A 57,671-nucleotide genomic window follows, 5' to 3' on the forward strand; every position below is an offset into this window, starting at 1 on the left:
ATTAGCTCCGAGTTGTGCTTACTTGAACGGGTTAATTGGAAATCAGGGAAAAACTTCATAAGTATAATTACTCACTGCAAAAGTGACATGCTCCCCGTGCAACAGTTGCTGTCATTTCTGGAATTGACGAGCAGTCGCGGGGGTGAAGAGTCATAATAAATTATTTAATATGCTGCGTGATTACACAATCATTCTGCCTATTCAGGATGGCGATGTCTGAGGGGTTTCACCCCTCCGACCTTCGCCAACAGTCTCTTTCAAGCGCCGAGTCATTCGAATTTGGGTTCCCCCCACATCACCGTTAGGATTACTGTATTAATGAAAATCGCCACCTGGAACGTCAACTCAATCCGCACCCGCCTAGAACACGTTACTAGCTGGTTGCACACAAACTCCCCAGACGTTCTCTGCCTCCAAGAAACCAAAGTTACAGACAAAGACTTCCCCCTAGAACCCTTCACCAACCTCGGCTACAACTGCTACATTTCCGGTCAAAAATCCTACAACGGTGTCGCCATTTTTAGCCGATCGCCTCTAACGCAAATCAGCACCGGATTTGCCCCCATTCTCGGCGAAGAAACCACAGGTATTTTTGACGAACAAAAACGCCTAATAGCCGGGGTTATAGACGATATTTGCATTATTTGCGTATACGTTCCCAACGGTTCCGAAGTCGGCAGCGAGAAATATGAGTATAAGCTAAAGTGGCTCCAACTGCTGCAAGAATACCTCAAAATAGCACTAGATAAATCCCCCAACTTGTGCATTTGCGGCGACTTCAACATCGTCCCGGACGATCGAGATATCCACAATCCCAAAGCCAATGCTAACTCCGTCGGCTTGTCTGTCGCCGAGCGCCTCGCACTCACAGAAATCATAGAATTAGGATTAAACGACCCCTTTCGCAAATTCACATCAGAAGGTGGCCATTATAGCTGGTGGGACTACCGCGCCGCCGCATTTCCCCGCAACAACGGCTGGAGAATCGATCACCATTATCTTAGCCCTCCCCTGTACGAACAAGCAAAAAACTGTACAATAGATATTGCTCCTAGAAAATTAATCAAACCCAGCGACCACGCCCCCGTAATTGTCGAAATTTGATTTATAAGTTATAAGGTTAATAACAATTGACATCTTGCACCATTCTCAATAAGCCTTGGATGGGCGGGCAGGATGCCCACACCACAAGAAAATTAACTCTTTGTGGTACAGGCATCTTGCTTACTATTGAGAAAAGTGCAAGATGTAAGTAACAACCAACAACTAAAAATCATGTTCTTAGTAACCGGAGCAACAGGCGCGCTAGGGCGCCGAATTGTACGAGAAATCCGACAGCAAGAAAAGCCTGTCCGCGCATTCGTTCGCCTCGCATCTCGCTACTCTGAACTAGAAAACCGAGGCGCCGAGATTTTTATCGGCGACTTAAAACAAGACAAAGATATTAAAAAAGCCTGCCAAGGAGTGCAATACATCATCAGCAGCCACGGCACCGGCGGCGACGTTCAAGCAGTACATTACCGCGCTAACATAGAATTAATCGACTGCGCCAAAGAAGCCGGAGTGCAGCACTTTGTCTTTATTTCGGTACTGGGAGTCGATCGAGGATACGAAGATTCCGCAGTATTCAAAGCCAAGCGAGAAGTAGAAAAATACCTGCAAAATAGCGGCTTGAATTATACAATCTTGCGGCCTGCCGGTTTTGCTTCCAGCTTGTTACCCCTAGCAGAAAGATTTCGAGAAACCGGACTTTACCTGCTGATTGGCGACGGCAAAAACCGCACATCTGTTGTCAGTACCGACGACTTAGCAAAGATTGCCGCAGACTCGCCAACAGTCGAAGGCGCCCGCAACCAAATTCTGCGAGTCGGTGGTCCGGATGTGCTCACAAGAGACGACATTCCCCGCATTTTTGGACGCTTATTCAATCGCGAACCGATGGTAATCAACCCGCCACTGGTTGTGTTTGACGGTTTGAGAAATGCCTTGGGTTTATTGAATCCTCAAGCTCAAAAAGACTTAGGAACTTTGCGCGTATTGCTGGGTAACGAGTATTTCTGCACTCCCGAAGAAGTGCAAAACTTGGAATCAATCTACGGCATGAGAATGGAATCCTTAGAAAGCTTGTTGCGGCGCAATTTGAGCGTTTAAAATGCTAGTCATTCTCGTTACCAGGCATAGCCTGGTAATGAATATCCGGAGGCTCTGCCTCCAAACCCTTGTCTCATTTTAATGGAGGCAGAGCCTTCCTATATGCGTCCCCAGGCTCTGCCTGCGAACGAGCAAATGTAGCGCCAAATCGCAACTGAAAACCATTTAAGCAGAAATAGGTACTGGTTCAGCACCAATATAGCTCGTAACTGCGATCGGCGGAGAAGTCGGCTTAGCAATCAAATAACCTTGAACAAAAGTTGCTCCCCGTTGCCGCACCCACTCAAACTCTTCCAAAGTTTCCACACCTTCAGCAATAGTTTTAATTTCTAATTGAGCCGCAATTTCTAACATCTTTTCAGTAATTAGTGCCTTATAATAATCTTGATGGACGTTGCGAATTAATTCCATATCTAACTTAATAAAATCTGGACGCAGTTGGTGCATCAAATTTAAATTAGAAGAACCGCTGCCAAAATCGTCCAGGGCAATTAAAAATCCCGCTTCTCGGTAAAACCTCAGAATCTTAATCAAGTGAGCCAGATCAGGAGGGTGCTGAGATTCCGCTACCTCAAAAACAATATTGCTGTGAGGAATTCCAGCTTCATCAATAGCCTGTACTGTTCTTCGCAGGCACGTAGCGGGATCGTAAACTGAAGTCGGAGAAAAATTAATAAAAAGTAGTTCTTTGATATCGTAAACATGGGCTTCGCGGATAGCGCGAGTCCGGGCTAAAACATCTAGTTGAAAAATTAGGCCTGCTGATTCTGCTTGGGCAAAAATCCGACCCGGATAAATTAAGTTTCCTTGCTCGTCAATTCCTCGGAGCAGCGCTTCGTGGGCAAAAATTTTAGAAGTATCTGAGGTATAAACAATAGGCTGAAAATGCGTAGTAATGCGTTCTTCGGACAATAAATCTAACAGCCAATCAGAGTTACTCAAATTAATAAAAGAGTCTAAGGAAGTGCTGCGATAAAAATCGCTAAGCTTTGGCTGTTCAACTTCCCGCATCCACAAAACTTTTGTCTCTTTCAACTCTTGAGTTGTCAGCACCGATGATGCTAGGGCGTTAAACTTTTCTTTTGCTATTCCCTCAAGCATAATGTACAAACACTTGCTCTCTTCTAACAGCCGGAATTCAAATTCAGCCTTGGTTAGTGCAGAAATAACCTTGGTCAGCGTATGATATACTGGGAACCACAGGTATAGACCTCCGCGGTTCTCTATTTTGGCTGGTACTGTTTCGCAGCGAGAGCAGGAGCCGAAGGCTTTGCCACTTATTTGCATTGGAATATCCTCCGGTTTTTGAGTGGATTTTAGACACGCTAGCAATTAAGTTTTATTATAAGCTCATTCACCTATTAATTCATCTATCTCAAGATGTAAATCGTGATGAACTTGTATTTAAGAATTATTGCAGTATTTATACTGACCTCCGGTTTCAAACCTTGGTCAAAGTTCTCAGTATTAAGCAAGTACCTGTGATAAAACACTGTTCCAAATCATCACAGAGGGAGAAGGCAAAGACTTGTTCGCTACTCTCTACTGCTGCTGTGATTTTTTACGCCTTATTCTCTAATTCCCTCTGCCAAAACAGTCGCTACAGTTAATTTTTTAGCCAAGGCGAATTAACAAGTCCGTGAAGCGCAGCTATCCCCTAGGGAATCGCCCGAGCGACTAATTTATGCGTACCAAAAATATACACACCCGGACGATCGCCCAAAACACACTCACTTGCTGGGGCATATCCAATTTAATTTTATAATCGGGATGACAGGATTTGAACCTGCGACCCCCTCGTCCCGAACGAGGTGCGCTACCAAGCTGCGCTACATCCCGGATTTAGTCAATAGATTTTTAGCTTATCACACTCAAGTCAAAATTGAGCAAGCTCGTATATAATTATTTGTAAAACACTACTCAGGCGGAGACAGACGTGACAGTTAAGCCCCAGTGGTTGCGAGTTAAAGCCCCCCAGTGGGAGCGCGTCGGCAACGTCAAAGAAATTTTGCGGGATTTGTCCCTGAATACGGTTTGCGAGGAGGCGTCGTGTCCGAACATCGGCGAATGCTTCAACGCAGGTACTGCGACATTTTTGATTATGGGCCCGGCTTGTACCCGCGCCTGTCCTTACTGCGACATCGATTTTGAGAAAAAGCCCCAACCATTAGATCCCACGGAACCCCAAAGATTGGCGCAAGCGGTGCAGCGGCTCAAACTCAACCACGTCGTGATTACCTCTGTCAACCGGGACGATTTGCCGGATGGGGGCGCGTCTCAGTTTGTCGAGTGCATTCAAGCAGTGCGATCGGCGATGCCCGATACAACTATAGAAGTTTTGATTCCCGACTTGTGCGGCAACTGGCAGGCTTTAGAAATCATTCTCGCAGCCCGGCCAGAGGTACTCAACCACAATACCGAAACCGTAAAGCGACTTTACCGCAAGGTGCGGCCGCAAGGAAAGTACGATCGCACCTTGGAACTATTACAGCGAAGCCGCGAACTCGCACCTGGGGTTTACACCAAATCCGGCATCATGGTGGGACTCGGAGAAACAGACGCCGAAATTCGGGAGGCGATGCAGGACTTACGGGCTGTCGGCTGCGATATTTTAACAGTTGGACAGTACCTGCAACCGACTCAAAAGCACTTGAACGTAGAAAACTTTGTGCCTCCAGAACAGTTTGATGCTTGGAGAAAGTTTGGCGAATCTTTGGGATTCTTGCAAGTTGTCGCTTCTCCCTTAACTCGCAGTTCCTATCACGCCGAACAGGTGAGGGAACTGATGAAACTTTACCCACGCTAGCAATTTTAATTTGAGTTGACTCACGCCCGTTAGCGAAGCCCTCGAAGAGGATCGCACCATTCTCACTAAAACCAGATCAACCGGGTAACAGCGAGGAAAAACTTGCGTTTGATATGCAGGCCCTGGGCCAAAAACCCGGTTTCAGATGCTGGTGTTCGGGGCGTGATCTTAAGCGAGAAGCAGCAGCCAACAGCAAAACAATTATCGGTCGATCGCCACCTCAAAGTCGCGACTTACCTAAAAAAAATCCAGAAACCGGGTTTCTTCCTCACACTTCTAGGTTTTCATCCAGAAAATTGAGGAAGAAACCCGGTTTTTGCGTCAGCCAATAACTCGGTACTGGGGAGTCGAGCAACTCTGAAACCCCTATTCTATAATGGATTAAACTTCTGCGCCCACTGCCGCGTATTTAATCAAGAGCGCCGAGTTATATAAAGTTTTATTAAAAAAATGGCTAATTTTCCGAAGTGATCGGGAACCAGCTTATTGGTGATGAAGATTAACTTAACTTCTGACTAACGTCACTTGTTTATAGCGAGTCACTATCTATACTAGCTACATAAACAAAGAAGTACAACACACTTTTCGGGCCTTCAACCTGTTACATCAGAAAGTTCTTAGCGTTTTCCAGAATCTTGGTAAAACAAGTGGGGCAGCAAAAGTTCGATCTCTCCAACAGCAGAAAAGTCAGGAAAGTTAGTAAAGAAACACAAAGCGGTGATGCTTCGTCTTAACCAAGTGGGCATCTTAATTATAAAAAACCGCTAAGCGTAGCATCTTTTCACCGGAGCAACTGAGAAAATCACTATGCCAGCCACCTCTTTTTACGCTGAAGCTGAATTCGACGAACAACTGCGAGTCAATCCCTTGCAAGGTGATGTGTTGGATGAAGATGCTGAAGAAGCTGGAGACGAACTGCTCGACCAAGACCCAGCAGAGACAGAAGATGCAGACCCAGCAGCCAAATTGCAAAAAAATGCCAACCGTCGCACTACAGATTTAGTGCGCCTGTACCTCCAAGAAATAGGTCGGGTTCGTCTCTTGGGTAGAGACGAAGAAGTCTCGGAGGCTCAAAAAGTTCAGCGCTATATCAAATTGCTGGAATTACGCAACACCGTCGCATCCCAAGAAGAAGGGCTAATTGGGCGCTTCGTGCATTTAATTGAAGTGCGCGATCGCTTAGCAGCACAGTTGGGACATAAACCTTCCTTGGAACGCTGGGCATTAACTGCCGGGGTCGATGACGTGCCAGAACTCAAGCGAATTATGTCCGAAGGCAAGCGCCAGTGGGCCGAGTTAGCCGAGATGACGGTCGAGACGATCGAAAGAATTCAAGCTGAAGGCGTCGAAGCTAAAGACCACATGATTAAGGCGAACCTGCGCCTGGTGGTTTCGGTGGCGAAAAAATATCAAAATCGCGGTTTAGAATTGCTCGACTTAATACAAGAAGGTACTCTGGGACTGGAGCGAGCTGTAGAAAAGTTTGACCCGACGCGGGGCTATCGGTTTAGCACCTATGCCTACTGGTGGATTCGGCAGGGAATTACGCGGGCGATCGCCACTCAAAGCCGCACCATTCGCCTCCCCGTCCACATTACCGAAAAACTGAACAAAATCAAAAAAGCCCAGCGCAAAATTTCTCAAGAAAAAGGTCGGACAGCTACGATCGAAGACATCGCTGTCGAGTTGGACATGACGGCCCCCCAAGTCCGAGAAGTTTTGCTGCGAGTCCCCCGTTCTGTTTCTTTGGAAACTAAAGTGGGCAACGAAAAAGATACGGAGTTGGGCGACTTACTCGAAACCGACAGCATCTCCCCAGAAGAAATGCTGATGCGAGAAGCTCTGCACCGCGACTTGCAGCAACTGCTGGCAGATTTGACCAGCCGCGAGCGAGATGTAATTCTGATGCGCTTTGGTTTGGGTGACGGACACCCCTATTCGCTGGCAGAAATCGGTCGTGCCCTCGACTTGTCCCGCGAGCGCGTCCGCCAAATTGAAGCCAAAGCTTTGCAAAAACTCCGCCAACCTAAGCGTCGCAACCGCGTCCGCGACTATCTGGAGTCTCTGACTTAAATTTGGCCGGTCAATCAGCGCGATTAATCAGGGAGCAAGGCATTTGGCACTTGTGCAGAAGGCATGAGGCATTCGGAAGAAGTAACAATATTTACTTCTCAACCACTTCTCTGTCCTCTGCAGCAAGTCAATCGATTTTAGATTTTAGATTTTAGATTTTAGAATTGAAGCATTGACCCCACGCATAAATTCGGGGGCAAGTTTCATCCGATACAGGTTTTTTATTTCTGGACGGATGAATCCGGGCGCTTGTATCCTGGATGCTTTCATTCATAAAGCTGGTTAAAAGTCAAACAATATCAAAAACCAAATTTTTTTCTCAATCTTTTTTCAATAAGCTGCGATATTTGCAAAATATCTCGATCGTTGTGTATTATTGTCAATAGGCAGACTTTCTTGAGAGGGTCACAATGGCACTTTACACCGCGTCTTCATTCAAATCCGAACTCAATGACAAAGGCTGGCGGATGACTCCCCAACGGGAAACCATCTTGCACGTGTTTCAGAACCTCCCCAAAGGCAATCACCTGAGTGCGGAGGATTTGTACACTTTGTTAAAAAATCGCGGAGAAAACATTAGCTTGTCCACCATTTACCGAACTTTAAAGTTAATGGCAAGGATGAGCCTGCTCCGCGAACTCGAACTAGCAGAAGGTCACAAACACTATGAAATAAACCAGCCTTACCCGCATCACCACCACCACCTAGTCTGCGTTCAGTGCAACAGAACGATCGAATTTAACAACGATTCGATTTTAAAAATTGGCATGAAGCAAGCTGAAAAGTCTGGGTTGCACCTGCTAGACTGCCAGCTAACCATTCATACGGTTTGCCACGAAGCTTTGCGGATGGGATGGCCGTCTTTGGTTTCCAGCAATTGGTCTTGTCCGAGGTCGATCGCCCACAACGGCAACAGCGCCCCGGATTCAATCGAGTGACTATAGCCTATTTTCGCATTTCCAGTACGGCTTGTTACAAGTTTTAACAAAAATTGGTAGCCCAAGTGCGATCACAGTTACGCAGAAACCGGGTTTCTTCAGAAAAATACATCATTTCAGGAATGAGTCGGAAACGAGAAACCCGATTTCTTTGATGTAGCGTCCCCAAGCCTGGGGCTAAAAAGTTTGGCTCAACAAATCGTCGCTGCTGACCCCGTAACTGCGCTGAGCTCGATCGAGGGCGTCTCTCGTCGAAGCATCGAAAACTCCGCCGATGGGGCCTGCGTAAAAGCCGAGGTCTTGCAGTCGCCTTTGTAATTGCTGAATGCTCGATCGAGAGTTGAAACTGCTGCTAATTGGAACAGCAGGAACAGCTACCCGGCCAGCTAATCCATTTTGGAGCGCAGCCAAAGTCGCCGGAGTGGCAATACCCGTCGCCGGTGACAAATTGCGTTCCTCCTGAAACGACAGCACCGCAAACTCGGTCTCGGCTCCAAAGACTCCGTTCACCGGGCCGGGGTTTTTGCCCAGACTGCTGAGGGCAGACTGAAGTTGTCGAACAGCAGGCCCAGTATCGCCCCGTCGCAGACCAGCAACCATTTGCGGCGCAGGCTCTGCCGCCTGCCTGTTACCTTGCCGCAAAGCTGATCGAGTGCTGCGATCGACCCTTCCAGTCCCAAACAGCCCGCTATCCCTCTGAAAGCGGATCAAAGCTGCCTGAGTTGGTCGATCGAACCAACCGTGAATCTGGCTCCTGTAATAACCCAATTCTTGCAGCCGCCGCTGCACAAATTCTACTTGTCGGCCTCTGTCGCCCAACTCCAGAAAATCTCCGCCATAACTCTGTTGCTCATCTTCCTCAGTCCATGAGGTAATTTCAGCTTCCCTCATCTGGGCATCGATAGCGGTCAAAGTAGCAGTGTCCGCGCAGCCGTCAGAAACCAGATTGTAATCTTGCTGAAAACGAGTCACAGCGTAGAGAGTGCGTTCCCGAAACTTGCCGTCAACGCCGCCTTCAAAATAGCCCAAAGCTTTTAATTGCCGCTGGATCAAGTCTACCGTCGCCCCTCTGTCCCCGAACCGCAGCCCCTTGCAACCGCCATTTCCCGAAATATTCCCTGGAAGCGTAACGGGGGGAACCGGCCGCGTGGAACCAAACAGCAAAGCTAAAGTTTGCCTATCGGCAACTCCAGTCACCCGCAGTCGATTAATTCGCTGGAAGTATCTCACCGCATGGAGAGTAACTTCGCGAAAACTCCCTGTGGGATGCGCGCTGAAGTAGCCTAGCTGCTTCAACCTGCGCTGCAGAGCAGAAACATCTGCACCCGCGTCTCCAAAACGCAGCTCCCGATAATTTGTATAAATAGTATTAAAAGGTCGATCGTCATCCCCGGCAAAACTGTTGAGTGCTATCACAGTAGCTCGATCGGGCCTACCAGTCAGCGACAGTTGATAGTCTCGCTGAAAGTTAGTCAGCGCTTGTTTTGTTACCGGGCCGAGTTGACCTGTCGAAGATCTGGGAAAATAGCCGAGTTCCCGCAACCTGTCTTGAATCGCTCGGACATTGGGATAGCCCGGATCTATTTGAGCAAAAGCCGCACCGGCTGCACTCAAAACCGACAGCATCAAAGCCAGAGACAGCAAACGGACGTAAGTCTGACTCGATAGGTTTTGCCACTTGGGCTCATCAAAAATTTTCGACTCTGCGGGTGCTTCGCAAACAAGAGCAAGTTCGAGGTAAGCAAGAGATTCCATAATTTTTTAGTGTGAAATTGTGGGTGGGTTGTGTGAGCAAACTGCCAAAAATGATTTTTGGCACGCTTGGCTTGGATTCTATCAACGCTAAGTTCTACTTGAAAAGCGCGAAGCACCCGTTTTTCTAAAAAGAATACCGTCAAAAATAATTACAGGTAACAACCAAGATAGCATCGCTGCTTCTAGAGGCGGGAGACTCAGCAAAAAAGTTTGCAAGCACATCTTAGCCTTTAATGCCGAAAGAGAATAAGTTCTGGGGTAGTGCTGGCTAATATTTTATCTGGCTGCCGCAGAAATGACCACAAGACTTGCGCGCCAGTTGTCATCCGCTTAATTTGTTGTCGGGTAAAGAGTCTGAAATCGCAGGTTTTTTGTTAAGAAACGCGGCTTCTTCATGTGGCGAGTGCGTCTGGGAAAGTACCGCTGATTAACCAAAAAACTAGCCACTAAAAATCCCCACTTTTGCTAGTTGCAAATAGGGCGGGGATTTTTTGATAAGTTGACTTTTTATTAAAAAATCGACGATCGCTTAAATTAAGCCGAACCGATCGCAAATTACAGCTACTCCCGCTGCAAAAATAGTAATTGCGATAGCTACCAGCGGATTTTGCCCTCTGCTCACCGCAAAAGAGGTAACGACCCCAGCTCCCAAAGCTGCAGTAACAGCAGCAGTCGCCAAATCTCGATCGGGACGTTTGTCGTACATATTTTTTATTGTTGGTAGCTGTTAAGCTGAAAACTTACATCTTGTAATCCAAGCTACCACTCTTGCCTCTGCGGCGGTGACAACCGCCTGGGTTTTGCAACTAACCTTAAAATTTTGCTAATTTTCTTAACATACTCTCCTGAATAACATAAGTTGGGATTATGTATTTTCGAGTTTTTCTGTTGAGTTTTAGCTTTGGAAACCTTTTGTCTGATGGGCTTTTATGTCAAATTCAGGATTTGGCAGTGGCGATCGCACCCACAATCTGTGCGCCTTACCCAGCAATCTCCAATATCGTAAATAAATTTAACTTGACTTTTTGTAAAAAATATGTACCTTGCCATTTGAAGCAAAAGACAGAAAAAAAACCGACCTTGGTGAAGAATCACACACTGCGATTGCTTCGCTGCCCTCACAATCACAAGAGTATATTTTTTGTCTAATTTTTATTCGTCCTCAACTTTTTCAGTATTGCCACCTTTGACCCAACCTTCGCGATTGCCATCCTCAATCCGAATTCGCTGCCACTCTTTGTCGGGCGACTCTTCCAAAACTACGACTCTTTCCTTGTAACCAACACCGCCAATGCGGTTCGAGTCTCGGCTACCAGTATCCCGGAGAATTAAGCCGATCGGCTGAGTCACCATCGCGCGGTAAGCTCCCGGTTCCAGCGGTTTGGGAGACGGGGCATCGCTAGATGTAGAAACAGGGCTAGCCTGGGCTGTTGACTTCGGCGCAGCGCCCGCAACCTGAGCTGGTGTTTTGTCGTTGGAAAAAACTGGTTTTTCGGGCAAAGTAGTTAGCTTAGCGGCAAAGTAAAGTGCAGCAGCCACGCTAGCACCTGCCATCAGGACGATCGCTAGCAGAAAACCTACTAAAAATTTGAAAACGCTATATACACTGTTCATAAAACCGCAAATGAAGGAAGAAGGAAGAAGGAAGAGGGAAGAAGGAAGAGGGAAGAAGGAAGAGGGAAGAGGGAAGAAGGAAGAGGGAAGAAGGAAGAGGAAAGAGGGAAGAAGGTTGACTCTTGAGTGTTGACTGCTGAATGTTGAGTAAAATCTGGTAACTGCCAACTGACAACTGGCTACTAACTACTGACTACTGACTTCAAAAGCTTAACCTTGAATCCGGCGGCTCAAACTGCCGTATCTAGAAGCAAGGCGAGCTTTCCCAGCAGCGGCCCAATCTTGGAGAAACTGGATTTGTTCTTGAGCCGTTCTGGCTAAGGGCACCATCTGACTAGCTGATTCTAAAATATCATCTGTCGTAAAGTCTCGATTTTGGCTAAACCCAATGTGCATTGCTTCAATCAAAGTTTGCTCGATTTCGGCCCCTGAAAAATCGGGAGTTTCGTAAGCCAAGCGCTCTAAATCGTAATTTTTGATGCTGTGCGATCGCAACCGCAACAAATGTACCTCAAAAATCGCCCGCCGTTCCTCCTGGCTGGGCAAACCCACAAAAAATATTTCGTCAAACCTGCCTTTTCTCAGCATTTCTGGCGGCAAAGACTGGATGTTGTTGGCTGTTGCTACCACAAACACCGGCGAAGTTTTTTCTGCTAACCAAGTAATAAATGTCCCGAACACCCGGCTAGTTGTGCCGGAATCCCCTTTACCGTCTAATCCCGCAAAAGCTTTGTCTATCTCGTCAATCCACAGCACGCAGGGGGCCAAAGCTTCGGCTAGCTGAATCATTTGCCTGGTGCGGGATTCCGATTCTCCTACTAATCCGGCAAACAAACGCCCGACATCCAAGCGTAGTAAAGGCAAATGCCAGTGGTGGGCGATCGCCTTTGCTGTTAAGGATTTTCCGGTTCCTTGAATTCCGACTAACAACAAACCTCTGGGATGCGGCAAACCGTATTGGCGGGCTCGATCGGAAAAAGCACCGCCACGCCGCAGCAGCCATTCTTTGAGATTGTCCAAACCACCGATATCGGATATATTTTCGCGGGCCGGGTAAAAATCCAGAATTTGAGTTTGGCGAATTGTTTGGCGCTTTTCTTCTAAAATCAGTTCCGCGTCGTCGGGGTGGAGTTCGCCTCTGGTGGCGATCGCCTTGGCCAAAACTCGACGGATTCGTTCGAGCGACAGCCCTTGACAGGAGCGCACTGTTTCGTCCAGCAAACGCCCTTCAATGGCTTGTCCGGTAGCCCCTAATAGCCTTTCTACCTCAATTTTGATTTCCGCGGCCGCAGGCAGGGGAAACTCCAAAACAGTCATCACTTCGCTGAGGTCTTCCGGGATCGAAACTATAGGAGATACGATGACAATATTTTTGGGCACAGATTTGAGGAGTCTCGCCAAATTCCGCAGCTTGCGGGAAATCGAGACATCTTCCAAAAACCGCTGAAAGTCGCGCAGAATAAAAATTGCCGGGGCGGAGGCGGGCAATTTTTCGAGAAATTCCAAAGCTTGCAGCGGGTTGCGCTTGCCAAAACCTGTATCGTTGGGATTGCCTTGGTAGCCATCAACAAAATCCCAGATGTATACGGCGCGAGAACCCTGTTTTTTGGCGCATTGGGCGATCGCCGCTTCTACGCGCTCTTCCTCCCGTGTGGGAATGTAAATTAGGGGGTAGCGCGATCGCAGCAGTAGTTCAAACTCGTCGCTAAAAATAGTCATTAGTCAGTTGTCAGTGGTTAGTTGTTAGTTGTCAGTGGTTATTTGTTATTTGTTCTTTGTTATTTCTTATTAGCTAATGCCAACTGCCCACTGCCAACTGCCCACTGCCAACTGACTAAGGCAATTGCCGTTTAAGTGCTTCCAGAGAAGCCCAGCGACTGTCTGAGACTGTTTCGGTGCTTTCTGTATTTGCATCATCAGTTAAAGAAATTCCCGGACATTCAGTATCGCATATCTGTTTGTGCGGCAGTTCCAAACACATTTGCTCGTACACCCAATCCCCCGGAGAGAAATAGCCACCAGGGGACAAATTTTCCACCAAATCTTCTAAAGCAACTTCTATTTCTGCTGAACTTGAATCTGTTGGATTTGCTGTTTCTTCCAGCCAGATTAGTTCAGATGAGTTGAGTGCCAAACGATGATTGTATTGTTTCAAGCATCTGTGGCAGGTGAGAGTAACTATTGTTTCTGCTTTCGCCTTCACCTCAAGATAATTCCCTTGGTGAGTCACTTGCAGTCGCCCTCGCACTGGAGTAAGAGTTTCTAAATCGGGGATAAATTCTTCAAAATCAATGACCTCTTTCCGCTCAGTTTTTGTGAGGAGATGAGGGATATAAATTGTCTCCATAATCTTTTGCCTTCCTACTTCTTGAATTCAAAGGTCAAAAGGAATAGTTAAGTTGTAACTTCTTCCTTCTTCCTTCTTCCTTCTTTAGCGTCAGCGCAGTCGCACTACCAAACGCCGATCGGGTTCTTGTCCTTGACTGTAAGTTTCTATGTCCTCACATTCGCTCAAAAAGCTGTGGACTTGACGGCGTTCTGCCGAAGACAGCGATTTTATTTCAACTTCAACTCCCGTCGATCGGGCTTGATCTGCTGCGTACTCTGCCATCGATCGCAATTCCTCTTGGCGGCGGATGCGATAGCCATTTAGTTCAACTGTATAAGGAATTGACTCCTCTACTTCCTGACCTATATTCTGAACCGTGTTACAGAGGTACTGAATGGCATCTATTACATTACCGTTTGGCCCGACTAAGATTGCAACTTGTTCTGGAGTCAAATTGCTTTCATCTATTGTCATCCAATAGCAATCTTTTTGTTGTTCGCATACCACTTTTGAAGGAATTGCGGACAGTTGTAGCAATTCTTCTAACCATGCCTGTCCGCGCTGCATTTGAGAGTCTTTCATTGTTGTTAAAATCAAGCCTTTTTCTTAGAACGCTTGGGCTCAAAGGGAAGTGCATCTAATCCTTGTTCTTTTTGGGTTTTCGCCTCTGCTTCGTCCACTATTTTTTGGAGGTTTTCGGGCAGCGGTTCTCGCGACAAAATAAACGATTGAACTGTTTGGAAGATGTTAGCAATAAGCATATACATCAACACGCCGGCGGGCAGCGGGAAGAACAAAAACATCCCTGAAAATATGACTGGCGTTAGTTTGTTAACTGTAGCCTGTTGGGGGTTGTCGTTTGGCCCTTGTGCTTGTCCTGAAAGGGTTTGGTTAATGTACAAACTGATGCCGAAGCCCAGGATCATTACCAAAATATCCCAGTGGATTGTACCGTCTGAGTCGATCGCGCCAACGCGACCTAGAGCTTCAATAAACAGGAATCCTTTGTTAGTAGCCAATCCGGGGATTGTGCCTTGAACTGTGGCTTCACCGGGCGCTAATGCCGTGATGTTACCCTGTTCATCTACCTTGACCACTTCTTCGCCTTTGATGACTTTCCAGCCGGGTTCAAAGTCGATTTCGCTCTTATTTTCTGCTGCTAAAACTTTGAGAGGTTTGCCCTCTGGGGTTTGAAAATTAATCTTGGTTGTGTCGCCGATTGCGAGTTTGTCGCCGCCTGGAATTACGCCCACAACAGGAGCATGAAAAGTACCTGTGACGTAAATATTTTGTGGCGGTGTAGCAAAAGCTTGCGGTTGAACAGTTTCGATTTGTTCTTTCGGCAAAACTTGAACGTTAACGCTGTAATTTATGTCAGAAAACGGCGAACCCCTGAGCGTTGCAAACAGTGCAAACAGCACTGGCATTTGCAGCACCAATGGGAAGCATCCTGCTAAAGGATTACCAAATTCTTTGTATACTTTGCTCATTTCCTCCTGCTGTTTTGCAGGATTTTCTTTATAGAGTTTTTGAATTTGATCTACTCGCTCTTTCATCAATGGCTGCGCTACTTTCATGCGCCGCATATTGCGAAGAGAGCCTGCATTGAGAGGATAAAGAGCAAAGCGAATCACGAGCGTCAGAGCTACGATCGCTAAACCGTAGCTTGGCACGATCCCGTAGAAAAAATCTAGGATCGGGAGCATGAGGTTGTTGGAGAGAAACGAGATACCAAAATCCATTCGCTTTGAGTTAATTTAGGTGCTCTATGTTTACTGTTGAGAACTATTTTCACCCGCTGAACGCGAGCCGCCTCAATTTTTCGGGTTTTGTCTCTATCTTAGGACATTGCCTGTCGATCGACCGCCCAGTCTGCGGGTTTGTTGTAATGAGTTTGCCAATACTCGCACTCACTTTACCCTGATTTGAGGGCGAAGCGGTTCGGTTATTTAGCTTTGGCCGCGTTTGCTTTTTGAGCGGCTATGGGCAGTTTTTCGTTAATGTAGTCATACATTGCTCGAAATTTCGGCATAGCTCTGAGTTCCAAGCGACTGCCATTTTTCATGGTGAGCACCATGTCTCCGTAAGTCCCGAAACCGCGAGGTACAGTGACGATTTTGACTATATCTGAGTAGATAACGTCTGTCTGCTCGCCCCCCATCCAACCGCTAGTTACGGACACTCGGCGGCTCGTAATCCGATAGCGTAGCCACAGAGCCCGGACAATTGCTCCTACTGCTAGGGGGATTCCCACCACAGTCAGCCCCAGGAGTAAATTCAGGATCAAGTCTCCGGGCGCGGGGCCGCCTTCATAATATACTTCCTCTCGAATTCCCATCTAGTACCTCGGCTTCTACCAACAACTGCTCTAATTCTTGCAGAATTTCTGCATAATTGCACTCTTGTGCGATCGGACGCACGACAATTACTAAATCCCACCCGAATTTTAATCGGGGCAATAGCTGTCGCAAAGCTGCCCGAATCTGACGCTTAATCCGGTTGCGGACTACAGCGCGTTTGCTGACTTTCAGGCTGATGGAAATGCCTGTGCGAGTGGGCTGCAAGGATTTTTCGTCTGTCGGTTTCGCAAATTCGGCGCTTTTTGGTTTACGCAGAGCTCTTAAACTGAAATGGGCCGAGTTGCAGCGCATTCCCTTGCGGTAGACGGCGCTGAAGTCTTTTCGGTGCTTAAGTCGGTTTGTCTCGGGCAACATGGCGTAGGGCGATCGTGGAGGCCTCTCAACCTTGATGCAGTGCTAGACTGCGAGGCGGTGGCGACCTTTGCTGCGGCGAGCTTTGATTACCAATCGACCGGTTGCGGTACGCATTCTGGCGCGAAAACCGGATGTTCTTTTTCTTTTGCGGCTGGTTCCGTGCAGGGTTTGCTGTGTCATTTTGATTTCTCCCGGCTTGTTACTTTACTTTTGATTAATATTCACAATCTTCTAGTGTACCATAGAGTTGTTTTCTTGGCAATAATGTTTTGATGATTTGAATTGAGACTAAGAGTGAAGTTGCGATCGCAGCCTTGAATGATTGGTAAAGGCTAGAATCCCGCAGGCTTTAAGTGCGGTGGCGTTCTGAACCGCTGACATCTATTGAAAGCCTTGCGAAAAGAATTAATTGGATGTTGGAAAAACAATGCGTTAAAATGCCAAATATAACCAACCAGAAAAAACAGAAGAATGCCACAGTATTAACCCCTACTCCGAATCCTGTAACCCAATTAACTTATCAACTTCTAATTGAAAAGCACGATGAAGACCTCTACAGCGCAATAGTTTGGGAGTTGCCAGAGTGCAGAAGATCAGGATCTACTAAAGAAGAAGCTTTAAAAATTTTGCACCGATTGTTGACCGAGCGTCTAAAAAAAGTCGAAATAGTCTCTCTGACAGTAGACATTCCCCAAACTGAAAATCCTTTAATGAAGTGGGGAGGAGCTTTTAAAAACGATCCGCACTTTGATGAGATGCTAGAAGATATTGCAGAACTGCGCCGCGACAGGAATGCACAAATCGCAGAATATTACGATCGACTCGATGAAGCAGAAGCCACCAATAAAATTGAGGTGGAGGAAACAGCTAAGTGACTTTGTGGATATTTGATACAGACCCTGCCACACTTTTTGGGCAGGGTAATCTACAAATAGTGCAGCGTGTCAGTGAAGTTAATCCAAAAGATATTGCTATTACGATCGTTAAATTTGAAGAGCAAATGTATGGACGACTTAACCGTATCAGACGAGCGACATCAGGGAATGAAATAATATCAGCTTATGCAAGTCTGCGAAAAACCATTAACTATCTGACCGATTTTGAGTTGCTTGACTTCGATCTAGATGCTGAAAATTATAGGGAATTTTGGCGGCCAAAAATCTGCGTTGGCACGCAAGATTTACGGATAGCCGCGATCGCACTTGCAAAAAGCGGTATTCTACTTACCCGGAATCGCGGAGATTTTGAAAGAATCCCTGGATTGAGGTTTGAAGACTGGTCAGTGCAATGATTGGGATGTGCGATCGAGCATGATGTAGTTGTGGAAAAAAGTTCGATGGAGTTCACCATGATTGGACCAACTACACCCAATGACACCGCCGCGCCGATCGCCCTGGCCGACGCCACCGGCCTGTTCGAGCCGAACCAACTCGATGAAGTTGGCGAAATGCTGGCTGAGTAATTCGGTGGCAACAGCGGCAGCCATCGCTTTTGGATCGCAGACGACGCCAGAGTGTCTCAGCCAAATGCGCCAAATGCGCGTGGCTCTCTCCCGACGGAATAGGCCTCTTTCTGCCATGCGATCGCGCCTGTCAGCGTCCCGCCTACCTCTTGCAGTTTTGTCGCCAATGCCGGAAGTCGGCAAACCGTCTTCTTGCCACAAGCCCCAAAGGGTGTAAGTCGGTTTTTTGGCGATCGAATGCTACGCTAAAACGGGGAATCCGCCCTCTGTCGGATCGGTTAACAATTCTTAATTGTTCTTAAACTAGAAAGAGTAAATCTAGTTGCGATCTGAATTTATGTTGCTTCCAGCCGACCAACGCACCAAGTTAGACGACACCGACGACAATTTGTTCTACTCCTATCCCCGGTTTGTAACGCACGTAGACGATGGATTTATTCAGCAACTAACCGATTTATATCGGGAACGGCTGAAACCGAATACTCGGATTTTTGATATGATGAGCAGTTGGGTTTCTCACTTGCCCGACGAGATGCAATTTGCCCATGTAGAAGGGCACGGCATGAATGAAGAAGAGTTGGCAAAAAATCGCAGACTGAATCATTATTTCGTGCAGAATTTGAACGCAAATCCCAAATTGCCACTGCCGGATGCAGAATTTGACGCGGTTGTCAACTGCGTTTCGGTACAGTATTTGCAACACCCGGATGCGATTTTTGCCGAGATTCACCGAATTTTGAAGCCGGGGGGCGTAGCAATTATCAGTTTTTCCAACCGGATGTTTTATCAAAAGGCGATCGCGGCTTGGCGGGAAGGTTCCGAGGGCGATCGGGTCGAATTAGTTAAGGGTTACTTTGATTCTGTCAAAGGAGCGAATATACCTGGATTTAGTAAGCCGGAAGTAATTGTTCGCAAGCCTAACTTGCCGAGTTTTATGCAAATGCTGCGAATAGGAAGTGGCGATCCGTTTTATGCGGTAGTTGCTTACCGCCAAAGTTAGGATTTTGGGGCAGTAAGGACTTTAGGACTTTAGGTGGAGATTAAAAACACTAAAGTCCTTACTACAAACCCATCGAAAGCTACGCTCTTTAGGTTAGGATATATTTAATATTTGTTCCTAAAATATGGACAACCAACTTTTGCAGCGCATCACACTCGATCCAAATATCTGTCACGGAAAACCCTGTATGCGCGGTCTCCGATATCCAGTATAGTTAATTATTGAATTACTTAGTTCTGGTATGAATGCTAAAGAAATTATAGATGACTATGACGATTTAGAACATGAGGATATTCTAGCTGGTTTGCTATTTGCAGCGCGACGGAATCAAGTGAAAAGCATATACTGAGTATTGTAGTTCATCAGTAATCATAAAGTAGGGTAAAACCTTGATATGAAACCATACCAGCAAATAGCGATCGACGAATGTGGCGAACCTTTAGTCCCTATTCCAGCAGAACATTTTGCCTTTGAAATGCCGCACCCTTATCAAAAGTTGGGTGCACCGTATCACAACAGCAAAGCAGATTCCCCTTACTACTTGCGGCAAGGAGTTGTAGATAGTTTAATCGCCGCTCAAACCCAGCTACAGCAAAATCATCAAAATTGGAAAATTCTGATATTTGACGCTTATCGGCCGGTGGAAGTGCAGCAATTTATGGTAGATTATACTTTTAATCAAATTGCCATAGCTCAAGGCTGCGAATTTCCGGTTTCCGAAGACAAACGCCAAGTGATTATAGAACACGTATATCAATTTTGGGCAGTACCCACTCTCGATCGCGCAACCCCTCCCCCTCACAGTACAGGTGCAGCTTTAGATATAACTTTAGTGGATGAAAACAATCGGCAAATTGATATGGGTTCTCCGATTGATGAAATATCAGAACGTTCTTATCCCGATTATTTTTGTAATAGCAAGGAGCCGCAAAAACAGGAATATCACCGTCGCAGGCAAATATTAAAAAATGCGATGATAGCTGCGGGTTTTCAGCAACATCCTAACGAATGGTGGCATTTTTGTCTGGGCGATCAGATGTGGGCTTGGTTGACAAATCAAAACAATAGTGGTAGTCAATTGATTGCCCGATATGGCCGCTATTAAAAGGGTACGCAATTAAATCGGAACGGGCGCACCCGCGACCTTAAGAAAGGGTTTTTTTGACCAAAAACCTCAGCTTTTAACTGCTTCTTGTGGCAATAAACCTGGTTTCTGACACTCTGTGCCTCCCGCACTATAAAAGTATGAGCAAAATAAATCATTTGTGTCAGGATACACTGCAACTATTGCCAGCGGGGTAGCGGTGGTTTAAAATCAACGAGAGCTAACAAGTGCAGGCAATATTTGCCAGCACCGCAAACCCTAAAGGATAACTCAGAGTTCACCCAATGAAAGCACTCATCCTCTCTGGCGGTAAAGGAACACGCTTGCGTCCCCTCACCTATACGGGTGCTAAGCAGTTGGTTCCTGTAGCAAATAAGCCGATACTGTGGTACGGAATTGAAGGAATTGTGGCGGCTGGGATTACTGATATTGGGATTATTATTAGTCCCGAAACCGGGGAAGAGGTGAAGACGAAAACAGGAGATGGATCTCGCTTCGGGGCGAAAATTACTTATATCTTGCAAGCAGAGCCGGCAGGGCTCGCTCACGCGGTAAAAGTTGCCAGACCGTTTTTGGGCGATTCTCCGTTTATTATGTATTTGGGAGATAACTTAATTCAGAATCAGTTAGATCCGTTTTTAGAGATTTTTAACAAGCAGAAACTAGACGCTCTGATTATGCTGCGTCCCGTTTCCAATCCCTCTGCTTTCGGTGTGGCAAAAGTTGATGAGAAAGGCCGAGTTTTGCAGTTAGTAGAAAAACCCAAAGTTCCGCCGTCCAATTTAGCACTGGTGGGAATTTACTTTTTTGCTCCTACTATCCACGAGGCGATCGATCAAATTCAACCTTCGCCCCGGGGCGAACTCGAAATTACCGATGCCATTCAACAGCTCATCAATCAGGAAAAACACGTAGAAGCCTGCAACTTAGAGGGTTGGTGGCTGGATACGGGGAAAAAAGATGATTTGCTGAGTGCAAACCAAATCATTTTAGATAGCTGCATCGTAGCTTCAACTGAATTAAAAGTAGATGCGAAAAGTCAAATTATCGGGCGAGTCCAAATAGGAGAAGGAACGGAAATCATTAATTCTACAGTTCGCGGGCCAGTGGTAATTGGGGAAAATTGCCGCATTGAAAATTGCTTTATCGGGCCTTACAGCAGTATTGCCGATCGCGTGACGATGATTGATGCTGATATCGAACACAGTGTAATATTGCAAGGGGCGAAAATAGTTGGCATTCACCAGCGAATTGTTGACAGCGTGATCGGGCAGCGAGCTCAACTCACCAATGCACCGGCTCGTCCAAAAGCTCTGCGGTTTATGATTGGTGATGACAGTCAAATTGAGTTATAGCAATCCTTGCAGGAGTCGTAAACTTTTTACCCCACCCCAACCCTCCCCGCGGGTTAGGGGAGGGAGTAAGAAATTCACAAATGATTTAGGATTGCTATAGCTTAAATTGAGATATTGCCCATATCGGAAGCAATAATCCTGATTTAACAAGAGATAAATTTTCTTGTGGGGAGTAGGGGTTGGGCATCCGGCCCGCCCTTGAATAGGCAAGATGCCTGTTCCACAATTAATTACAATTATTCACACAGCAAAGCGGCTTGTTCACAATTAGTTACAATGATTGAAACAGCAAAGATGCCTGTTCCATAATTAAGTCATACTAAGTTATCTCAAGGAGAGGAAAGTTTGGAGTACGAAGAAATACCAACTCAACAGATAATACATAAATTGCGGCAAACTTTGGAGCCTCGAATTGGTATTGCTGAGCTGTCGCTGTTGGGAACAGAAAATAGTACGATCGCCCAAAATGAAGATGATGAAGATATCGCCCTTTTAAAGGCAGGTTTCGACATTTATAATATCCCCATTACCTCTTACCAAAGGCGACTCGGTTCCGCAGTCATCGTCGTTAGGAAAATAGTCCGAAAATTGCTCAGACCGGTACTCGAACGACAAGTAATTTACAATTTTGCTAATACGCGGGTCGTGCATACATTAAGCACACAATTGCAAAAATTGCAAGAAAATCAACAAACTATCTTTGAAAAAATTGAATCGGAATTCAGCAGCGAATATCCTGAAGTTACAGCACAGCTTGAGACTCAACAAAGAGCGATCGCAACTTTTCAGTCTGAAATAGAGCAAATTAAAGCAGTGCAGCAGCAACATACTGCTATTTTAGAGAAGATTACCGCTCAATTACTCGATCGACAAAAATAAAGCATCAAAGATGACCCAAAATAATTTGGTCACAAGGCCCCATATTTATTCGCGAGAGCAATGCTTCAATGCTTCAATCAAAAATCTAAAATTATTCAATTCCTCAATCTAAAATCCCAAAGCCCAAATCTAAAATCCCTCAATCATTCAAATTTTCAATCTAAAATCTTCAATTATTCAATTCCAAATCGAAAATCTAAAATTCTTCAATCCTTCAATTACTCAATCTCAAATCTCACATCTAAAATCGAATGACTGCACTGCCCATATGTTCGTTAATTATAGTCAACTATAACGGTCTGCGCCACACGAAAGATTGCTTAAAATCTCTACAAAAACTTGCGTATCCCGAATCGCAACTCGATTTAATTGTAATTGATAATTGTTCTCAAGACGATTCCCTTGCTTCCCTGCGCGAACTATTTCCCAAAGTTCGGATTTTTGTCAACTCCGCCAACAACTTTGCGAAAGCCCTCAACCTCGGCATCAGCGAAGCAAAAGGGCAATATATCGGCTTTCTAAATAACGATGCTACCCTTGACAGTCGCTGGTTAGAGATTCTTGTAAAACGGCTAGAAACTAATAAAGAATTAGGTGCGGCTAGCGGCAAATTGTTGTTTAAAGACGGGCGAATTAACAGCGCTGGTATTCAGCAATTACCTAATTTTTATTGGCAAGATGTCGGCTTTGGCGAAAAAGATGCGGGACAGTACGATACAGAACGGGAAGTCGAAGGGCTTTGTTGGGCGGCGGTACTTTTCCGCAGGAAATGTCTCGAAGATGTGGGGCCGATAGATGAAGATTTTGTGATGTATTTTGAGGATGTAGAGTTTGCCAAACGCTGCGACAAACGCGGTTGGAAAATGCTTTATACTCCCGCAGCTATCGCCCATCACGAGTATCGCGGTTCGAGTAAAGGTAGCAAACTTACCGAGTATTTCTGCAACCGCAATCGGTTTTTGTATTTGGCAAAACATGAACCGTTGCAATTAGTCAAAGGAATTCATACTTCTGATTTTTTTACTAACCAGCAGTACGATTTGCTGTTCGAGAGTTTATTTGTCGCGATTAAAAAACTTCTAGATTATCAGAAACCAGAAATCATTGAAACTGTATTACCACAGTTGTCGGAAAAGTTGGCGGTGATTTACAGTCGGATGAAGATCGATCGCATTTTGTCTCGATTGCAGGTGGTTCGGGGCGATCGCAAAATGTCGATCGCCATTTACGATCACGGACTGCATTTTATTGGTGGGGGTCAAAAATACGTCGCTACCCTCGCCTCGCTGCTACAAAATGAATTTGACATTACTTTTATCGCCAACAAACCAGTTGCTGTTTCCGACTTAGAATCCTGGTACGGACTCAACCTTTCAGGATGCAAAATTAAAATTATGCCCTTGGCGTTTTACGAGAAACGCGGAATGCAGTGTATCGATTCCAGCATCATCGTGGAAGATATGGAAAATCCCTTTGATGAAATTGCCAGAGAAAGCAAAAACTACGATATTTTCATCAACGCGAACCAACTGGAAAAAGTTAAACCACTGTCGCCGATCTCAGTATTTTTCTGCCACTTTCCCAATACCTTCCGCAACCGTCACTTTGCTGTCGATGATTACACTTTCATTATTGCCAACAGTCAATTTACCGTCAAGTGGTTGGAGAAACGCTGGAACCTACAGCCAACTTTTCTGCTTTATCCGCCCGTGGAAATGGCAACAGTTAAAGTGCCGAAAGAAAACATAATTTTGGCTGTGGGACAGTTTGAAGCTGGGGGAACAAAAAAGCAAATTGAACTAATTAAAGCTTTCCGCTGTTTGCTAGCCGATTATCCCAAAGAAATTGAAGGATGGCGACTAATCTTAGTTGGCAGCAGCATTCAGAAAAATCCTTATTTAAAGACGGTTCAGAATTTCTTGAAGCAAGATTCAAGGGCGATAGATCTCAAAGTCAATGTTGACTTTGATGAGGTAAAATCACTTTATGCTAGAGCAAGTATATTTTGGCACGGCTGCGGTTTGGGTGAAGTCAATCCTCAAAGATTTGAGCATTTCGGGATGGCGACTGTGGAAGCAATGCACAACTATTGTGCTCCGATTGTTTTCAACGGTGGCGGCCAACCGGAAATTGTCGAACATGGGCGATCGGGCTTTGTGTTCAATACCCTTGAGGAACTGTGCCAGCATTCACATCAACTAATTGTTAATCCTGATTTGCTAGCAGAACTTCAAGCTGGTGCACAGCAACGCAGTCAGAACTTTAGACTTGCACATTTTGAGAAAAAAGTCAATAGTTTTTTTGATATTCTTCACCAAGAGTATGCTACAATTCGGCTGCCAAATCCTGCCGATATAGCTCAAATGCTCGATCGAACTTAAAGGCTAATTCAAGCGTGTCTAACCCACTTTTAATCAATTTATCCTTCTTAAGTCCTGAACCAACGGGAATCGGAACTTATGCAGCTAATCTTTTCCCGCAACTGCAAAAGCTAAAACCAACATTACTGACTTCCCAGCAAATTAACCATTATACTTGCCACCAAATTCCCGAAACTCTGACACCGAATCGCGGCCCCAAAGGACAAATTAACAGGCTACTGTGGACTCAGTTTGAGTTACCTAAAATTTACAAAAAATTGCATTCAATCCTGATATTTTCCCCTATTCCCGAAGCACCTTTGTATTCCGGCTGTCGCTACATTGTCACAGTTCACGATTTAATTCCTTTGCGATTTCCCCGACGGTTTTCTCGATTAACAGCTTATTTTCGCTACTACATACCGCAGGTTTTGCGGCAAGCAGAACACATTATTTGCGATTCTCAAGCAACGGCGGCAGATGTTGCTAACTTTTTCCAAATTCCTCATAAAAAGATGACCGCAATTCCCCTAGCTTGCGATAATATCAATTTTAGATATCTCGACTTGCCAGCCAAAAATTATTTTCTTTATACCGGCAGACACGATCCTTACAAAAACTTGGAAAGATTAATCGGTGCATTTGCGAGTTTGCCCGATCGCACAAATTACGAATTGTGGCTAGCAGGGCCTCCCAATGCCTACACACCGCAGTTGACAGCACAAGTTGAAAAATTAGGTTTACAATCTTTGGTAAAGTTTCTCGGTTACGTTCCCTATTCTGAATTGCCCGTACTGATGAATCAGGCGATCGCCCTAGTTTTCCCTACACTTTGGGAAGGATTCGGCTTACCAATTTTAGAAGCAATGGCTTGTGGCACACCCGTCATCACATCCAACCTGTCATCAATGCCAGAAGTCGCCGGAGATGCCGCATTATTAGTCAATCCTTACAGCGTCGGAGAAATAGCCGAAGCCATGCAAACACTAGCCACAGATTCAAAAGTACGATCGAACTTAAAAACTGCTAGTTTAGCCAGATCATCTCAATTTAGTTGGCACAAAACCGGAACAGCAACCGCCAACATCTTACAGCAATATCTTTAAATCTTCCCTCTCTTCCTTTCTCCTCTCTGCGTCCTCTGCGCCCTCTGCGGTTAAATAAAAAAAATCCCACCCAAAAACCGCAATCTACATATTATCCCATGCCCAATCCCCAATCTAACTTACTAATTAACCTCTCCTTCCTAATTTCCAAACCCACCGGCTTAGCCATCTACGCCAAAAACCTATTTCCCCACCTAAAGTCCCTCAATCCAACATTACTAACAGCCGAAAATTTCCCCAATAACAACTGCTACCAAATCCCCCCAAACCTCACACCAGAACAAGGAACCAAAGGACACATCAACCGATTGCTGTGGACACAAACCCAACTCCCCAAAATTTACAAACAGCTAAAATCCAACCTGTTATTTTCCCCAATTCCAGAAGCTCCTCTATTTGCAGGTTGCCGCTATATAATTACAGTACATGACTTGATAGCGCTGCGATTTCCCCGCCGCTTCGATCCTCTGACACCTTACCACCGCTATTACATTCCCCAAGTGCTGCGGCAGGCTGAACACGTCATTTGCGACTCGGAAGCAACTGCTAAAGATATCAATAATTTTTGCAATATTCCTACTAATTTAATTACGCCAATTTTCCCCGGATACGATACCAGTTTTTTCCGTTTTTTAGACTTGCCAACAAGCAATTATTTTCTTTATATCGGCCGCCACAATCCTTATAAAAACGTGCAGCGAGTTGTAGCAGCATTTGCTGCTTTGCATGATAATTCCGAGTACGAATTGTGGATAGCAGGTTCAGAAGATAAGCGCTATACGCTGCTGCTGAAAGCGCAGGTTCAAGAATTGGGATTGGTCGATCGAGTAAAATTCCTAGATTACCTCCCACCAGCCGACTTGCCCAAAGTTATCAACCAAGCGATCGCCCTGGTTTTCCCGAGTCTTTGGGAAGGATTCGGTCTCCCCGTGCTTGAAGCAATGGCCTGTGGCACTCCTGTCATCACCTCTAACCTGTCTTCAATGCCGGAAGTGGCGGGGGACGGCGCATGGTTAGTCAACCCCTACAACGTCGAGGAAATTGCCTCTGCTATGCAAGAGCTTGCAGTCGATGCCAAAGTTCGATCGCACTTGCGGGAGCTCGGTTTAGCCAGAGCAAAACTATTTAGCTGGGAAAAAACAGGCTTGGAAACTGCTGCTATTCTCGATCGATATCTTTAACGAAGGAAGTTCGGCAACGGATGTAACGGATGTAACGGATGTAACGGATGTCGAGAAGAAGGAAGAGGGAAGTTCGGCAACGGATGTAACGGATGGAAGAAGGAAGAGGGAAGAAGGAAGAGGGAAGAAGGAAGAGGGAAAAAGGAAGAGGGAAGAAGTCAGTAGGCCGATTTAATAACCAATGCCCCATGCCCCATGCCCCATGCCCAATTCCCAATTCCCAATTCCCCTGACAGCCTGAGTGAGGGACTGTAGACCCTTTTACTTATTGATACCCAACTGATCGCCGCGCTTGTACTGCTGATAAGCAGCAAAAAACAGCCCCGCCAGAGTAACAAAGATTAGACCCAGAACAATACCTGAAAGCAGCGGTTCTACCATGAGATCTCCTTAACGTTAAGATTTAACAACCTATTTTTAATATTACCAGCACTTACACAGATGAATTTGCCAAAAAACGCCCTTCCGGGAGTATCAGACCTTGCTCTCCCCGCTGCGAACGATTAAGCTATGTTATGAGAAATAAATTTTCTTGTAGATACTATTTTTAATTGAACTCCTTTGAATAACCAACTTGCCCGGAATGAAATTAAAAACCCGATCGAGCGACTTGCCATATTTGCGCTAGCGGTGTTGCTTGCCATCATGTTGGCGACGCTCGCAATTCGTCAGTTTCAAGTCGCCGATCCTTACGTCAAAAGCGTACTATCCCTCACGGGCAACCCGTTTCAGGGTTCCGCCATCTTTCAAATGAACTGTGCGGGGTGTCACATCTCCGTTTCAGACAGTCAAGTCGGGCCCAACTTGCACGGAGTGTCCGAGCGCAAATCCGAATTCGATCTGATCCGGCAAGTCACCAGCGGGCAAACCCCACCAATGCCGCAGTTTCAACCGAGTCCGCAAGAAATGGCCGACTTGCTCAAGTATCTCGAACAAATTTGACCAAAGAAGGGGAACGGAATTCGTTCCCCTTCTTTGGCAGAGCCTCGAAACCCATGCTTAGAGGTTCTGTTTCCCGCTAGTCCCTCTCTGCTGGGACGGCAGGCAAGTGTATGCTCGGTTTTAACTGCCGAGTTTGATATGCAGACTAAACCAGCAAGCTAAAACTCTGAGCCGATAACTGGCTCGGCTGTACGCCCGTAAGTATAGCTAAAATCCGGTCGCTGTTGGCGATTCCGATCGCCGTCGAGCCATTAGTTTCGGTCAATGACAGTTGATTGAAGTCCAAGCCTCCCACCAACCCGATCGAATCAACTCCTGCGGTGAAGTTGAAAATCGTGTCAATTCCTCCGCCCGCTGACAAGACAAAGCCATTGCTGCCACTGCCGCCGACGAGGGTATCGCTGCCAATGCCGCCAAAGAGCAAGTCATCGCCGGTGTCAGCAAAGAGCAAATCATCGCCGCTGCCGCCAATTAAGGTATTGTTACCCTCGCCGCCGCAGAGAGTGTCATTGCCTTGATCGCCAAATAGCACGTCGTCGCCCGCGCCTCCCAAAATTACGTCATCGGCTTTGCCCCCGTACAATATGTCATTGCCTTCGTCGCCAGAAAGAGAGTCGTTGCCACGATTGCCATAAATCGTATCGTTACCGCGATCGCCAAAAATCAGGTCAAACCCTTTGCCACCAAAGAGAGTATCGTTATCGATGCCTCCGTAGATAGTATCGTTGGCTATATTGCCATTGATATAGTCACCGCCCCCTCGACCAAAGATCAAATCGTTGCCACCCAACCCGAAGATAGAGTCACTGCCGACACTACCCACGATCGTATCGTCGCCGTTAGGGCCGTTGCTCACACCCGCTGAAGGAGTGCCGGGCTGATTGGGAGTAGCGATCCTGGGGAAGTTCTCAGGGCAAACCAAATCTGTCGGTACAGGTGCAGGCGTCGGCGTCGGTGCAGCAGGCGTCGGCGTCGGTGCAGCAGGCGTCGGCGTCGGTGCAGCAGGCGTCGGCGTCGGTGCAGCAGGCGTCGGTGTCGGCGTCGGTGCAGCAGGCGTCGGTGTCGGCGTCGGTGCAGCAGGTGTCGGCGTCGGTACAGGTGGCAGTGGTGGCGGCGTCGGAGTCGGCGTCGGTTCAGGTGTCGGCGTCGGCGCTGGGAAGTTCCCGAAGTTGATGCCGCTGACAATAGCGCCCGAAGTTAGGGTGATGTCGGCGGGTTCGGGTGTGCTTTGGGTAAACCCAGTTTGGTTGACTTCCCGGACACGGTAGGTTCCCGGCGTTAGGTTTGCGAACAGGTAGTTACCACTGTTATCTGTGGTAGTAGTAACAGGAGCAGTTCCAGCTACGACATTGGTTAACTGAATTTGGAAATTGGGTAAACCCGGTTCTCCAGCATCCTGAGTGGCATTGTTGTTGGTGTCTTGGAACTTCAGACCTCGGATCGCCCCGGGTTGCGGCAAGAAGTTGCCGAAGTCAATGCCCGTGATGTTATCGGAGGGATTAACCGTAACGGGGGCGGGGTTGGGGGTCGTCTGCGTCCAGCCGTTTTGCTGGACTTCCCTTACCTGGTAAGTACCTGCGGGTATATCTCGGAGAGTGTAGTTGCCCGCTGCATCGGTGATGGTAGTCGGTTCGCCCTGCTGAAAGATGCCATCGGGAGTGATACTGTCGAGGAATATTTGCCAGTTACCTAGCCCCAATTCTCCGGCATCCTTAAGGCCGTTGTTGTTGAGGTCATTGAATTTTTGACCGCTGATAGTGCTCGACTGGAAGTTGCCGAAGTTGATATTAGCGATGTCTTGACCGCTGGTGACAGTGATGTCATCCGGGTCGGGGGTAGTTTGCGTCCAAGTAGGCTGCAAGACTTCCCGCACCTTGTAGGTTCCTGCTGACAAATCGAGGAATTGGTAGTTGCCGGTGGCATCGGTGAGAGTGTTCGGTTCCCCGGTGTCGAGAGTGCCGTTATCGTTGGTATCGAGGAAGAATTGCCAGTTGGCAAGTCCTAGTTCCCCGGTATCTTGTACCCGGTTGTTGTTGAGGTCATTGAACTTCAGACCGCTGATGCTATTGGGCCTGAAGTTGCCAAAGTTGTTGTTTTGGGAGTCGGTACCGCTAGTGACGGCGATCGTAAACGCGCCGGAAAGGGTAGGCGTGGCTGCATTGACAGGGGGCACAGTTTGCGTCCAGCCTGTTTGTGGCACTTCCCGCACTGTATAAGTGCCGGCTGCCAAGTTGGTGAACTGGTAGTTACCGGTGACATCGGTGACGGTGGCGTTGGCGCCTGTTTCGGCCGCTACTGGGTCTTGGACACCGTTGTTGTTGGCATCCAGGTAGATTGTCCAGCCTCCTAGCGGTGGTTCTTCTGGCCCATCTTGGATGCCATTTTTGTTGAGATCGTTAAATTTAATCCCGCTGATTTTGCCTAGCTGGAAGTTGCCGAAGTCTTGAGCCGTAATGTTTGTGCCGCTGACCGGGTTAATTGGATAAAAAGTCGGGCCTGCGGTTTGTGAGAAACCAGTCGGTACGTCTTCTCTCACAAAGTGCCGACCGGAGCCGACGTTGGCAAAGCTATACGTTCCAGCCGCGGCTGGCGCTGTACCGGTAACTTGAGAGGCGATTTCCGCATCACCGCTATCTAAAGTGCTGTTATCGTTAGTATCTTTGAACAAGCGAATGGTAGTGCCGTTGAGCGGGGTGTCGTCAGCAGAGAAGCCGTTGCCTGTGAGGTCGGTGAATTTGGTGCCGCTAACGGTGATGTTTTGGAAAACGCCGAAGTTTTGACCGGTGACGGGAGTACCGCTTTGGGCACTAACGAGAATTGCTGCAGCGGGGAAAGAGATGCTGGAGTTGGCTGGGGCAGTGGCTTGTATCAGGTAATTGCCGGGGCCTATCTCCGAGAATGTGTAATCTCCTGCTCCTGCAGTGGTTTGTGCAGTGCCGACAACAGTATCTGTGCCGACTTCTAGCGTGTTGTTGTTGTTGGTGTCTTTGTATAAGTTAACGGTGATGCCGTTTAATACCGTGTCATCGGGCGTGAAGCCGTTGCCCGCGAGGTCGGTGTAGGTTTTGCCTGCGATCGATGTTTTCTGGAAATTACCGAAGTTGGCACCGGTGACATTAACAATACCCGTATTTGCCGGAGTCGGGCCGAGGGTCTGCACCCAAGCATTCGCAGGGGTTCCAGCGGGTGGCGCTTCTGTAATCGGAGTATCTGTTTTTACGTCGCGGATGATATAAGTGCCGTCGGCTGCGGTAGTAGCGCTCTTCGTGCCTACAGAAATCACCCAACCCGGAAGACCTGGTTCAGTCGCCGCAGCGCCTTGCAGGCTATCCCCGTTAAAATCGTTGAATTTAACCCCTGTGACGATCGGGCCGTACTCGTAGGCGCCGATATCAACAGCAGTGCCGATCGTCCGGGGAAAGCCAGCACCCCGCTGGTCAGTTGCCCCGGCCGCCGCAGCCGCGGCGGCGTTGCCGCCATCGATCGCCGGATTAGGAGTCGCAGTGCTGTCAGCCAAAGCATAAGTCAGGGGAACGCCTGTAGCCTGGTTCAATGCTGGGGTAGGGGCGATGACATTTGCTAGAGGAACTGTCAGTTGCTGGGCTACAGGTAAATTGCTCCCAGTAACATTCCCGATCAAATTGTTGATACTGGTGGCGGCGAAAGAGGTCCCGAACACGTCAGGATTCGCGCCGCCGAAATTCCCGGCGACGATCGAATTTAGGACATTCACAGTACCGCCATTCGTCGCAATCCCCCCGCCCACAGCAACAGCAGGGGCAGTAGCAGTCGCAGTGTTAGCAGTGATGGTGTTGTTAGTCAGAGTTGCAGTAGCGCCGCTGTTGACAAAAATCGCGGCCCCCGCGCCCTGGCCCGGTGTCGCCCCCGCGCCTCCGGTTGCTGTGTTGTTGAACAAAGTGCTGTTGTTCAGGGTCAAACTGCCAGCATTAACAAAAATTGCGCCTCCCAAACCAGCACCACCGCCGCCACCGGTTGGGCTGCCGGCGCCGCCCGGGGTAAAAGCTCCGATAGTCGTGCTGAGTCCGCCCGGTGTACCGCTACCGCCTCCTCCTCCGAAGCCGCCAGCGCCGCCGTTGCCGCCCACACCGCCGCCGCCGCCTCCGCCTCCGAAGCCGCCAGCGCCGCCAATGCCGCCAATGCCGGCTGCACCTGCTGTGCCAGTGCCGGCGACGCCACCAGCCCCGCCGTTGCCACCACCGCCTCCTCCTCCTCCGAGGCCACCAGCGCCGCCTGCGCCGCCTGCGCCGCCCGTACCGCCGTTAGTCCCGCCCGTACCGGCGCCGCCCGTACCGCCTGCGCCACCGGGGCCGCCGTTAAGACCGGTACCTGGCAATCCGCCACTGCCCGCGCCGCCGTTGCCGCCCGTACCGCCAGGGCCGCCCTCAGCGCCGATGCTTGGCAACCCGGTGAGGCCAGTTTGACCCGGTCCACCTGCGGAAACGAAGGGAAACAGACCTGCAAAATCGGTGTTGCCGCCCGGACCTGCGACTGCGGGAGCGACGGGGGGCGGGCTGCCCGCGCCGCCCGTAGCGCTGTTGCCAGTAAAGGTCACGCTGTTAACTGTGACAGTGCCGCTGTTGATAAATAGTGCGCCGCCCATGCCGGCTGCACCGCCACCGCCACCCGTGCCGGCAGCGCCTGTAGATATGCCCCCGGTAATTGTCAGGTTGGAAAATGTGACTGGGGTAGTGGCGCTGTCGATGAAGAAGCCCCGGTTATTGCCCAGATCTAGGGTGAAACCGCCGCCGGTAAAGGTGATGGGGGTGGAAATTCTGGGCAGAACCTGTCCCACCCCGAAGGTGATGTTGCCGGTGATGGCGATCGTGTCTGCATTGGGCAAAGCGTTAGCCAGAGTTATCGCATCTCGCAGTTCGCCAAATGTGGCGACTAAAACTGCACTGTAAGCTTCCCTCGCCTCTGCAGAAAATGCTAAAGGTGTTTCTATTTTGCCCGTAGTTACTTCGAGTTCCCAGTCTCCACCCAGTGCCGCACTGCCGGTCAAGTTATCGGAAGCGGCAATATTTGCTCCCGTGAGCTGGCTCAGCCTTTCCACGAAAGCCACACCTGCTTCTGTGGCGGCGACGTTGCAACCGTAAAGCAGAATTTCGGGTTTAGCTGTAATTGAAGAGTTAGAGTTTGCTTCGACTGCAGGCAAAGCAAACCATGTTTCTAAATAATTGCGATAGCTTTCAATGTTGCACAGATTTAGTTCTGTTGCTCCCAGTTGCAAGCTGGCTGCTGCGCCGTGAGACAAAATGTGGACGGCTGCAATGTTTTGCCGCTGTTTAAGTGTTTCGGCGATTTGCTCGATGCCGTCGCGATCGGCATTCAGAATAACAATTTCTGTATCGGGATTGACCGTTTCTGTTAAACTTTCGCAATCTTTAACTTGTGAATCTGCAAAAACTATCTGGTGTTTCCGTTCTTTATAGAGTTCCACGTTCAAATTCTCCTGGTACACACACACATCAAATTCATATCACAAACCAACCGCAGCAGCGATCGATCTTTTTCCAGCGCGGATGAGAGTCGATCGCCCCTAATTTCATCTAACCTAACTTTCACCTAAATTGAATATTGACAAAAACATTTTTTTGTGCTCTCCAGCCCTAACGGAGTTAGTTTGATTGTTTAGAAGTTTTAAAGGGGGATATTGTTCCGGCTGTTACAACAATGTTGGAGAAGACTTGCGCGCTGTTTATTGATATGCCAGAGATGGAGAAAACACCAGATTTTATAAAAAATGTCAATCGAATAGTTAACTGATGATGATCGATATTGGTTAATCAAGAGTCATCAATCACGGTTATTAGCTGTAAGCTGGTGTTATTTGGTACTTGTTGGCTGCTGAATTATCTGTATGTGCGATCCTCTTCGAGGGCTTCGCTAACGAACAACCGCAATCAAATTACTTGGCAGTAAGGAATACAAGTCCTCTGAGTTTTATGACCACTTGTATTCCTCACTAGAAGCGTGATAACTGTAATTTTACAGGAAGAGATAGGCTGACTCATGACTAACATTCCTGGAGCCTATTAGACTCAATAAACCGGCTCGAAGAAAGAAAATTAGGCGTGGCAGTCCAGAATATTAACTCCTCTTCCAGGTTGGTGCGTCAAAGACTCACTAATTACCAAGTTTCTTCATCGGGATGATTGGAATTGCTCCAGATTTCCACATCTAAATCATTGAGATAAATTAGAGCCGTTTCAATTTGTTTACTTGTACCGTTAAGTTCCAAGTCAAACCAACCGTCATCTAAAGTTTTAACACCCAACAAAGCAGCATTAAAATTCACCGTCAAACCGTATTCAGAAATCAGGTGAGAAATGACAGGTTCCTGATGGTATTCTTTAGGAATACGAATGCGAATGCGCGTTTGAGTTGGTCTGTTGTCACGACTATCAGATTGGAGAATATCTGATTCTTGGGTTTTGTCAAAATTGCCGATCGCCTCAAATAGAGATTCGCTAGTGTTGTGATCTAACATTTGGGACTCCTAATGTTTGTTTCAGTTTACATTTTGCACCAATATCTTGTAGGGTGCGGATCTGCGAGATTTTCGAGCTTCCAACCAGATTGTCGATAGCGCCGCACCCTACTACTGACTGGTTTGAGGGATGAGGTTCACAGCGCGCACCCTAAAGCCCTAATGACTAATGACTAATGACTAATGACTAATGACTAATGACTAATGACTATTCTTCAACTTCTTTGATCCTAGTTTTTCGTTCTAAAATCTCCTTAAGCACGAGGGTAACAACTGCTAAAAGACCGAGAACTACCGCAGCCGAAAATGCGGCTTGGGTCGCGTACTGCTTGTAAGCATCCTCTACAAACAAGGGCAAAGTTTGCGTTTTTTTAGCAATATTTCCCGACACCACAGAGACGGCTCCAAATTCTCCCATTGCTCTAGCATTGGTCAAAATTACTCCGTAAAGCAATCCCCAGCGAATACTCGGAAGCGTAACATTCCAGAAAATTTGCCAGTCATTTGCTCCCAAAGTTTTCGCCGCCTCTTCTTGATCAGTTCCCACTTCTTCCAAAACAGGAATCACTTCGCGCGCCACAAAAGGCAAGGTAACAAAGGCAGTAGCTAGCACCATTCCAGGGAAGGCAAAAATAACCCTGATATTGGCCGCCTCCAGCCACGGCCCGAACCATCCCACCCGACCGTAAAGCAGTACAATCATTAAACCTGCAACTACGGGAGAGATGGCAAAAGGCACGTCTAAAAGGCTGATTAATAGCGTGCGGCCCCGAAATTTATTGCGACCAATTACCCAGGCTGCACACAAACCGAATACTGTATTTATAGGCACAACTATCAGAGAAATTACCAGGGTAAGTTGCGCTGCGTGCAGAAAATCCGGCGAAGTTAAGTTAGACAAAAATGGATCAAATCCCTTTCTGAAAGCTTGATAAAAAACGTTGAGAGTGGGGATAAATAAGACCAGAGCGAGATAGCCGATCGCAATTCCGATCAAAGTTGGTTTTACCCAAGCTTTTTCCTGACTCCGGCTAGAACCACTGGGCGGAAATTTGTAACCAACGGGTGAATTGATATTAGCCGTCATAGCGTCTTCTCCATGCTTGTAATAGATTTATGGCGAACAGCATTGCCAGGGAAATAGCTAACATGAAAGTGCCAATAACTGTTGCTCCTGCATAGTCGTACTGTTCCAACCTTTGGAAAATTAAAACTGGCGCGATTAAATCTTTGAACGGTATGTTAGAAGCTACAATTACAGTAGATCCGTACTCGCCAACCGCTCGCGAAAATCCGAGTGCTACTCCGGTTAAAATAGACGGAAATAGTGGCGGCAAAACTACTCGCCAGAAGGTTTCAAATTGAGAAGCCCCTAAGCACCAAGCTGCTTCTTCGATATCTTTTTCCATTTCGTTTAAAACTGGCTGTACCGTTCTAACGATAAATGGCAAGGAAATAAATATCATCGCTATACCTACACCCAATCGAGTAAACGATATCTTGATTCCCAAAGGTGCAAAAAGCGAACCAATCCAGCCGTTATCGCTGTAAACTGTGGCGAGGGTTAAACCTGCGACGGAGGTGGGCAGGGCAAAAGGCAAATCGACGATTGCATCGACAATCCGTTTTAAGGGAAAGTCGTAGCGGACTAATACCCAGGCAATTAATGTGCCGAATACTCCGTTAATTAATGCTGCAATTAATGCCGTAAAGAAGGTGACATCGTAGGCGGAAAGGGCGATCGGACTGGTGGCAATTGCCCAAAATTCGGCGGGGTTTGCTGTGCTGGCTTTCAGCAGCATTGCTGCAACTGGGAGCAATAGCATTAAGCTGAGGTAGCCTAGGGTGATTCCCCAAGGTAATGTGATTTTGCCGATCGCCCTTTTGATATTTTCGATCGGAGATTGAGGGTTACTGATTGCAGATGATTCAGCCATAAGTCAATAGTTTTGAGTTGGAAAGAATAATTGCGCTCCGGGGAGGGTTTTACCAAAAATAATTGCCTAAAACCACTCATCTCGTAAACCCGCCCCGGCCACTACTGTCTAATCGAACCTTGGATTTTGTCAAAAACAGCTCCGTCATCGAAGAATTTCTTCTGAATATCTCCCCAACCTCCTAAGTCTTGAGCTGTAAATAGGGTTTTGATGGGGGCATATTTTTGGACAAATTCTGGTTCCGCCGCTACTGTCGCATCTACTGGGCGGAAGCCTGCTTTGGCAAATTCTCGCTGAGCTTCTGGGGTATACAGAAATTTGACAAATGCTTCGGCGACTTCGCGAGTGCCGTGTTTATCAACGTTTTTATCGACAATGGCAATCGGATTGTCGATCGAAACATTGACTTCGGGAATAGTATAAGTCGGTTTTTCGCCTTTCTGACCAGCCAGAAGAATCTCGTTTTCGTAGTTAATTAAGGCGTCGCCTTGGCCTTGTTTGAAAAATACGTCGGTGGCTTCGCGGGCGTCTTTAGTCAGGATGGGGACGTTTTTGTAAACTTTAGTAGTCAAGTCTAATGCTTTGGTTTCGTCTCCTCCGGTTTTAACAACCGAACCCCAAAGTGCGAGGAAATTCCAGCGTGCAACGCCTGATGTTTTAGGATCGGCAGTAATCACTTTTACTCCGTCTTTGCTTAAATCTTCCCAGGTTTTGATGCCTTTGGGATTACCTTCGCGGGTGACTATTGCTCCTACGGATTTACTGACTATACCTTCGTTGGGGACTTCTTTTTCCCACCCGGGCTCAATGAGTCCGGCTTTTTCGATTTTTGCGGTGTCGAGGGCGAGGGCTAGGTGTACGATGTCTGCTTCTAACCCGTCAATTACGGCCCGAGTTTGGGAACCGGAACCGCCGTAGCTTTGGTTGAAGGTGACGGTTTGGCCTTTTTCTTTTTGCCATTGTTCTACAAACTTGGGAATTATCGCTTCGTGGGCGGCTTTGGTGACGGCGAAGGATACTAGGGTTAATTCTACGTTGCCTTTGTTAGCTGCTGGGGTAGCACCGCCTGGAGTGGCTGCGGGGTTGTTGGTGGTTCCCTGGCCGCAGGATGCAACCGCCAGACTTAAAGTTATTCCCACTAAAAATAGGGACACAAATCTTTTCAGGGTAGTAAATGATTGATTTGTGCTGGCTGATGGCTGCTGTGGCCAGTGAAGGTGTTGAGTTAGGCGTTGCCACGGGCTCATTATATTTGTTCCTAAACGAGAAAGTACGGTTATTAGGTCGGAATACCGTAATTATGGTTGTGAAGTACGATTATAGACAAGAGCGAGTCAAAAGGCAACAAAAAAAACAAATTGGGGGAACTCAGGGTCGATCGCATATCCTGAAGTCTTTTCCGTCGGTGCTTTGGATTCAGATTCGGGGTAAAATGTAAAGTGTATAAATACTATTATTGAGTTAAGGTGCTAAACTTGCGCCGCTGCACGATACGCCTGCACGATACGCCTTACATATATCATCGGCCGATCGCCCAAATCTAATAGCCCTGCCAAGAGTCCCCGCCCCAGTGAGATATGCCTGACTCGCGCGATCGCCCTTAAGTAAGAAAAAGTTTTAACTGGTATGTCCTTACCCCGCCCAGTCTCAGACACCCTAATTGAACTGTTGAAGCCTGTAGCCTCTGAATTGGGAGAAAGATTGGGGGCAAACGCTGTCAGCGAACGCTATGCAGAAATTGAGCCCTCTGGTTCTTCAGCTTTAAACCAGCAAATCAAAAAAGACCCCCGCTGGATTAAAGCACAAATGAGATATTTGCAGCGGCAGCAGGCCAGAGAACAAGAATTAATCGCCCTCGTGGGCGCAGAAGAAAGGGTAAAGGAAGAACGGGCTAATCGAATTAAGGCACAAGAAATAAGAGATAAGCGGGCAATTAGCCGACTTTGCCGCGACTTAATGCGGGAGTTTCAATCAGAAGCAATTCGAGTTAAGCTGAGCGAAATTCAAACTATTTGGGACAGGGACAACTGGTTTTCTAATTTGAGCAGGCAGGAAACTGAACAGATTTTGCAGCAGCAGCAGCAGCACCGATTGCTGCTGTTAGTTGCTCCCGCAAAAATTAGCCAAGATTGCCCGGATTCGTTTCGCCACAATCTGAATATCGAGCTGCCGGCTAAGTTAAGAGCTTTTTTGAACCAGCACTACCCCCCGCATGGAGATTTGTGCCCGGTTCAGTTTTACGGAGACTATTTCAAAAAATCCATTTCTGATATTGATGTGGAGCGGTTGCAGACTGTTTTGTCTCCCGTACCTACAGCTATACTGTACAGCGATATCAGCGATTATGAAGTTAATTTTCATGTGGGTTTTTGGGGAGTTATCAATCAGAGCGTTTCTCTAGTGGCGATGCAGCCTTGGAATTGGGAAGAGGTTTATCACCAGTTGGAGGCGCAGGGGAAAGATAAAAAGCTGAGCCTGCGGATTATTCGGCAAATAATTGTGACTATTCACAAGTTATTGGCGGCTTTTTTAGCTGATTTGTATTATTTAAATATCGATTTTACTCACGAACCTCAGTTATTTAAATTAGAGGCGGAATTTGCTCAGGAATGGTTTTCTAAAGATTGGGCCCAACCGTATATTGAAACTCTTAAAGAAATTCAGGAGCAGCAGCGAATAGTCTATAAGGGAGAGATGCGGCGGCTGGCGCTGCGAGAGGCGAAAGCTAGGGCGGAACGCCAGCGTTTGGAGGAGGCTGAACTCAAACGCAGAGAGGAAGTTGAGGCGGCAGCTAAGCGGGTGAAGGAATTAGCTCACAAATTAAAACATCAGAAATGGCGGTGTGTATATACGCTGCCAGGACATTCATCGTTTGTGAATTCTCTGGCCATTAGTCCTGACGGCAAAATTTTGGCTAGCGGTAGTTGGGATAAAACTATTAAGATTTGGAATTTAGAAACAGCGGAATTAATGGGCACTCTGACGGGACATTCCGATCGCGTAAATTCGGTTGCGATTAGCTATGACGGAAAAATGTTGGTCAGCGGCAGTTCGGACGAAACAATTAAGTTTTGGAATTTACACAGTGGCGATTTGCTGTGTACTTTTCCCGGACATTCTATGGAGGTGAATTCGGTGGCGATTAACCCGAAGCGCCAGGTAATTGCTAGCTGCGGCGGGGCTGATAATACGATTAAGCTGTGGAATTTGCGGAGTGGTGAGTTGCTGCGGACTTTGAAGGGTCATTCGGACAATGTGAATGCAGTGGTTTTTAGCCCGGACGGTAAAATATTGGCGAGTGGCAGTTCGGATGCGACGAGCAAGGTTTGGGATGTGGAAAGCGGTAAGTTGCTGCGGACTCTTTCGGGGTTGAATGTTGGGGTGAATTCTGTGGCGATCGCCCCGGACGGTCAGGTTCTTGCTAGCGTGAGCAATGATTATACGATTAAGCTGCGGAATTTGCAGACGGGCAGTTTGTTGCGGATTTTAAATACTCATTATGCGAAGGGAAAGGGTGTAACGAATTTAGGAACGAATGAGGCGCTGCATATTTTGCAGAATTATGTGAGTCGGGGCGATTCGGTTGCTATCAGTGGGGACGGTTTGACTTTGGTTAGTGGCTGCGATGATAATACGATTAATATTTGGAATTTGCAGACGGGGGAGTTGTTGAGCGCTCTTAAGGGACATTCGGGTACGGTGTACTCGGTGGCGATCGCACCTTCGGGCAATTTGCTCGCCAGCGGCAGTGCGGATCAGACGATTAAGATTTGGCGGTGCGATTAGTTAATTGGCAGTGGGCAGACAATTTCGGTTTTGCCCTTACGGGGAGGGGTTTTGAGCGAATTTGAAAAAAAAATGGCTGGGGGGGTTGCGCTAATGACTATAAGTTTGCTATATTAAGTTTCACTGCTGGTGTAACTCAGTTGGTAGAGTAGCTGATTTGTAATCAGCCTGTCGCAGGTTCAAATCCTGTCACCAGCTTTATTAGTATAATTTTGAGAGATATAACTATCTACAAATCACAAGCTCTATGTTGACGATCGAGCAAATTGAAGCCGCTATCCTGGATCTACCACCAGATAAGTTTCATCAACTTTTGGAATGGTTTTTTGAGTTGGATTATCGGCGTTGGGACGAGCAGTTAGAACAAGATATTGCTGGCGGTAAGTTGGAAGATTTAGCCCAGGAGGCGATCGCAGATTTTGAGGCGGGGCGCTATCGGGAAATTTGATGCACTACACGACTCGTCGATTTTGGGAATGCTACAACGCTTTACCTGAAACCGTAAAGCTTTCAGCCGATCGATGTTACGAATTACTCAAAGCCGATCCAACTCATCCATCGCTGCATTTCAAAAAAGTCGGCAAGTATTGGTCAGTCAGAGCCGGACAAGACTACCGAGCTTTGGGTATAGGGATTGAGCAGGGTATTTTGTGGTTTTGGATCGGCGCGCACGCAGAGTACGATCGGCTTATTGGCTAATAGTAACATCAATTTTACCTAACGCAGCGCAGGCTGTTTTCAACCATTCAATTGTTGCTGCATCAAGTACGGGTTCCAGCTTCTCGACTACCGAAGCGTGATAATTATTCAACCATGCGAGTTGAGTCTTTGACAGTCGATCGACATTTATCAATTTGCGCTCAAACGGAATATACGTCAGCGATTCAAATCCGTACCAAACCGAACCGTTTTTTGAGGGCATTTCCCTGACAACATAGAGATTTTCGATGCGAATTCCGCCCCATCCCGGTTCGTAATATCCCGGTTCGATGCTCGTTACCATTCCGGCTTCCAGGGGATATTGTACCGATTTGCTGATGCCGTTTGGCCCTTCGTGACCGGCTAAAAACGCGCCGACTCCGTGCCCGGTGCCATGTCCGTAGTCTAGCTGTTGTTGCCATAATACCGCACGGGCGATCGCATCTAATTGCGCTCCCGTTGTTCCTTTGGGAAATTGCTGCATTGCACAGTTGATGTGCGCGATTAACACTGTGGTGTAGTGTTCTATTTGTAGCGCCGTCGGTTCTCCGATACTTAGTGTTCTCGTATCGTCGGTTGTACCTGCTAAATATTGCGCGCCTGAGTCAAGCAGCAGCAATTCTCCGGGTTTTAAGGTGACTTCTGGGCTGGGGGTTCCGTAGTGTACGATCGAGCTATTGGCTCCCGCACCTGCAATCGTTCTAAAAGTTAAAGTCTGAAAATCAGTTTCTTCCTGGTAAAATCTTTCGATGCTTTCTTTGACATCAAACTCCGTCAAAACCTTACCATTTTCTAGTTGTTCTGTCAACCACTTCAAAGTCAAAGTTTTCGCTCGACTTGCTTTGAAATTGGCTGATTTCATCTGCTCAATTTCTACGGGATTTTTGCGAGCTTTCATCCCTTCCACCGGATGTGTCTCAAAAACTATTTCGATGTTGTATAACTGCGCTTCTTGATGGTTTAATATTAACTGGTACGTGCCTGCTGTGCTGTGTTTCGGGTCTAAAAGTACCCGAACTTTATGTGGCAAATTTACGCAAGTTTCTAATGTATGCGGATAGTCTGCGTAGGGAAGCAAAGTTACATCCGCCCGCAATTCTTGCTTGATTTCTAGTGAAATTCGTTCGGTATTTGTAAACAAAAATGCTGAATCTGTGGTGACAATGGCATAGGATATGAAAATGGGAATGTGGGGAATATCCGAGCCTCGGAGGTTGAACAGCCACGCTATTTGATTGAGGTTGGTAATCGGAAGCACATCGATGTTGGCTTTTTGCATCGCTTCCCTGACTCTGGCTAATTTTTCGGCGGCGGTTTCTCCGGTCAGGGATACAGGTAAGCTAAATATGGGCTCTGCATCAATCGCGGGTAAAGTCTCTGCTGTTTGCCAAGGAGTTTGCGATCGTACTTTGTCTGTCAAATTCTCCCGGATTGGTATGAGCTCAATCTCCGCATTCGCGAATTTTTTCACCCAATTTTGATATTGCTCTGTCGCTACAGTAAACGGGTCAAAACCCAGGCGAATTTTAGTTGATTTTTCTGCCGATTCTACCGCCAGTTTTTCTAAAGTTTCAATTAAGGTTAAATTTCCTTCTAAGCCGAGTTTCGATATTTGAATAATTCCAGTATCGACTTGCAATTCGGCTTGTTCGTAGTAGCGGGAATCCACAAACAACCAAGCGGAATTTTTGCCAACCAACAAATCACCAGCGGAACCCGTAAAACCGCACATCCAAGCTCGCCGCTGCTTGGCTGCTGGAACTGATAAATTTAAGTGTTCGTCAACCGCTGGGATGTAATAGCAATCTAATTCATAATCTGCCATCAAATCGCGCAAGTCTGCCAGTCTTGCAGCGGAGGTATCTTGGATATTTGTATTTGCTTTTAAATTAGTGGCAACCATGTTGAATCTTCCTATTTTACTTGTTTAAAATTGTCTTCAAACCTTTAACCAATCTCCTAATACCTGCGGTGGCGGTTGCTTTTTCCAAAGCACCGTAAGCAACGCGCAAATAGCAGCCGCTATCCATGCCGAAGGTTGTACCGGGAAGCACTGCTACGTGATATTCGCGAATTAATTTTTCTACTAATTCCATTGTATCGATTTCAGTATCAACTTTCAAGAAAAAGTAGAATGCTCCGCAGGCTGGGGAAATTGTACACAAGTTTTGGATGGTATTGAGTTCGTCTAATACGAGTTGTCGCACAGATGCGATCGCCCTTACATAATTATCGCAGTAACCTCTACCAACTTGCAAGGCTCCCAGCGCTGCATACTGAGAAATTACGGGGGGACAAATCAAGATTGTATCTTGAATTTTTCTCACTGAAACGAGCAAATGTTCTGGGATTACCATATACCCGATCCGCCAACTCGCAAAACCATAGGCTTTGGAGAGGCTAAACAGAGAAATTGTATGTTCGCTGCTATTGGGAAAAGCGGCGGGCGAACAGTGTTTGACGCCGTTATAAGTAAAATATTCATAAGCTTCATCGCTGATGTGATAGATGTTGTGCTGGCGACAAATTTCGTTGACTTCCCGGAGTGCTTCGGAAGGATAAACAACACCAGTGGGATTATTTGGGGAAATGGTAACTAGGGCTCGCGTTTTGTCGGTAATTGCTTTTTTTATAGCATCGATATTAAGTTGATAATTGGCGTCAGTTTCTACTATGACTGGTCGGCAACTTGCCATAATTGCCGCCATTTCGTGGTTGAAGTAATAAGGTGATTGGATAATAATTTCGTCTCCCGCCGAGGTGATGGCGAGAATGGCGTTGGTAAATCCCATATTGCTGCCGGCGGTAACGACAATGCAGTTTTTGCTGTTAATTTCTATGTCGTTATCGGTTTTAAGTTTGGCTGCAATAGCATCTTGTAATTGTGGAATTCCTTCCACGGCTTTGTATTTGTGATTGTCGGTATTTGCAAAGAATTCGGGAATTCGGTCAAATGATTCTTGTGGCGGATTGTAGTAAACTACGCCTTGTCCTAAAGATATTGTTCCCGGATTTTGGCGGATCAGTTCGCCAACTACTGGAATTATTGGCGACTGTACCGATTGCATTCGAGTCGGGGGATTTTTCATCATATATTATAGGTAATTGTAGGGTAGGTTTAGTGATAATGTACGTCCTTAAGCAAGTTTACTATTTCACGCACGCGCCTCTCACTTCAGGATCTATGTACTTCTATTTTAGAACCTTGGGGTGATTTAGAAACTTTAACTTGTGCGGGCAATCTTTCGCCCAATTCTCGAACGTGGGTAATCACTCCAATCAGCCTTTCTCGCTGTCGCAAAGATTCTAAAATTTGAGTAACGCTTTCGAGAGTTTCGGTATCTAAAGTACCAAATCCTTCATCTAGAAATAAGCTGCCCAAGTGAGCTCCTTGAGACAGCTTTTCTGACAAAGCTAAAGCCATTGATAAGGAAGTGGCAAAGGTTTCGCCACCGGAAAGAGTACGCACTCGTCTAGCTTCGCCGCCGTTCCAATTATCTGCTACCCAGTATTCGCCGTCTTGGTTTATTAGTTTGTAGCGATTTTCGGTTAATTCTTGCAAAATTAAGGTGGCGCTGCCGACTAATTCTGCTTCTAAATGTTCTAAAATGTAGGATTGAAATTCGTTGGATTTGAGATTCTGCGCTAAGGTGTGATAAGTTTGCTCTTGTTCTGTGAAATTTGTGATTTGCTGTGACAGTCTTTCGGCTTGTTCGAGATTTTGGGCTGCTACTTGAATCCAAGCTAACAGTTCGGCGCGGTTGTTGTTGGCTTGTTTGAGGTTTTCTTGGGCGGTCTGTTTTGCCGATCGCACTTGTGCTAAAGTATTCTCATCGGTAGTTCTGCCTGCGATTGCCTCGCTCAAATCTTTCGCCCGCGTCTCTAACTGAATTTTTGATTCCCGGTGAGAGCGAATAGCATTTTCCCATTCTGATTGTTCCTTAACTGTCGCCACCGCTGCTAAAAATGTCTCTTCTGTGAAATCAGCCGCTGTTAATTTTGCTGACCAATCCAGGTTTAACTGCTGTTTCTGGGCTTGGGCTTGTCCAAAAGCTTCTCCAGCTTGTTGCTCTCTCTCTGCGGCTTGAATAACCTTATTGTGAGCAGTTTGATATGATTTTTCGGCAACTTTCAGCAGATTTGCCAAGTCTTGTTTGTCTTGTTCTAAGACTTTTGCTAAATTAGCATAAGGTTGATATTCGGTAATTTGATAAAGCGCATTTACACAACTTTGCAACTGCTGCTGCCGGCGGTCTGATTCGGCGATCGCATCTTGATATTCCTGCTGTTTAGCTGCTTGAGTCGCCACAGCAAAATTAAATTTTTGTTGAAAATTATCATATTCCAATGATGCGAGTTGGAACTGCTGTTCGGTTTGGCGGTATTGGCGATCGCTCTCTTTAAGGAGTGCCAACTCCTGCTGCAACCCCAAGCTTTCCCACTGAGGATTTTCCAGCACATGAGTGATTTCCTGCTGCAATTGAGCAACTTTATTCGCAGTTAATTCCAACATTTGAGCAATTTCCGACTCTTTTTGCAGGCAGGCTGCTACTGCACTTTTTCCCTCAGCAGCCAACCTTTGAGCATCTTGAAAAACCTGATTTGCAGCAGCCAATTTCTGCCGCAAACCAGCCACATCGACAATATTAGAATCGGGCAAAGGAGGGAGCCGATCGCTCTCAGGATGCACCCCCCCGCACACCGGGCAAGTATCGCCAGAATTCAGCGACATTCTGACAGCAGCCACACTCTCTAAACGTGCGGCTTCCGCATTAGCGGTTTGGGCCGCTTCTAACTCGCGATCGCACTCTTTTAGTTGGATTTCTGCTGCTTCTAAATTAGCGGCAACCTGCACATAATTCTGTTGAGCTTTTTCCTTATCTGCCAGAGATTTATCCAACTGTTCTTGCTGAGTCTTTTGCTGCTTGGTAATTAGCTGCAATTCCATCAATAAGGGTGAAATTTGCTGCAATTGCTCTAAACGCTTTCCTCCCGGCGCATACTGTTCGAGCTGTGCCGCTGCTTGAGTAACTCGAAAACCCGCGCCTTGAATTTTAGTGTTAGCAGCTTGCAGTTCTTTATCTGCTGCCATAAAAAAGCGGAGTTTTTCCTGTTGAACTTTTTGGGCAAGCGCCACTTCTTTTTCTAATTGAGCGCGCTGTTCTTCATATACTTTAGCAGCAGCTAGAGCATCTTCGCGAGCCTTAATTTGTGGCGCTAGCACGTCTTCTTTGGCTTTTGCCGCATCAAATTGGTGCTGCTCTACTGCCAGCTCAGAGCGAGCTTTAATTAACTGCTTTCGCGCTGCCACCGAGGCACTTTCGGCAGTTTCATACTGACTGCGAGCCGATCGCACTAAAGCCCAATCTCCCTGTAAATGATTGGCAGCTTGCGCTCTTTCTAAACGCTGTGCTAAAATTGCCACCTCAGCAGAATTAGCATTTAATTGGGCCAGTTGTTGTTGTAACTCTTGCCAGCGAGCGATTTGCGAAAATAGCTGTTCCTCTTCATCTAGATCCTTTTGAGCTTTCATCACAGCGCGATCGAACTGGGGTAACTGCTGCTCTAAAATCAAAAGTTGCGATCGTCTTTGATCCACCTCATCCGCCGTCGGCGCACTCAAATCCGCTAGCTGCCTTTCCACCATTTCCCGTTCCTGTTTCAGCAACTTTGCGAGTTCATTTGTTTCCTTCCGCATCTGCTCAAAAATCTCAAATCCCGCTAGCTGCCGCAAAATTTCCCGACGTTTTGAAGTATCCCCTTTAATAAATTCATCAAACTTGCCTTGAGGCAGAACAATTGCGCGTGTAAAAGTATCAAAATCCATTCCTAAAATCTGTTCAATGGTATTTTGAACAGCAACGATACTCGTCCCCAAAGTTTCCCATTGACCATTTTGCCAGTTGTCCAAAATCACCTTATTTTCGGGAGATTTGGGACGAAAACGCCACCTTCGCGTCACCCGATACTGTGCCGAACCCACAGCAAAACGCAACTGCACTTTTAAATTTTCGCTGCCTTGACTTGCCAAATCACTTACCTGTTTGCCGCTGCGAGTTGTCGTGCCAAAAAGAGCGTAAGTCATGGCATCTAACAGCGAAGATTTGCCCGCACCTGTAGCACCAGTAATTGCAAACAAGTCGAGTTGAGAAAAATCTAAACGCTGTTCGCGGTGGAAGCTGGTAAATCCTTCGAGAATAAGTTCGAGTGGACGCATACTGATTTTAGTTTTAGGATTTGGGGTTTTAGATTGTTATATTCAGGTCTACTGTCTTCCTTCTACAGTCTTCCCGATCCCCCCTAACCCCCCTTAACAAGGGGGGGACAAGAGTATTATCAAAGTCCCCCTTCTTAAGGGGGATTTAGGGGGATCTAGACTCGACTACAAGCGACATTGAGCGTGGGTTTCAGTCTTAAAACTATTTGAAATTTGAGATTTTGGATTTTGGATTGTATTTTTTTACCCATTTAATTGTTAACTGTTTCCTTAAACTTCTTGTACAAATTTTTAAATTCCTCCAATACTACCGGTTTCGGTGTCGTTCCCAAGCGGTTTTGATAATAGTTGCAAAACTCTGCTGCCGGATCGAAATTATTGGGATCGATATTAGTTATTTCTGTTGCTTCTAGCGCTGCATCTGGATAGCGCGGTTCAATTAACAGCGCTTGAGAACAAATTTGGCGCACTCGATCGGCAAGTCCGATTTGCGGACTGTCCAGTTCGACAATTACTTTCAAGAAACCCGGATGGTACTGATGAGCTTGTAAAGTTTCATCGAGATTGTCGTTATGACATTTAAGCACTTTTAACGGCTTGTGGCAAGCCACCGGCTTAAATTCCACCTTTGCCTGACTTCCCGGCTCAACTTCTATCAAGCAAAATCCTTTTTCCTGTTCCGCTTCTCCAAAATCTAACTGAATCAAAGAACCGGAATAATAAGCGGGAGAAGTCTCAGAAATCCGCTGGTGAATGTGGATGTGTCCGAGGGCAACATACTGAGCTTCCGGCGGCAGAGTTTGCGATGATAGCAGGTATTTTTCTCGCGTGTAATAAGCGACTTCGGATTTTGCTAATCGAGCGCCGTCAATGCTCATGTGTCCCATGAGAAAATTGACAGTATTGTCTCTAAAATCCCTGGTTAAATCTTCGAGTAAATATTTTACTATTTCGCGGTAATCTTTTCGGCGATCGGCATCGCCAGACTGCCAGAGAGAATTAGCATCTAACAGTCTTTGTTCGGAAGCAAAAGGCATCGCTCCCACGCAAAGTTTACCGCTTTTTGTATTAAGAGTAATTGTGCCGCCGTCTGCGGAAAGCCTGGGTTTGCCTAAAGCGCGAACACCGGCGAGGGAAAGCAATTGCGCGATGCTGTCGATGCGGGATGCCGAATCGTGATTACCGGCGATCGCAATTGCGGGAATTCCTGCCGCTTGGAGTTCGCAGAAAAAGTTATAAGCAATGCGTTCAGCGTAAGCGGGAGGGTTGGGCACGTCGAAAATGTCGCCGGCAACGAGCACAGCATCGACATCCAAGGCTTTTGCTTGCTTCAAAATCTGTTCGAGGGCGATCGCAATTTCAAAAGTGCGATCGATCCCTCGAAAACGTCGCCCTAAATGCCAGTCAGCAGTATGAATTATTCGCATAGTACGAGGAGTTTTTTGTTTATGTTAACTGAGATGTTGTACCATTTTCAAGAACGGGCAAGATGCCCGTTCCACAAAGAATAAATTTCTTGTGGAACGGGCATCTTGCCCGTTCATAAAAGCCTGATTTAAAATGGTAAAATATTTCAGTTTTAATGCTTTGTGCGATCGCGGTATAAAGATCTGCCACAGTTTATGCCTCTTCCTGTTCTCGAATTGCTCTTTCAATCTCATCAGGATATGCCTCAGCATAACTAAAAGCATTCACCAAATCTACGGCACTCAGATCGGGATGACCTTCTAAAATATGAGCATCTGTGGCACTTTGACGGCGATAACTTACCAACAGCCAAACAGGAATCCGAGTTTTTCGGATACAGGCTTCTGTGCCCATGACACCGGGAGTCTTTTGAATTCCCGGCCAAAAGTTGCTTAAACTTTGGGCTAGGAATTGTATAGCTTGAGCCTTTTCTTCGGGAGTTAAAGCCAAGAGTTGCGGTTGCAATTCTTTGAGTGTCATCTTCGTAGTAACTGAAGTCATAAATATCAACTTTTATCGTCCTAGAGGTATTCTAGCACTATTATACTCACAACTTTTCTTCCACCGGCTTCACATCGTGAAACCGAGTATAATCAACCACCCGCCCTCCCGTCGCCGATTTCAAAAGAATATCTACAAATCGCATATTCCACATAATTTCAGAGGCTACAAAAGAATGTCGCGCGTGAATAGTTTGCGAAACTGTTTCGTCAATTCCTGTTAAAGTAATTACAATTTCCGCTTGCTGTTCCATCAAGTCTTGGGCAGTAAGTTGGTACAAAGGACTGCTCTCCTCAATTGCGTGCATAACCGTCCAAGTTAAGGCAAAAACCGGAGAGTGACTTCGCACTAATTGCAAATCGTAAAAACGCCGCATAAATTCTCCTTCCGCTGTTACCTCGTTGCGGATCAAAGTAGCTCGCTGCTGCGCTTCTAAAATTTGGTTGAAACGCTGATTTGCAGTGCGGTACATCAGAGTCGGAACGCCGTTGAAAGGAGCGATCACAGCTACCCGGCTGAAGATAACTCTAGCTGTTGGTCTGGAAAATCTCGAAAAAGCCAGTCCCGTCACCATCGCCACTCCCCACAAACCAAAAAGCGCTTCGATCGCAACTATAGTATTAGCGTAATCCGTGCGCGGATACATAGCACCGTAGCCGATCGTCGCCATTGTTTGCACGCTGAAAAAAAAGGCATCTTGGAAAGAACCGGGCCGCGCGTTAGCAATGCAATCTCCTCCCGCCAAGTATGCTAAGGCAAATAAAGAATTCGCGACTGTATACGACAGACAAATCAGCAGGAAAAATCGCGGCCAAGAAAGAGTTAGCAGCCTGTGGTAGAGGTCGGCAAAATGCAGGCGCGGTACTCCCAACTTGACAATATTTAAGGGGAATTGTCCTTGGCGGCTGACTAAACGCGCCTGTTGCTGGCGGTTGCGGTTGCTTTTCATTGCGATTTGTAACTGCGGCTGTTTCAATTTGTAACTATTGCTTTGACCGGGAAAACTTATCCTTTAGACTGATGTCTGATTCCAAAAATTCGGATACAAGCGGAGTTTAGAAATGGTTGAGCTTAACTGGCATGACTATCTCGTTATGGTTTCTTTTGTGGCATCTATTGCGGGTCTAGTCCTGCTGGGTGATAATCGTGACTCGCAGCCAACGGACGATCGCACTTTGAGCGAAGAAATCCTAATCAAGATGAGCTTTACTTACTGGATAGTGTACTGCATCTCTTTTTTCGGGCTGAAACTTCACCTACCAGAGGATAGCTGGTTATTGCTCAGTTTGAAGCTGACTACGGTTCTTTCTTACTTGTTGACTGCTTCTAGCATACTCAGCCTGCCGCTGCAACGCATGGCTGTCCGACAAGTTGAAGATTAAAAAAAAGTTTTTGTAGTGAGGACTTCAGTTCTTTCGATCGCGCTGAAGAAAAACTAAAGTCCTGACTGCAAAGCTATTTGAGTTATATTACCGGGCAATAAACTCACAGTTAGCTGTGAGTATGCCACGAACTCGGTTGCTTAGGATTTAAAGCCTTTAGAGCTTTTCTTTTTATCCTGCGGTTTAGACTTTGACTTATTAACTTCGCCTAAAGCTTCCTGAAATAAGTTGTGCAGGTGCACGGGAACGCTGGCAATTTCGGGGAGTTCTGGTTCTAAGGGTTTTTTAAACTCTTGCAGCAAAGCATCTAAATCGCGATCGATCTGAAAGTCTGCACGTTCCAATACAGTTTGCAAAATTTGTTCTAATTTCGCTGAATTAACTTTAGCTAACCGTTGCCAAATCCAGACATTAATTGCAGGATCTTCTAGATAGTTACGCACCAGCTTTTCGTAACCGGGAACGGTTGAAAAGTCTGCGGCTGCTAGCAGTGCAGTAAATTGAGCGTAAGTAGACAAAAAGGTTTGTCCCCAGCGAGGATGAGAAAGTGCTGTCACCTGTTCGGCTTTCTTGAAGCGATCGGGCAATTCAACTTTCGGCATTACCATTTTTGAGTGAGGATCGCTATCGATCCCTACCTCCACTGAAGACGGATCTGCACCGGCTGCTGCTATAGCTGCTGCTTTAATTTCTTCTGCATCGACTCCAGCATCTTCAACGATCTCCGCCAGAGATTTATGTTCATCAATGCCGATATCCGCTAGGCGTTTTTTAGTGATGAATTCCTGAAATTCAGCCAACTGTTTATTCAGGTGATATCCCGATAGCGTAACTTCCTCACTGCCAAAAAATTCGGTAAAATCTTCGTGGTACTGTTCTACCGAATGCCAAGCTTGCTCTAACAATTCCGGCGCATCGCTGTATAGGTTATTTTTGTGATTTTGCTTGAAATTGCCGATCGCCACCGCCAACTTCGGCTTGCCCAATTTCCCCATCGGTATCGGAGGGCCCGATAGTATCCACCAGTCATCGGTGAGAGGAGCAATCCGAGCCCGCAAGATTTCTCCTAACTTAAAGCGAGACATTTCTGCAAGAAAATTAGGACTGTTGGGCTTGACCACGTAGTGCTTAGCCGTCAGCCAGTTCATCAGTTCAAACCTGTCGGGGGAAAGTTGAGTGATTTCAAATAAGCCGGTGAAGCTTCTGTGTTCCCAACTTTCCAGCAAGCTACGATCGCTCTCGGTTAAATCCGGCTGACTTTCGACAAAGAGGTCGATCGGGGTTTTCTCTCCGACTTTACCTTCGATGGTAAAACTGTCAATCACTTGATTTTGCTGAGCAATATCGTAGCGCTCGCCGGTCGATCGAGCGGCAGCATAAGCTTCCAAAGCTACCGCCAACTCTCCCTCAGCATCCAGCACAAAGTCAATTAAATTTTGCTTGAGTGTCCAAGCTCTTTCCAACATTTCATCCACAATTTATACCGATTTTGAATGAGGGGATTTAGATTTTTAACAATTATCGGGCTTGAAGCAACCAACGCTTTACGCTGGGGCTGCGATTGAATAAAGCGCATCGCGAACAATGACAGAAATATGCGATCGATGCCTCAGTCCTGAATAAGTTTAATTTTAAGGCTAATAGTCAAAAAAAAATGTTAATCTCAAACGGAAGCATCCCGATTTTGTAAAAAGCATTTTTTAGGAGTGCGATCGTCCCGCACAGCAAAGCCTCTACGTATCTAGCGAGTTCTCACAGCGAACAGTCCTGTGAAATAAAAATAGTGCTGAAAAATGGGATTTCAAGGGATCATAAAAATACCCTCTCCGATGTAGAGAGGGGCTGAAAATCCCCAAAAACTTCGCTAAACTCGCGTTAAAAACTGTGCTATCTATCAACAACAGTCCAAGACGCAGCAGCCGGGTTTTTTTTTGATCAAACACTTCTCTCCATTCCGGTACCCGGCTAAAAATAACCGGAACATTTGAGTTTGTGTGTCTCCAAGACTGAGAAATACTTGGCGTAAGCCCTTAGCGGCCGTCTTTGTCAATGTCGCCAGGAACAGCCCGTTCCACCCGATCCCAAGCGTCGCGCGTGGCGTGCTTAGCTTTTTCCCAACTCACTTTAGACTTACCGCGATTTGTTTCGTAGTCGCGCTGCAAATCCGGTTCGATCTCGTTGAATTTCTTACCGGTAGCGCCATAGCGACTGTATCCCTCATAACCGGTGCGGTATGCAGGCTGATAGTCTTCATAAGTTGCGCTAGTGTCCACGTAAGGACGGGAACTATAGTTGCTTTGCCAGTAAGCCTCTTCTACCGTCGGGTCGATCGCCTCGCCCACACCTTTGCCCACCAAACCGCCGCTAAACGAACCCACAACAGCGCCGACAACTGCTCCTACAGGCCCGCCGATGGCACCGCCGATCGCAGCACCCGCAGCACCGGCACTCGCCGCACCAATACCCGTTGCCACTGGATGAGCCCCTGTTTCCCCCGAAAGCGGGTCGAGGTTAGCATCAGGTTCATGTACCGTTTTTTTGTCATCGCTCATGATATTTTTTCCTTTTATCTAAATGTAACTATTATTAAATTTACCTTTTAAATTCATATCTATTCATCTGCCTTAAGGATGAATCTGCTAGCTTCCAAAGGAGGGAAATGAGAAAATACTTCTCCAATCAAAAAGTAGTTTTACACACTACTCTCAAGCGATAAGGTGCGCCGAGGCGCACCCTAAATCATTATGTTCAATTGAGTTCTGAGATCGGCTTTATTGTGTACTCACTGAAGCTGTGTATTTACCAGCAACTTGAGTTATATATAAATCTCTTGATTTATTAGTTGCCTGTGACCTTTTCGATCAAATCTTCAGCTTTTTGAACTATTCCTTCTTGCGGGTGTTCTCCCTTGTACTCTTTTAAGCTTTCGTCGTAAGCTTTCTCGACCTTGGCAGGATTTTGAGAGGTTTTGACTATTTCTTCGTAAGCTGCTTGGGGATTGAGATCCTCGAAACTTTCTGCGGGGTCAGTAATTTTAGCTTCTGGCGGCGCCTGAGTTCTATCTTGACCTGCGTAAGCAGTCTGACTGGGTACTACCGCTAGACTTAGCAGACCCATGAACGCCAGGGTACAGACCAGCAAAATGCTTTGGCTCAATGTTTTTCCGAGAGCTTTTAAAACCCGCTTCATATCAACTTCTCCTCGTATTTTTCCGCAAAAATTATGGTGTTTGTCGCCCCTTCACTGCGATCGCACATTGACAACCTTGGTTCAAGCGCAATCTTTGTCGCAGCTACCGCATCTAGAGCGAGGCAAAAGGGATGTTTCTCGTGACATCCCATATCTTAAGCGCCTGCTTGTTACTATTCCTTCTACCAAAAGATAGATTAGTTATACAAGCGGAACTCATCTCCTATGAGCGGCGATCGCAATTCCTGCGAGGAACCCTATCTAGGGGTTTTCTCATCTATTACGAAGCCCCTGACTCTTCTTTTTCGGCGCGTCTTTCGCGTCTTCGCCCTTCTGGAAAAAATTCCATTTCTCAACATTTTAAATTGCTATAAATAACCTAACTCACTACAAAACCACCTGCTCTATCTCTAGGTTTCTGTTCTGCATAGCTCGTTCAAATAGCTCAGTAGAAAGAGCTTGCTCTACCGACCAAACGCCAGGTTTTTCCAGTTTACCTTCTAACATTAATTGAGCTATGCTGCCAGTACCGATGCCCGTAGCGACGGCAGCACTGGGGTGTACCGCTGTCGAGCAAACTTTAGTCGGTTTGCCGTTTTTGAGACCAGTCACTTGCGATCGCACTGCCACACCAACCCCACTAAAACTATTAGTAACACTGGTCATCCCATAACTGACATAGGAGAGAAATTCAATCACGGAGTTATTTTTGAGCCAGCTAGCCGGCCAATACTTGGCAACAAACCAGGTAAGGTGATTGTAAAGGTCGGGAGACGTACCGAATTTAGTCACAACTGATTTGACGGGGAAAGTTTCGGGCAAAGTGATTGCTTCCGGCATATCGAACCAGTAAACCCCTGTGTTGCCGTAGGGTGCGGGAAATTCAATTGTTTCGCGATCGCTGTAGGGTTTTACTTGCTGCCACTTGCGATCGGCCCAAACGTCAAAAGGGGTTTGCAAACCTAAAAAAGTGGTTCTCATGACGGTAACGCCAGCGCCGCCCGAACCTCCGACAACATAACTCAAATGGATGTGTTCTGCTTCATCTAATTGTTCCACATCTCGCCGCACCATGCTATTAGACACACCGGGAAAAATTCCCGTATTAATAATAGCCGTTATCCCAGCATTTTTAGCAGTTTCGCGCAATTCTAAAGCCCTGCGAGTAAAACTGCGGCTGTCGCTGACATCAGTATAATTAACACCTGCTTCTATGCAAGTTTTCAATACACTGGCGTCTCGGTAGTGAAAAGGCCCGGCACAGTGAACGACGAGATTAGAGGATGAAACCGCTTGGTGCAGGGCTGCACTGTCTGCTAAATCTAAAGTTTGGAAATGCACCCGATCCGGCGGCAATCCCCGCCCAATAGAGGCTTCAGAATTGCGTCCGGTAACAGTAATTTCCGCGTCGGTATGGGTAACAAGGTCTTGGGCAACGCTGCTGCCAATTCGTCCCCGACCGCCGACAATCAAAACTCGGTTTGCCATCGCTAAAAAAAGGGTAACGCCACTTCTCAGTTTCTCAAATTGGGGTCAGCGTTTTCATCCGCATAAAGTATGAATTGAGGAGAATGCGAGATGCTGGGGGATCGGCGGCGATCGCCCTGATCCAGAGATGGGCAGGGGCGAGAGACAAAGAGAATGAGTTGTTAATTTAGTCCCGTACTAGCTTTACCAATCGGGAGCAACAATAAACCCCCAAGAAGTAACTCTGACTCGCTCTCGCCCTAGAATTGTAGCAATCTGAACAACTCGATCGTATTTTTTAGCTTCCAGGATTTTTTTGAGCTAGATGTTTCAATGCCTCATATTTGATTGATTCATCAGTTATCAATAGAGCAAATTTTTGAATTTTATCCAAATATTTTTGGGTATTTTTTGAATATACCTCTTGCCAACTAATTTTAGTTAGGCTATAAAAAAATTGCTTAATGGGAGCAGAGTGGGGAGCATCTCACCTGGGCAGCCCAGCTAAAAATTGCAGGTGGGAACCCGATCGAAATCGTCGCCGCTGTTATGGTCTCCGTTGTAATTTGTTGTCAGCACTTTACAATTATGAGATCGCGAAGGGTACTAACAGAAACAGAAAAACTTTACATCCGAGGATTGCTTTCCGGTTGCAGTCCCGCCGAAATCGCTCGCCAACTGTTTCAGAGTTCCAAAAGTGCAGAATTTTATTTATGTAAAACTTTATACCAATATGTTAAAAAACTCGCAGATGTACCTAACGAACCTGTAGGAAATTGGCGCAATATTTGCGATCGGCTACAGGAAGCCGGATCGAAAACTCTGCCTTCTCCTGAAGTTAAAATAAATAATTCTGTACCCACAGAAGCATTAGTAAAAAGAGTTGGTATAGGTGTGATTGAGAAAAATACAATATCAATTGATATTAACATTCGACTAGAATTCCCCTCTACTGAGGAAACTCCGAAAAAAGAAGATTTGGATAAAGAGGATTAGATGGGCGATCGCACTTGGGGACAGAAACGGCGCTCGCCCCTGCACAGAGAGGCAAAAATGTTAATAATCTTATAGCTGATAGTTTGAGAAGGAACTTTTTGATAAAATATCAAAATTAAAACTGGTCGCACCCGTTGCGATTTTACCTAAAATAATCAAATTAGTCAAATTTATGTCTCGATTAAGTATCAGATCGAACAACAAAGCTCTGGGCTTTGTGGTGGGTTTATTAATTTTTGTCATTTTTATTCCCGGATGTTGGGCTTTAACAACTAATATTGCTCCCACACCAGTACGGCAAGTAGATAACAAAGTAGCGGTGCGTGCAGATGTACAAAATACATCAAATTCTCGCTCTTCTTTAGGAGTTGGGCTTAATGGTATTGCTGACTACTCCACACAATTACCCTTTTTAGATGCTTTCAAATCTTCTAGACAATGGATAACTCAATGCGTTAGCGGAGAACCAAGCTGTAAAGGTGAATGGGATACAGAGGAGTATAATCTTTTAAATCTTGATGAAAATGGGTGGGTGAAGTCTCTCCCATCCCCCGAAGATGCTCCTAAATATACCAGGGTAAGTACGCTATTACTGAGGGAAATCCCCAATCGCTATCCTTCAGGGCAATATATTGTTACTTATGAGGGTGAAGGTGCGATCGAATATGGCTTTGATGCCAAAAAAGATGAGGCTGCGTCGAAACCTGGGAGAGATATCCTTAATGTCGATGCCACACAAGGCGGAGGCATCATGATTATAATTACTGCTACCGACCCCAATAAAACAGGGAAGTATATCCGCAATATTAAAGTTGTTCACTCCCAAGATGAACAGCTTTTTCAACGTGGTGAAATATTTAATCCGCTGTTTATAGACAAGATTAAAAAATTTAGAGTCTTGCGTTTTATGGACTGGATGGGGACAAATGGTTCCGAACAAAAAGACTGGTCAAACCGGCCTAAACCAGAGAGTATATCCTATGCTGACAGAGGAAATGTTCCCATAGAAGTTATGGTGAATTTAGCTAACAAAGTCCAAGAAGAACCCTGGTTTAATATGCCACATCAGGCTACGGATGAATATATGACTAACTTTGCTAAAATGGTCAAAGATAGTTTAGATCCCAAGCTGAAAGTTTATGTAGAGTATTCTAATGAGGTTTGGAATTGGTCATTTCCACAATCGAATTATGCTTTGGAACAAGGTAAAGCGAAGTGGGGAGATAAAGGCGATGCTTTTATGCAATGGTACGGAATGCGTACGGCTCAAATGTGCGATATCTGGAAAGGTGTTTTTGGGGTTCAAAAGAATCGAGTTGTCTGCGTGTTAGGAACTCAAAGAGCCTGGAGAGAGTTAGAAACTTATTCTTTAGAGTGTTCCTATTGGGTAGCTGAGGGCAATAAACCTTGTTATCAACACGGGATTGATGCCGTAGCTATAGCGGGATATTTTAGCGGAAACTTGGGCGGGAAAGAAAGTGTTAGTACAGTAGAGTCTTGGTTGAATGACGCAGATGGCGGATTTGGCAAAGCTTTTAAGCAATTAAGAGAGGGCGGGTTACTGCCGGGGTTCAAAGATAGTTTGCCCGATGTTGAGAATGACTTTAAGTATTTCTTAGATGTGGCTCAAAAAAAAGGTCTCAAGTTATTTGTTTACGAGGGCGGTCAACATATTGTAGGTATTGAAGGAGTTGAGAATAACGAAAAACTGACTCAGTTTTTTATGGAATTAAATAGGCGTCCAGAAAT

At 46.4% G+C, this 57,671-nt stretch carries 50 protein-coding genes, 2 tRNA genes and 2 pseudogenes (1 of these 54 running past the window's edge); 25 read left to right on the forward strand and 29 right to left on the reverse strand.

Annotation, left to right across the window (positions count from 1 at the left end; genetic code table 11):
* Nucleotides 1-318 precede the first annotated feature (318 nt).
* Nucleotides 319-1,104 carry an exodeoxyribonuclease III gene (gene xth, locus QUA07_RS20215; protein ID WP_333328397.1) on the forward strand — a complete coding sequence of 262 codons (786 nt, stop codon included), beginning with the start codon at nucleotides 319-321 and terminating at the stop codon, nucleotides 1,102-1,104.
* Between the two features lie 171 nt (nucleotides 1,105-1,275).
* Nucleotides 1,276-2,151, forward strand: coding sequence for an SDR family oxidoreductase (locus tag QUA07_RS20220; protein ID WP_333328400.1), 876 nt, complete (start codon nucleotides 1,276-1,278; stop codon nucleotides 2,149-2,151).
* A gap of 165 nt (nucleotides 2,152-2,316) precedes the next feature.
* On the opposite strand, the gene QUA07_RS20225 is transcribed toward QUA07_RS20220, so the two are convergent.
* Nucleotides 2,317-3,438 carry an EAL domain-containing protein gene (locus tag QUA07_RS20225; RefSeq protein WP_333328403.1) on the reverse strand — a complete coding sequence of 374 codons (1,122 nt, stop codon included), beginning with the start codon at nucleotides 3,436-3,438 and terminating at the stop codon, nucleotides 2,317-2,319.
* A 478-nt stretch (nucleotides 3,439-3,916) separates the two neighbouring features.
* Nucleotides 3,917-3,990, reverse strand: a tRNA-Pro gene (locus QUA07_RS20230).
* 91 nt (nucleotides 3,991-4,081) lie between these two features.
* Here QUA07_RS20230 and lipA point away from each other — a divergent pair.
* From lipA to QUA07_RS20250, 4 genes and pseudogenes are all read left to right on the forward strand, one after another.
* Nucleotides 4,082-4,957: pseudogene (gene lipA, locus QUA07_RS20235) on the forward strand (lipoyl synthase); the annotation flags it as partial.
* A 162-nt stretch (nucleotides 4,958-5,119) separates the two neighbouring features.
* Nucleotides 5,120-5,257 (forward strand): hypothetical protein, encoded by a 138-nt coding sequence (locus QUA07_RS20240; RefSeq protein WP_333328405.1) that lies wholly within the window; start codon nucleotides 5,120-5,122, stop codon nucleotides 5,255-5,257.
* A gap of 507 nt (nucleotides 5,258-5,764) precedes the next feature.
* Nucleotides 5,765-7,030 carry an RNA polymerase sigma factor SigC gene (gene sigC / locus QUA07_RS20245; RefSeq protein WP_333328408.1) on the forward strand — a complete coding sequence of 422 codons (1,266 nt, stop codon included), beginning with the start codon at nucleotides 5,765-5,767 and terminating at the stop codon, nucleotides 7,028-7,030.
* Nucleotides 7,031-7,440: 410 nt separating this feature from the next.
* The gene (locus QUA07_RS20250; RefSeq protein ID WP_242724395.1) at nucleotides 7,441-7,968 is read left to right on the forward strand and encodes a transcriptional repressor; all 528 of its coding nucleotides are present in this window, start codon (nucleotides 7,441-7,443) and stop codon (nucleotides 7,966-7,968) included.
* 177 nt (nucleotides 7,969-8,145) lie between these two features.
* Here QUA07_RS20250 and QUA07_RS20255 read toward each other — a convergent pair whose 3' ends face one another.
* From QUA07_RS20255 to QUA07_RS20265, 3 genes are all read right to left on the reverse strand, one after another.
* Nucleotides 8,146-9,723, reverse strand: a complete 1,578-nt coding sequence (locus QUA07_RS20255) for a peptidoglycan-binding protein (protein ID WP_333328413.1) — start codon at nucleotides 9,721-9,723, stop codon at nucleotides 8,146-8,148.
* Between the two features lie 529 nt (nucleotides 9,724-10,252).
* A complete protein-coding gene (locus QUA07_RS20260) occupies nucleotides 10,253-10,429 on the reverse strand; it encodes a hypothetical protein (RefSeq protein ID WP_242724391.1) in 177 nt (58 codons plus the stop codon).
* A 446-nt stretch (nucleotides 10,430-10,875) separates the two neighbouring features.
* Complete coding sequence (locus QUA07_RS20265; RefSeq protein ID WP_333312207.1) at nucleotides 10,876-11,337, reverse strand: SH3 domain-containing protein; 462 nt, start codon at nucleotides 11,335-11,337, stop codon at nucleotides 10,876-10,878.
* Between the two features lie 10 nt (nucleotides 11,338-11,347).
* Between QUA07_RS20265 and QUA07_RS20270 the strand changes: the two genes are divergently transcribed.
* Nucleotides 11,348-11,470, forward strand: a complete 123-nt coding sequence (locus tag QUA07_RS20270; protein WP_333328416.1) for a hypothetical protein — start codon at nucleotides 11,348-11,350, stop codon at nucleotides 11,468-11,470.
* A 77-nt stretch (nucleotides 11,471-11,547) separates the two neighbouring features.
* Here the strand turns inward: QUA07_RS20270 and QUA07_RS20275 are convergent, their stop codons facing one another.
* From QUA07_RS20275 to rpmH, 7 genes are all read right to left on the reverse strand, one after another.
* Nucleotides 11,548-13,056, reverse strand: a complete 1,509-nt coding sequence (locus tag QUA07_RS20275; RefSeq protein ID WP_333328419.1) for an AAA family ATPase — start codon at nucleotides 13,054-13,056, stop codon at nucleotides 11,548-11,550.
* Nucleotides 13,057-13,171: 115 nt separating this feature from the next.
* The gene (locus QUA07_RS20280; protein WP_333328421.1) at nucleotides 13,172-13,684 is read right to left on the reverse strand and encodes a YceD family protein; all 513 of its coding nucleotides are present in this window, start codon (nucleotides 13,682-13,684) and stop codon (nucleotides 13,172-13,174) included.
* Nucleotides 13,685-13,774: 90 nt separating this feature from the next.
* Nucleotides 13,775-14,248: a R3H domain-containing nucleic acid-binding protein gene (locus QUA07_RS20285; protein ID WP_333039170.1), complete on the reverse strand. Its 474-nt coding sequence runs from the start codon at nucleotides 14,246-14,248 to the stop codon at nucleotides 13,775-13,777.
* A gap of 11 nt (nucleotides 14,249-14,259) precedes the next feature.
* Nucleotides 14,260-15,408: a membrane protein insertase YidC gene (gene yidC, locus QUA07_RS20290; RefSeq protein ID WP_333083009.1), complete on the reverse strand. Its 1,149-nt coding sequence runs from the start codon at nucleotides 15,406-15,408 to the stop codon at nucleotides 14,260-14,262.
* A 203-nt stretch (nucleotides 15,409-15,611) separates the two neighbouring features.
* Entirely contained in the window at nucleotides 15,612-16,004 is a 393-nt protein-coding gene (locus QUA07_RS20295; RefSeq protein WP_333161710.1) for a PH domain-containing protein, read from the reverse strand.
* A complete protein-coding gene (rnpA, locus tag QUA07_RS20300; RefSeq protein ID WP_333328425.1) occupies nucleotides 15,976-16,380 on the reverse strand; it encodes a ribonuclease P protein component in 405 nt (134 codons plus the stop codon). The genes QUA07_RS20295 and rnpA overlap by 29 nt, the downstream gene beginning before the upstream one ends.
* Before the next feature lie 42 nt (nucleotides 16,381-16,422).
* Nucleotides 16,423-16,560, reverse strand: a complete 138-nt coding sequence (gene rpmH / locus QUA07_RS20305; protein ID WP_006632320.1) for a 50S ribosomal protein L34 — start codon at nucleotides 16,558-16,560, stop codon at nucleotides 16,423-16,425.
* A 257-nt stretch (nucleotides 16,561-16,817) separates the two neighbouring features.
* Here rpmH and QUA07_RS20310 point away from each other — a divergent pair, with 257 nt between their 5' ends.
* Nucleotides 16,818-17,255, forward strand: a complete 438-nt coding sequence (locus tag QUA07_RS20310; protein ID WP_333328428.1) for a type II toxin-antitoxin system HicB family antitoxin — start codon at nucleotides 16,818-16,820, stop codon at nucleotides 17,253-17,255.
* Nucleotides 17,252-17,671: a type II toxin-antitoxin system VapC family toxin gene (locus QUA07_RS20315; RefSeq protein WP_333328431.1), complete on the forward strand. Its 420-nt coding sequence runs from the start codon at nucleotides 17,252-17,254 to the stop codon at nucleotides 17,669-17,671. Before QUA07_RS20310 ends, QUA07_RS20315 begins: the two co-directional genes overlap by 4 nt.
* Here the strand turns inward: QUA07_RS20315 and QUA07_RS20320 are convergent.
* The gene (locus QUA07_RS20320; RefSeq protein WP_333328435.1) at nucleotides 17,660-18,043 is read right to left on the reverse strand and encodes a hypothetical protein; all 384 of its coding nucleotides are present in this window, start codon (nucleotides 18,041-18,043) and stop codon (nucleotides 17,660-17,662) included. The genes QUA07_RS20315 and QUA07_RS20320 overlap by 12 nt on opposite strands.
* Before the next feature lie 136 nt (nucleotides 18,044-18,179).
* Between QUA07_RS20320 and QUA07_RS20325 the strand changes: the two genes are divergently transcribed.
* From QUA07_RS20325 to QUA07_RS20360, 8 genes and pseudogenes are all read left to right on the forward strand, one after another.
* A complete protein-coding gene (locus QUA07_RS20325; protein WP_333328438.1) occupies nucleotides 18,180-18,842 on the forward strand; it encodes a class I SAM-dependent methyltransferase in 663 nt (220 codons plus the stop codon).
* 124 nt (nucleotides 18,843-18,966) lie between these two features.
* Nucleotides 18,967-19,191, forward strand: a pseudogene (locus QUA07_RS20330) (DUF433 domain-containing protein).
* A 45-nt stretch (nucleotides 19,192-19,236) separates the two neighbouring features.
* Nucleotides 19,237-19,947 carry a M15 family metallopeptidase gene (locus QUA07_RS20335; protein WP_333328441.1) on the forward strand — a complete coding sequence of 237 codons (711 nt, stop codon included), beginning with the start codon at nucleotides 19,237-19,239 and terminating at the stop codon, nucleotides 19,945-19,947.
* A gap of 284 nt (nucleotides 19,948-20,231) precedes the next feature.
* Nucleotides 20,232-21,302 (forward strand): glucose-1-phosphate thymidylyltransferase, encoded by a 1,071-nt coding sequence (locus QUA07_RS20340; protein ID WP_333083001.1) that lies wholly within the window; start codon nucleotides 20,232-20,234, stop codon nucleotides 21,300-21,302.
* A 345-nt stretch (nucleotides 21,303-21,647) separates the two neighbouring features.
* Nucleotides 21,648-22,181, forward strand: a complete 534-nt coding sequence (locus tag QUA07_RS20345; RefSeq protein ID WP_333328444.1) for a hypothetical protein — start codon at nucleotides 21,648-21,650, stop codon at nucleotides 22,179-22,181.
* 251 nt (nucleotides 22,182-22,432) lie between these two features.
* Complete coding sequence (locus tag QUA07_RS20350) at nucleotides 22,433-24,562, forward strand: glycosyltransferase (protein WP_333328447.1); 2,130 nt, start codon at nucleotides 22,433-22,435, stop codon at nucleotides 24,560-24,562.
* Nucleotides 24,563-24,576: 14 nt separating this feature from the next.
* Nucleotides 24,577-25,647, forward strand: a complete 1,071-nt coding sequence (locus QUA07_RS20355) for a glycosyltransferase family 1 protein (protein WP_333328450.1) — start codon at nucleotides 24,577-24,579, stop codon at nucleotides 25,645-25,647.
* Between the two features lie 98 nt (nucleotides 25,648-25,745).
* Entirely contained in the window at nucleotides 25,746-26,828 is a 1,083-nt protein-coding gene (locus QUA07_RS20360; protein ID WP_333328452.1) for a glycosyltransferase family 1 protein, read from the forward strand.
* Between the two features lie 261 nt (nucleotides 26,829-27,089).
* Here the strand turns inward: QUA07_RS20360 and petG are convergent, their stop codons facing one another.
* Nucleotides 27,090-27,209, reverse strand: a complete 120-nt coding sequence (gene petG, locus QUA07_RS20365; RefSeq protein ID WP_006632329.1) for a cytochrome b6-f complex subunit V — start codon at nucleotides 27,207-27,209, stop codon at nucleotides 27,090-27,092.
* 180 nt (nucleotides 27,210-27,389) lie between these two features.
* On the opposite strand from petG, the gene QUA07_RS20370 reads away from it, so the two are divergent.
* Nucleotides 27,390-27,770: a c-type cytochrome gene (locus QUA07_RS20370; RefSeq protein WP_333328455.1), complete on the forward strand. Its 381-nt coding sequence runs from the start codon at nucleotides 27,390-27,392 to the stop codon at nucleotides 27,768-27,770.
* A 145-nt stretch (nucleotides 27,771-27,915) separates the two neighbouring features.
* Here QUA07_RS20370 and QUA07_RS20375 read toward each other — a convergent pair whose 3' ends face one another.
* The 5 genes from QUA07_RS20375 to QUA07_RS20395 form a co-directional block, all read right to left on the reverse strand.
* A complete protein-coding gene (locus QUA07_RS20375; protein ID WP_333328458.1) occupies nucleotides 27,916-33,231 on the reverse strand; it encodes a DUF4347 domain-containing protein in 5,316 nt (1,771 codons plus the stop codon).
* 690 nt (nucleotides 33,232-33,921) lie between these two features.
* A complete protein-coding gene (locus tag QUA07_RS20380) occupies nucleotides 33,922-34,281 on the reverse strand; it encodes an NIL domain-containing protein (protein ID WP_333328461.1) in 360 nt (119 codons plus the stop codon).
* Between the two features lie 208 nt (nucleotides 34,282-34,489).
* Complete coding sequence (gene cysW, locus QUA07_RS20385) at nucleotides 34,490-35,368, reverse strand: sulfate ABC transporter permease subunit CysW (protein ID WP_333328463.1); 879 nt, start codon at nucleotides 35,366-35,368, stop codon at nucleotides 34,490-34,492.
* Complete coding sequence (gene cysT, locus QUA07_RS20390) at nucleotides 35,358-36,218, reverse strand: sulfate ABC transporter permease subunit CysT (RefSeq protein ID WP_333310642.1); 861 nt, start codon at nucleotides 36,216-36,218, stop codon at nucleotides 35,358-35,360. Before cysT ends, cysW begins: the two co-directional genes overlap by 11 nt.
* 101 nt (nucleotides 36,219-36,319) lie before the next feature.
* Nucleotides 36,320-37,465, reverse strand: coding sequence for a sulfate ABC transporter substrate-binding protein (locus QUA07_RS20395; protein WP_333328467.1), 1,146 nt, complete (start codon nucleotides 37,463-37,465; stop codon nucleotides 36,320-36,322).
* Nucleotides 37,466-37,844: 379 nt separating this feature from the next.
* Here QUA07_RS20395 and QUA07_RS20400 point away from each other — a divergent pair, with 379 nt between their 5' ends.
* From QUA07_RS20400 to QUA07_RS20415, 4 genes are all read left to right on the forward strand, one after another.
* A complete protein-coding gene (locus QUA07_RS20400; RefSeq protein WP_333328470.1) occupies nucleotides 37,845-40,004 on the forward strand; it encodes a WD40 domain-containing protein in 2,160 nt (719 codons plus the stop codon).
* A 125-nt stretch (nucleotides 40,005-40,129) separates the two neighbouring features.
* Nucleotides 40,130-40,202: transfer RNA gene (locus QUA07_RS20405), tRNA-Thr, on the forward strand.
* A gap of 49 nt (nucleotides 40,203-40,251) precedes the next feature.
* On the forward strand, nucleotides 40,252-40,452 hold the full coding sequence (locus QUA07_RS20410) for a hypothetical protein (protein WP_333103120.1): 201 nt from the start codon (nucleotides 40,252-40,254) through the stop codon (nucleotides 40,450-40,452).
* Nucleotides 40,452-40,703, forward strand: a complete 252-nt coding sequence (locus QUA07_RS20415; RefSeq protein ID WP_333103119.1) for a hypothetical protein — start codon at nucleotides 40,452-40,454, stop codon at nucleotides 40,701-40,703. Before QUA07_RS20410 ends, QUA07_RS20415 begins: the two co-directional genes overlap by 1 nt.
* On the opposite strand, the gene QUA07_RS20420 is transcribed toward QUA07_RS20415, so the two are convergent.
* The 6 genes from QUA07_RS20420 to QUA07_RS20445 form a co-directional block, all read right to left on the reverse strand.
* Nucleotides 40,693-42,606, reverse strand: a complete 1,914-nt coding sequence (locus QUA07_RS20420; RefSeq protein WP_333328473.1) for an aminopeptidase P family protein — start codon at nucleotides 42,604-42,606, stop codon at nucleotides 40,693-40,695. The genes QUA07_RS20415 and QUA07_RS20420 overlap by 11 nt on opposite strands.
* Before the next feature lie 16 nt (nucleotides 42,607-42,622).
* Nucleotides 42,623-43,792, reverse strand: a complete 1,170-nt coding sequence (locus QUA07_RS20425; RefSeq protein ID WP_333328562.1) for a pyridoxal phosphate-dependent aminotransferase — start codon at nucleotides 43,790-43,792, stop codon at nucleotides 42,623-42,625.
* Between the two features lie 86 nt (nucleotides 43,793-43,878).
* The gene (locus QUA07_RS20430; protein ID WP_333328476.1) at nucleotides 43,879-46,920 is read right to left on the reverse strand and encodes an SMC family ATPase; all 3,042 of its coding nucleotides are present in this window, start codon (nucleotides 46,918-46,920) and stop codon (nucleotides 43,879-43,881) included.
* Nucleotides 46,921-47,171: 251 nt separating this feature from the next.
* Nucleotides 47,172-48,347, reverse strand: coding sequence for an exonuclease SbcCD subunit D (locus tag QUA07_RS20435; protein ID WP_333217333.1), 1,176 nt, complete (start codon nucleotides 48,345-48,347; stop codon nucleotides 47,172-47,174).
* Nucleotides 48,348-48,540: 193 nt separating this feature from the next.
* Nucleotides 48,541-48,867 (reverse strand): DUF433 domain-containing protein, encoded by a 327-nt coding sequence (locus QUA07_RS20440; protein WP_333328565.1) that lies wholly within the window; start codon nucleotides 48,865-48,867, stop codon nucleotides 48,541-48,543.
* A 67-nt stretch (nucleotides 48,868-48,934) separates the two neighbouring features.
* Complete coding sequence (locus QUA07_RS20445) at nucleotides 48,935-49,837, reverse strand: ion channel (RefSeq protein WP_333328479.1); 903 nt, start codon at nucleotides 49,835-49,837, stop codon at nucleotides 48,935-48,937.
* A gap of 112 nt (nucleotides 49,838-49,949) precedes the next feature.
* Here QUA07_RS20445 and QUA07_RS20450 point away from each other — a divergent pair, with 112 nt between their 5' ends.
* Nucleotides 49,950-50,270: a hypothetical protein gene (locus QUA07_RS20450; RefSeq protein WP_333328482.1), complete on the forward strand. Its 321-nt coding sequence runs from the start codon at nucleotides 49,950-49,952 to the stop codon at nucleotides 50,268-50,270.
* Between the two features lie 140 nt (nucleotides 50,271-50,410).
* Here the strand turns inward: QUA07_RS20450 and QUA07_RS20455 are convergent, their stop codons facing one another.
* The 4 genes from QUA07_RS20455 to QUA07_RS20470 form a co-directional block, all read right to left on the reverse strand.
* Complete coding sequence (locus tag QUA07_RS20455) at nucleotides 50,411-51,745, reverse strand: hypothetical protein (protein WP_333328485.1); 1,335 nt, start codon at nucleotides 51,743-51,745, stop codon at nucleotides 50,411-50,413.
* A 555-nt stretch (nucleotides 51,746-52,300) separates the two neighbouring features.
* Entirely contained in the window at nucleotides 52,301-52,822 is a 522-nt protein-coding gene (locus tag QUA07_RS20460) for a hypothetical protein (protein WP_333328488.1), read from the reverse strand.
* A 286-nt stretch (nucleotides 52,823-53,108) separates the two neighbouring features.
* Nucleotides 53,109-53,459, reverse strand: coding sequence for a hypothetical protein (locus tag QUA07_RS20465; RefSeq protein ID WP_333328490.1), 351 nt, complete (start codon nucleotides 53,457-53,459; stop codon nucleotides 53,109-53,111).
* A gap of 387 nt (nucleotides 53,460-53,846) precedes the next feature.
* Nucleotides 53,847-54,947, reverse strand: coding sequence for a saccharopine dehydrogenase NADP-binding domain-containing protein (locus QUA07_RS20470; RefSeq protein ID WP_333328493.1), 1,101 nt, complete (start codon nucleotides 54,945-54,947; stop codon nucleotides 53,847-53,849).
* 567 nt (nucleotides 54,948-55,514) lie between these two features.
* On the opposite strand from QUA07_RS20470, the gene QUA07_RS20475 reads away from it, so the two are divergent.
* Both QUA07_RS20475 and QUA07_RS20480 read left to right on the forward strand, forming a co-directional pair.
* Complete coding sequence (locus tag QUA07_RS20475) at nucleotides 55,515-55,922, forward strand: DNA-binding response regulator (protein WP_333328496.1); 408 nt, start codon at nucleotides 55,515-55,517, stop codon at nucleotides 55,920-55,922.
* Between the two features lie 220 nt (nucleotides 55,923-56,142).
* Nucleotides 56,143-57,671 carry the 5' portion of a cellulose-binding protein gene (locus QUA07_RS20480; protein ID WP_445305903.1) on the forward strand. It continues 211 nt past the right edge of the window, so only the first 1,529 of its 1,740 coding nucleotides appear in the window; the start codon lies at nucleotides 56,143-56,145; the stop codon falls past the right edge of the window.

This window comes from Microcoleus sp. T3_A4, from assembly GCF_036700465.1.
In the GTDB taxonomy this organism is placed as follows: Bacteria; Cyanobacteriota; Cyanobacteriia; order Cyanobacteriales; family Microcoleaceae; genus Microcoleus.

Excerpts from the sequence above, each read along its gene's own strand:
- xth (WP_333328397.1), top strand. The coding sequence starts at position 319 with ATGAAAATCGCCACCTGGAACGTCAACTCAATCCGCACCCGCCTAGAA.
- QUA07_RS20220 (WP_333328400.1), top strand. The coding sequence starts at position 1,276 with ATGTTCTTAGTAACCGGAGCAACAGGCGCGCTAGGGCGCCGAATTGTA.
- QUA07_RS20225 (WP_333328403.1), bottom strand. The coding sequence starts at position 3,438 with ATGCAAATAAGTGGCAAAGCCTTCGGCTCCTGCTCTCGCTGCGAAACA.
- sigC (WP_333328408.1), top strand. The coding sequence starts at position 5,765 with ATGCCAGCCACCTCTTTTTACGCTGAAGCTGAATTCGACGAACAACTG.
- QUA07_RS20250 (WP_242724395.1), top strand. The coding sequence starts at position 7,441 with ATGGCACTTTACACCGCGTCTTCATTCAAATCCGAACTCAATGACAAA.
- QUA07_RS20255 (WP_333328413.1), bottom strand. The coding sequence starts at position 9,723 with ATGGAATCTCTTGCTTACCTCGAACTTGCTCTTGTTTGCGAAGCACCC.
- QUA07_RS20260 (WP_242724391.1), bottom strand. The coding sequence starts at position 10,429 with ATGTACGACAAACGTCCCGATCGAGATTTGGCGACTGCTGCTGTTACT.
- QUA07_RS20265 (WP_333312207.1), bottom strand. The coding sequence starts at position 11,337 with ATGAACAGTGTATATAGCGTTTTCAAATTTTTAGTAGGTTTTCTGCTA.
- QUA07_RS20270 (WP_333328416.1), top strand. The coding sequence starts at position 11,348 with ATGAAGGAAGAAGGAAGAAGGAAGAGGGAAGAAGGAAGAGGGAAGAAG.
- QUA07_RS20275 (WP_333328419.1), bottom strand. The coding sequence starts at position 13,056 with ATGACTATTTTTAGCGACGAGTTTGAACTACTGCTGCGATCGCGCTAC.
- QUA07_RS20280 (WP_333328421.1), bottom strand. The coding sequence starts at position 13,684 with ATGGAGACAATTTATATCCCTCATCTCCTCACAAAAACTGAGCGGAAA.
- QUA07_RS20285 (WP_333039170.1), bottom strand. The coding sequence starts at position 14,248 with ATGAAAGACTCTCAAATGCAGCGCGGACAGGCATGGTTAGAAGAATTG.
- yidC (WP_333083009.1), bottom strand. The coding sequence starts at position 15,408 with ATGGATTTTGGTATCTCGTTTCTCTCCAACAACCTCATGCTCCCGATC.
- QUA07_RS20295 (WP_333161710.1), bottom strand. The coding sequence starts at position 16,004 with ATGGGAATTCGAGAGGAAGTATATTATGAAGGCGGCCCCGCGCCCGGA.
- rnpA (WP_333328425.1), bottom strand. The coding sequence starts at position 16,380 with ATGTTGCCCGAGACAAACCGACTTAAGCACCGAAAAGACTTCAGCGCC.
- rpmH (WP_006632320.1), bottom strand. The coding sequence starts at position 16,560 with ATGACACAGCAAACCCTGCACGGAACCAGCCGCAAAAGAAAAAGAACA.
- QUA07_RS20310 (WP_333328428.1), top strand. The coding sequence starts at position 16,818 with ATGCCAAATATAACCAACCAGAAAAAACAGAAGAATGCCACAGTATTA.
- QUA07_RS20325 (WP_333328438.1), top strand. The coding sequence starts at position 18,180 with ATGTTGCTTCCAGCCGACCAACGCACCAAGTTAGACGACACCGACGAC.
- QUA07_RS20335 (WP_333328441.1), top strand. The coding sequence starts at position 19,237 with ATGAAACCATACCAGCAAATAGCGATCGACGAATGTGGCGAACCTTTA.
- QUA07_RS20340 (WP_333083001.1), top strand. The coding sequence starts at position 20,232 with ATGAAAGCACTCATCCTCTCTGGCGGTAAAGGAACACGCTTGCGTCCC.
- QUA07_RS20350 (WP_333328447.1), top strand. The coding sequence starts at position 22,433 with ATGACTGCACTGCCCATATGTTCGTTAATTATAGTCAACTATAACGGT.
- QUA07_RS20360 (WP_333328452.1), top strand. The coding sequence starts at position 25,746 with ATGCCCAATCCCCAATCTAACTTACTAATTAACCTCTCCTTCCTAATT.
- petG (WP_006632329.1), bottom strand. The coding sequence starts at position 27,209 with ATGGTAGAACCGCTGCTTTCAGGTATTGTTCTGGGTCTAATCTTTGTT.
- QUA07_RS20380 (WP_333328461.1), bottom strand. The coding sequence starts at position 34,281 with ATGTTAGATCACAACACTAGCGAATCTCTATTTGAGGCGATCGGCAAT.
- cysW (WP_333328463.1), bottom strand. The coding sequence starts at position 35,368 with ATGACGGCTAATATCAATTCACCCGTTGGTTACAAATTTCCGCCCAGT.
- cysT (WP_333310642.1), bottom strand. The coding sequence starts at position 36,218 with ATGGCTGAATCATCTGCAATCAGTAACCCTCAATCTCCGATCGAAAAT.
- QUA07_RS20395 (WP_333328467.1), bottom strand. The coding sequence starts at position 37,465 with ATGAGCCCGTGGCAACGCCTAACTCAACACCTTCACTGGCCACAGCAG.
- QUA07_RS20400 (WP_333328470.1), top strand. The coding sequence starts at position 37,845 with ATGTCCTTACCCCGCCCAGTCTCAGACACCCTAATTGAACTGTTGAAG.
- QUA07_RS20410 (WP_333103120.1), top strand. The coding sequence starts at position 40,252 with ATGTTGACGATCGAGCAAATTGAAGCCGCTATCCTGGATCTACCACCA.
- QUA07_RS20415 (WP_333103119.1), top strand. The coding sequence starts at position 40,452 with ATGCACTACACGACTCGTCGATTTTGGGAATGCTACAACGCTTTACCT.
- QUA07_RS20420 (WP_333328473.1), bottom strand. The coding sequence starts at position 42,606 with ATGGTTGCCACTAATTTAAAAGCAAATACAAATATCCAAGATACCTCC.
- QUA07_RS20425 (WP_333328562.1), bottom strand. The coding sequence starts at position 43,792 with ATGAAAAATCCCCCGACTCGAATGCAATCGGTACAGTCGCCAATAATT.
- QUA07_RS20430 (WP_333328476.1), bottom strand. The coding sequence starts at position 46,920 with ATGCGTCCACTCGAACTTATTCTCGAAGGATTTACCAGCTTCCACCGC.
- QUA07_RS20435 (WP_333217333.1), bottom strand. The coding sequence starts at position 48,347 with ATGCGAATAATTCATACTGCTGACTGGCATTTAGGGCGACGTTTTCGA.
- QUA07_RS20440 (WP_333328565.1), bottom strand. The coding sequence starts at position 48,867 with ATGACACTCAAAGAATTGCAACCGCAACTCTTGGCTTTAACTCCCGAA.
- QUA07_RS20445 (WP_333328479.1), bottom strand. The coding sequence starts at position 49,837 with ATGAAAAGCAACCGCAACCGCCAGCAACAGGCGCGTTTAGTCAGCCGC.
- QUA07_RS20450 (WP_333328482.1), top strand. The coding sequence starts at position 49,950 with ATGGTTGAGCTTAACTGGCATGACTATCTCGTTATGGTTTCTTTTGTG.
- QUA07_RS20460 (WP_333328488.1), bottom strand. The coding sequence starts at position 52,822 with ATGAGCGATGACAAAAAAACGGTACATGAACCTGATGCTAACCTCGAC.
- QUA07_RS20465 (WP_333328490.1), bottom strand. The coding sequence starts at position 53,459 with ATGAAGCGGGTTTTAAAAGCTCTCGGAAAAACATTGAGCCAAAGCATT.
- QUA07_RS20470 (WP_333328493.1), bottom strand. The coding sequence starts at position 54,947 with ATGGCAAACCGAGTTTTGATTGTCGGCGGTCGGGGACGAATTGGCAGC.
- QUA07_RS20475 (WP_333328496.1), top strand. The coding sequence starts at position 55,515 with ATGAGATCGCGAAGGGTACTAACAGAAACAGAAAAACTTTACATCCGA.